At 35.1% G+C, this 57,671-nt stretch carries 46 protein-coding genes and 2 tRNA genes (2 of these 48 only partly in view); 17 read left to right on the top strand and 31 right to left on the bottom strand.

From position 1 onward, the window contains the following. From FNW52_RS04000 to FNW52_RS03990, 3 genes are all read left to right on the top strand, one after another. Positions 1–757 carry the 3' portion of an aminopeptidase P family protein gene (locus FNW52_RS04000; protein ID WP_143376169.1) on the top strand. Its footprint begins 536 nt before the window's first position, so 757 of the gene's 1,293 nt are visible here — the last part of the coding sequence; its start codon lies off the left edge, out of view; its stop codon occupies positions 755–757. Between the two features lie 309 nt (positions 758–1,066). Next, a complete protein-coding gene (locus FNW52_RS03995; protein WP_143376168.1) occupies positions 1,067–1,873 on the top strand; it encodes a TIGR00266 family protein in 807 nt (268 codons plus the stop codon). A gap of 141 nt (positions 1,874–2,014) precedes the next feature. Continuing rightward, positions 2,015–2,794, top strand: a complete 780-nt coding sequence (locus FNW52_RS03990) for an alpha/beta fold hydrolase (protein WP_143376167.1) — start codon at positions 2,015–2,017, stop codon at positions 2,792–2,794. An 87-nt stretch (positions 2,795–2,881) separates the two neighbouring features. Here FNW52_RS03990 and FNW52_RS03985 read toward each other — a convergent pair whose 3' ends face one another. The 6 genes from FNW52_RS03985 to FNW52_RS03960 all read right to left on the bottom strand — a co-directional run bounded on the left by FNW52_RS03985 (position 2,882) and on the right by FNW52_RS03960 (position 12,720). Beyond that, positions 2,882–3,553 carry an ATP-binding cassette domain-containing protein gene (locus FNW52_RS03985; protein WP_143376166.1) on the bottom strand — a complete coding sequence of 224 codons (672 nt, stop codon included), beginning with the start codon at positions 3,551–3,553 and terminating at the stop codon, positions 2,882–2,884. Next, entirely contained in the window at positions 3,550–3,846 is a 297-nt protein-coding gene (locus FNW52_RS03980) for a hypothetical protein (RefSeq protein WP_143376165.1), read from the bottom strand. Before FNW52_RS03980 ends, FNW52_RS03985 begins: the two co-directional genes overlap by 4 nt. A 4-nt stretch (positions 3,847–3,850) precedes the next feature. Continuing rightward, positions 3,851–6,616: a PD-(D/E)XK nuclease family protein gene (locus tag FNW52_RS03975; protein WP_143376164.1), complete on the bottom strand. Its 2,766-nt coding sequence runs from the start codon at positions 6,614–6,616 to the stop codon at positions 3,851–3,853. 63 nt (positions 6,617–6,679) lie between these two features. Then, positions 6,680–8,107 carry a thrombospondin type 3 repeat-containing protein gene (locus FNW52_RS03970; RefSeq protein ID WP_143376163.1) on the bottom strand — a complete coding sequence of 476 codons (1,428 nt, stop codon included), beginning with the start codon at positions 8,105–8,107 and terminating at the stop codon, positions 6,680–6,682. A gap of 113 nt (positions 8,108–8,220) precedes the next feature. Then, a complete protein-coding gene (kbl, locus tag FNW52_RS03965) occupies positions 8,221–9,414 on the bottom strand; it encodes a glycine C-acetyltransferase (RefSeq protein WP_143376162.1) in 1,194 nt (397 codons plus the stop codon). A gap of 75 nt (positions 9,415–9,489) precedes the next feature. Beyond that, complete coding sequence (locus tag FNW52_RS03960) at positions 9,490–12,720, bottom strand: exodeoxyribonuclease V subunit beta (RefSeq protein ID WP_143376161.1); 3,231 nt, start codon at positions 12,718–12,720, stop codon at positions 9,490–9,492. A gap of 322 nt (positions 12,721–13,042) precedes the next feature. On the opposite strand from FNW52_RS03960, the gene FNW52_RS03955 reads away from it, so the two are divergent. Next, positions 13,043–13,651, top strand: a complete 609-nt coding sequence (locus tag FNW52_RS03955) for a superoxide dismutase (protein WP_143376160.1) — start codon at positions 13,043–13,045, stop codon at positions 13,649–13,651. 795 nt (positions 13,652–14,446) lie between these two features. On the opposite strand, the gene FNW52_RS03950 is transcribed toward FNW52_RS03955, so the two are convergent. The 6 genes from FNW52_RS03950 to FNW52_RS03925 all read right to left on the bottom strand — a co-directional run bounded on the left by FNW52_RS03950 (position 14,447) and on the right by FNW52_RS03925 (position 19,210). Continuing rightward, positions 14,447–16,345: an amidophosphoribosyltransferase gene (locus FNW52_RS03950; RefSeq protein WP_143376159.1), complete on the bottom strand. Its 1,899-nt coding sequence runs from the start codon at positions 16,343–16,345 to the stop codon at positions 14,447–14,449. A gap of 139 nt (positions 16,346–16,484) precedes the next feature. After that, positions 16,485–17,408: a PfkB family carbohydrate kinase gene (locus FNW52_RS03945; protein WP_143376158.1), complete on the bottom strand. Its 924-nt coding sequence runs from the start codon at positions 17,406–17,408 to the stop codon at positions 16,485–16,487. A 156-nt stretch (positions 17,409–17,564) separates the two neighbouring features. Then, the gene (locus FNW52_RS03940) at positions 17,565–17,906 is read right to left on the bottom strand and encodes a type II toxin-antitoxin system RelE/ParE family toxin (protein ID WP_143376157.1); all 342 of its coding nucleotides are present in this window, start codon (positions 17,904–17,906) and stop codon (positions 17,565–17,567) included. After that, positions 17,864–18,112, bottom strand: a complete 249-nt coding sequence (locus FNW52_RS03935) for a hypothetical protein (RefSeq protein ID WP_143376156.1) — start codon at positions 18,110–18,112, stop codon at positions 17,864–17,866. Before FNW52_RS03935 ends, FNW52_RS03940 begins: the two co-directional genes overlap by 43 nt. Before the next feature lie 38 nt (positions 18,113–18,150). Then, complete coding sequence (rnhA, locus tag FNW52_RS03930; protein WP_143376155.1) at positions 18,151–18,630, bottom strand: ribonuclease HI; 480 nt, start codon at positions 18,628–18,630, stop codon at positions 18,151–18,153. A gap of 10 nt (positions 18,631–18,640) precedes the next feature. Then, positions 18,641–19,210 (bottom strand): phosphoribosylglycinamide formyltransferase, encoded by a 570-nt coding sequence (locus FNW52_RS03925; protein WP_143376154.1) that lies wholly within the window; start codon positions 19,208–19,210, stop codon positions 18,641–18,643. Between the two features lie 177 nt (positions 19,211–19,387). Between FNW52_RS03925 and FNW52_RS03920 the strand changes: the two genes are divergently transcribed. From FNW52_RS03920 to pyk, 5 genes are all read left to right on the top strand, one after another. Then, a complete protein-coding gene (locus tag FNW52_RS03920) occupies positions 19,388–19,624 on the top strand; it encodes an acyl carrier protein (protein ID WP_007137004.1) in 237 nt (78 codons plus the stop codon). 181 nt (positions 19,625–19,805) lie between these two features. Further along, complete coding sequence (gene fabF / locus FNW52_RS03915; protein ID WP_143376153.1) at positions 19,806–21,062, top strand: beta-ketoacyl-ACP synthase II; 1,257 nt, start codon at positions 19,806–19,808, stop codon at positions 21,060–21,062. A gap of 3 nt (positions 21,063–21,065) precedes the next feature. Continuing rightward, a complete protein-coding gene (locus tag FNW52_RS03910) occupies positions 21,066–21,812 on the top strand; it encodes a ribonuclease III family protein (RefSeq protein WP_143376152.1) in 747 nt (248 codons plus the stop codon). A 108-nt stretch (positions 21,813–21,920) separates the two neighbouring features. Beyond that, complete coding sequence (locus tag FNW52_RS03905) at positions 21,921–22,409, top strand: IPExxxVDY family protein (RefSeq protein WP_143376151.1); 489 nt, start codon at positions 21,921–21,923, stop codon at positions 22,407–22,409. Between the two features lie 5 nt (positions 22,410–22,414). Next, positions 22,415–23,845 carry a pyruvate kinase gene (gene pyk, locus FNW52_RS03900; RefSeq protein ID WP_143376150.1) on the top strand — a complete coding sequence of 477 codons (1,431 nt, stop codon included), beginning with the start codon at positions 22,415–22,417 and terminating at the stop codon, positions 23,843–23,845. A gap of 69 nt (positions 23,846–23,914) precedes the next feature. Here pyk and FNW52_RS03895 read toward each other — a convergent pair whose 3' ends face one another. The 5 genes from FNW52_RS03895 to FNW52_RS03875 all read right to left on the bottom strand — a co-directional run bounded on the left by FNW52_RS03895 (position 23,915) and on the right by FNW52_RS03875 (position 31,991). Further along, positions 23,915–25,264, bottom strand: a complete 1,350-nt coding sequence (locus tag FNW52_RS03895) for a DUF5689 domain-containing protein (protein WP_143376149.1) — start codon at positions 25,262–25,264, stop codon at positions 23,915–23,917. An 18-nt stretch (positions 25,265–25,282) separates the two neighbouring features. Beyond that, on the bottom strand, positions 25,283–28,120 hold the full coding sequence (locus tag FNW52_RS03890; RefSeq protein WP_143376148.1) for a carboxypeptidase-like regulatory domain-containing protein: 2,838 nt from the start codon (positions 28,118–28,120) through the stop codon (positions 25,283–25,285). 278 nt (positions 28,121–28,398) lie between these two features. Beyond that, on the bottom strand, positions 28,399–29,610 hold the full coding sequence (locus FNW52_RS03885) for an MFS transporter (RefSeq protein WP_143376147.1): 1,212 nt from the start codon (positions 29,608–29,610) through the stop codon (positions 28,399–28,401). Positions 29,611–29,799: 189 nt separating this feature from the next. Further along, positions 29,800–30,840, bottom strand: a complete 1,041-nt coding sequence (locus tag FNW52_RS03880) for a Gfo/Idh/MocA family oxidoreductase (RefSeq protein ID WP_143376146.1) — start codon at positions 30,838–30,840, stop codon at positions 29,800–29,802. 80 nt (positions 30,841–30,920) lie between these two features. Beyond that, on the bottom strand, positions 30,921–31,991 hold the full coding sequence (locus FNW52_RS03875) for an NADH:flavin oxidoreductase/NADH oxidase (RefSeq protein WP_143376145.1): 1,071 nt from the start codon (positions 31,989–31,991) through the stop codon (positions 30,921–30,923). A gap of 200 nt (positions 31,992–32,191) precedes the next feature. On the opposite strand from FNW52_RS03875, the gene rseP reads away from it, so the two are divergent. The 4 genes from rseP to FNW52_RS03855 all read left to right on the top strand — a co-directional run bounded on the left by rseP (position 32,192) and on the right by FNW52_RS03855 (position 34,380). Beyond that, positions 32,192–33,538, top strand: coding sequence for an RIP metalloprotease RseP (gene rseP / locus FNW52_RS03870; RefSeq protein ID WP_143376144.1), 1,347 nt, complete (start codon positions 32,192–32,194; stop codon positions 33,536–33,538). A 162-nt stretch (positions 33,539–33,700) separates the two neighbouring features. Further along, positions 33,701–33,774 (top strand) — tRNA-Asn (locus FNW52_RS03865). A gap of 50 nt (positions 33,775–33,824) precedes the next feature. After that, positions 33,825–34,112 carry a GIY-YIG nuclease family protein gene (locus FNW52_RS03860; RefSeq protein WP_143376143.1) on the top strand — a complete coding sequence of 96 codons (288 nt, stop codon included), beginning with the start codon at positions 33,825–33,827 and terminating at the stop codon, positions 34,110–34,112. Positions 34,113–34,306: 194 nt separating this feature from the next. After that, a tRNA-Asn gene (locus FNW52_RS03855) sits at positions 34,307–34,380 on the top strand. A gap of 209 nt (positions 34,381–34,589) precedes the next feature. On the opposite strand, the gene dinB is transcribed toward FNW52_RS03855, so the two are convergent. Continuing rightward, positions 34,590–35,672 carry a DNA polymerase IV gene (gene dinB, locus FNW52_RS03850; RefSeq protein WP_143376142.1) on the bottom strand — a complete coding sequence of 361 codons (1,083 nt, stop codon included), beginning with the start codon at positions 35,670–35,672 and terminating at the stop codon, positions 34,590–34,592. Between the two features lie 221 nt (positions 35,673–35,893). Here dinB and FNW52_RS03845 point away from each other — a divergent pair, with 221 nt between their 5' ends. Then, positions 35,894–36,367, top strand: a complete 474-nt coding sequence (locus tag FNW52_RS03845) for a CYTH domain-containing protein (protein WP_143376260.1) — start codon at positions 35,894–35,896, stop codon at positions 36,365–36,367. Between the two features lie 156 nt (positions 36,368–36,523). On the opposite strand, the gene FNW52_RS03840 is transcribed toward FNW52_RS03845, so the two are convergent. The 11 genes from FNW52_RS03840 to uvrC all read right to left on the bottom strand — a co-directional run bounded on the left by FNW52_RS03840 (position 36,524) and on the right by uvrC (position 53,097). After that, the gene (locus tag FNW52_RS03840; RefSeq protein WP_143376141.1) at positions 36,524–37,030 is read right to left on the bottom strand and encodes a septal ring lytic transglycosylase RlpA family protein; all 507 of its coding nucleotides are present in this window, start codon (positions 37,028–37,030) and stop codon (positions 36,524–36,526) included. A gap of 81 nt (positions 37,031–37,111) precedes the next feature. Continuing rightward, positions 37,112–37,534, bottom strand: coding sequence for a hypothetical protein (locus FNW52_RS03835; RefSeq protein ID WP_143376140.1), 423 nt, complete (start codon positions 37,532–37,534; stop codon positions 37,112–37,114). Between the two features lie 104 nt (positions 37,535–37,638). Continuing rightward, positions 37,639–40,476, bottom strand: coding sequence for a TonB-dependent receptor domain-containing protein (locus tag FNW52_RS03830; RefSeq protein WP_143376259.1), 2,838 nt, complete (start codon positions 40,474–40,476; stop codon positions 37,639–37,641). Positions 40,477–40,813: 337 nt separating this feature from the next. Next, positions 40,814–42,457 carry a glucose-6-phosphate isomerase gene (gene pgi, locus FNW52_RS03825; RefSeq protein WP_143376139.1) on the bottom strand — a complete coding sequence of 548 codons (1,644 nt, stop codon included), beginning with the start codon at positions 42,455–42,457 and terminating at the stop codon, positions 40,814–40,816. Positions 42,458–42,842: 385 nt separating this feature from the next. After that, a complete protein-coding gene (locus tag FNW52_RS03820; RefSeq protein ID WP_143376138.1) occupies positions 42,843–44,063 on the bottom strand; it encodes a peptidoglycan DD-metalloendopeptidase family protein in 1,221 nt (406 codons plus the stop codon). 25 nt (positions 44,064–44,088) lie between these two features. Then, positions 44,089–45,021, bottom strand: a complete 933-nt coding sequence (locus tag FNW52_RS03815; protein ID WP_143376137.1) for a tryptophan 2,3-dioxygenase family protein — start codon at positions 45,019–45,021, stop codon at positions 44,089–44,091. Continuing rightward, positions 45,018–45,791, bottom strand: coding sequence for a DUF3108 domain-containing protein (locus FNW52_RS03810; RefSeq protein WP_143376136.1), 774 nt, complete (start codon positions 45,789–45,791; stop codon positions 45,018–45,020). Before FNW52_RS03810 ends, FNW52_RS03815 begins: the two co-directional genes overlap by 4 nt. Before the next feature lie 283 nt (positions 45,792–46,074). Further along, entirely contained in the window at positions 46,075–47,235 is a 1,161-nt protein-coding gene (hppD, locus tag FNW52_RS03805) for a 4-hydroxyphenylpyruvate dioxygenase (protein WP_143376135.1), read from the bottom strand. A 259-nt stretch (positions 47,236–47,494) separates the two neighbouring features. Further along, a complete protein-coding gene (locus FNW52_RS03800) occupies positions 47,495–48,652 on the bottom strand; it encodes a homogentisate 1,2-dioxygenase (RefSeq protein ID WP_143376134.1) in 1,158 nt (385 codons plus the stop codon). Positions 48,653–48,935: 283 nt separating this feature from the next. After that, positions 48,936–51,131, bottom strand: coding sequence for a patatin-like phospholipase family protein (locus FNW52_RS03795; protein WP_143376133.1), 2,196 nt, complete (start codon positions 51,129–51,131; stop codon positions 48,936–48,938). 169 nt (positions 51,132–51,300) lie between these two features. Further along, on the bottom strand, positions 51,301–53,097 hold the full coding sequence (uvrC, locus tag FNW52_RS03790) for an excinuclease ABC subunit UvrC (protein ID WP_143376132.1): 1,797 nt from the start codon (positions 53,095–53,097) through the stop codon (positions 51,301–51,303). Positions 53,098–53,260: 163 nt separating this feature from the next. On the opposite strand from uvrC, the gene FNW52_RS03785 reads away from it, so the two are divergent. The 3 genes from FNW52_RS03785 to FNW52_RS03775 all read left to right on the top strand — a co-directional run bounded on the left by FNW52_RS03785 (position 53,261) and on the right by FNW52_RS03775 (position 56,118). Continuing rightward, positions 53,261–54,238 carry a succinylglutamate desuccinylase/aspartoacylase family protein gene (locus FNW52_RS03785; RefSeq protein ID WP_143376131.1) on the top strand — a complete coding sequence of 326 codons (978 nt, stop codon included), beginning with the start codon at positions 53,261–53,263 and terminating at the stop codon, positions 54,236–54,238. Between the two features lie 85 nt (positions 54,239–54,323). Beyond that, positions 54,324–55,586, top strand: coding sequence for a pyridoxal-dependent decarboxylase (locus tag FNW52_RS03780; RefSeq protein ID WP_143376130.1), 1,263 nt, complete (start codon positions 54,324–54,326; stop codon positions 55,584–55,586). Beyond that, a complete protein-coding gene (locus FNW52_RS03775; protein WP_143376129.1) occupies positions 55,555–56,118 on the top strand; it encodes a 5-formyltetrahydrofolate cyclo-ligase in 564 nt (187 codons plus the stop codon). The genes FNW52_RS03780 and FNW52_RS03775 overlap by 32 nt, the downstream gene beginning before the upstream one ends. Positions 56,119–56,141: 23 nt before the next feature. On the opposite strand, the gene FNW52_RS03770 is transcribed toward FNW52_RS03775, so the two are convergent. Beyond that, complete coding sequence (locus tag FNW52_RS03770) at positions 56,142–56,558, bottom strand: hypothetical protein (RefSeq protein ID WP_143376128.1); 417 nt, start codon at positions 56,556–56,558, stop codon at positions 56,142–56,144. Beyond that, a protein-coding gene (locus tag FNW52_RS03765) for a phosphatase PAP2 family protein (RefSeq protein ID WP_221933379.1) crosses the window boundary here: on the bottom strand, positions 56,558–57,671 show its 3' portion. 194 nt of this gene lie beyond the right edge of the window; 1,114 of the gene's 1,308 nt are visible here — the last part of the coding sequence; the start codon falls outside the window, past its right edge; the stop codon is at positions 56,558–56,560. The genes FNW52_RS03770 and FNW52_RS03765 overlap by 1 nt, the downstream gene beginning before the upstream one ends.

Genomic DNA, 57,671 nt, shown 5'->3' with positions numbered 1-57,671 from the left:
AGAAAGTGAAGAAATAGATTTAATTCAGAACGCCTGTAACATTACCGAAAAAGGATTCCGAAGATTACTCTCCTTTGTAAAACCAAACGTAACCGAATACGAAATCGAAGCCGAATTGATTCATGAATTCGTACGCAACAGATCCAAAGGTTTTGCTTACACGCCAATTATTGCTTCTGGAAATAATGCCAATGTGTTGCATTACATCGAAAACAACCAACAATGCAAAGCTGGTGATTTAATATTGCTTGATGTTGCCGCAGAATACGCCAACTATTCTAGCGACATGACTCGTGTGATTCCAGTTTCGGGAAAATTTACAGACAGACAAAAAGACGTTTACAATGCCGTTTTACGTGTGAAAAATGAAGCTACAAAAATGCTGACTCCAGGAACACTCTGGAAACAATACCATGTAGAAGTGGGTAAAATAATGACCTCTGAATTACTTGGTTTAGGATTAATCGACAAAGCAGATGTTCAAAATGAAAACCCGGAATGGCCAGCATACAAAAAATATTTCATGCACGGAACCTCACACCACATGGGATTGGACACACACGATTACGGATTATTGCACGAGCCAATGAAAGCCAATATGGTATTTACCGTTGAGCCCGGAATTTACATCCCAGCCGAAGGATTCGGAATTCGTTTAGAAGATAATTTAGTAGTTCAAGAAACTGGAGAACCTTTCAATTTAATGAAAAACATCCCGATTGAAGCAGAAGAAATCGAGAGTTTAATGAATTCGTAATTTCAAAAAGAGAATAGAATATAGAAAAAAGAGAATAGACGGTTTACGAAAGTAAGCCGTTTTTTTTTGTTATTAAAATTCGGATGCGTCCCAATGCTATTATTATGACAAGGTTCTTTTGTCATTTCGACGGAGGAGAAATCACATTTGTTACTCACGTTATGTGATTTCTCTCCCGAAAGCTTTCGGGGCGTCGAAATGACACAATAAGTATATACTTAACCTTAACATTCAACAAAATTTCGCATTTCGATTGTAACATTCTAAATCTTCATCCGACTTACTCTAAAAAGTAAAACACTAGAAATCATGCAAGCACACGAAATAGATTACCAGATATTTGGAGAAGAAATGCAGTATGTCGAAATCGAATTAGATCCACAAGAAATAGTAATTGCCGAAGCAGGCAGTTTTATGATGATGGAGAACAACATCCAGATGGAAACCATATTTGGAGATGGTTCCGCACAACAAGCAGGATCGGGTTTGTTTGGCAAACTTTTGAATGCAGGGAAAAGAGTCCTAACAGGCGAAAGCTTATTCATGACGGCATTTTTAAACCAAGGCAACACCAAAAGTAAGGTTTCGTTTGCCTCTCCCTATCCTGGAAAAATTCTTCCTATTGATTTGACACAATTTCAAGGTAAATTTATCTGCCAGAAAAGTTCTTTTCTATGCGCTGCCAAAGGCGTTTCTGTTGGAATTGAGTTCTCCCAAAAACTCGGTCGCGGCTTATTTGGAGGAGAAGGTTTCATCATGCAAAAAATCGAAGGAGACGGAATGGCATTTGTTCATTCTGGAGGAACTATGGCGAAAAAAGAATTAGCCCCTGGCGAAGTCCTAAAAGTAGACACCGGTTGCATTATCGGTTTTACGAAAGATGTCAATTATGATATTGAATTTATAGGCGGAATCAAGAACTCCATTTTCGGAGGAGAAGGTTTGTTTTACGCCACCTTGCGTGGCCCCGGAACCGTTTACATACAATCATTGCCTTTCAGCAGATTAGCGGACAGAATCATTGCATCGGCACCAAGATCAGGCGGAAACAGTCGTGAAGAAGGAAGTTTATTAGGTGGACTTGGAAATCTTTTGGATGGTGATAATCGCTTTTAAATTAAACTTATCAAAAAATAGTAACAGCTTACAACAATGTGAGCCGTTACTATTTTATAAAATGCTTTCCTCAAATGTAGCATTTAGGAATTTAAAAAATTAATTTTGCAATTGTAAACTATCAACATAATCCCCACCCTTTTGGAAACTCTTCTCTATAAAAACACACAAATTTCGTATTCAGACACAGGAAAAGGCACTGCTGTAGTCTTGCTGCACGGTTTTTTAGAAAACAAAACCATGTGGAACAACTACATAGCCGAATTTTCTAAAAAAAACAGAGTCATAACCATCGATTTATTGGGTCATGGAGAAACGGAATGCTTGGGTTACATCCACACTATGGAAGATATGGCCGACGCAGTTCATGCTGTTTTAAACGAATTAAAGATCCGAAAAGCTATTTTTGTAGGTCACTCCATGGGTGGTTATGCGGCTTTGGCTTTCGCCGAATTATATCCAGAAGTAATAAAAGGATTGGTACTTTTGAATTCGACCACTTTTTCAGATGATCACGAGCGTAAAATAAACAGAAATAGATCCATAAAAATAGCACACAAAGAGTACACAAACTTGGTTCAACTTTCTATTGCCAATTTATTTAGCATTGATAATCGTGAACGACTTAGTGCCGAAATAGAACATGTAAAATCGGAAGCGCTAAAAACACCTTTGCAAGGTTATATCGCAGCACAGGAAGGTATGAAAATAAGAAAAAACAAAGAACACTTGTTGCATCTTACCGATTACCCAAAATTGATCATTCTTGGCAAAAAAGACGGGGTTCTTAATTATGAGGACAACATCAAACAAGTAGAAGGAACCAACGTAGAACTCGTTTCGTTACCTGACGGTCATATGTCACATATAGAAAACCAAGAGGAGTTACTTACCGTTTTGACTACTTTTTTTAAGAAATGAGCATTACCGAAAACAGGTCGCAAATACCAATGAAGTTTGCGAATTCCATATTCCAATAAAAAACAAATATTAACTACATATGAAAATCTAAACCATTCTCGAACTTAAATACCCTCTTTCCATCAAATCCATTTTGTTTTTCACAGTGTGTACTTTACCCTCTTTCATCAATAACAGTTGAGTCGAAATACCAATTACATTTTCATAATCATGATCCGTAATTACGATTCCTTTTTTAGATGAATTGTCTTGTATCAATTGGTTTACTTTTTCAACCATAATGGGAGATAACCCATTGTAAGGCTCGTCTAACAAAACAAATTTAGATGAATTAAAAAGCACTAACTTAATTTCCAGATAACGTAATTCTCCGCTCGACAAATAATTTATTTTTTTATCCAAAATAGATTGAATCATTGTATCCTCCAGAAAATCAGCTATTTTTTCAATAGAAACAGACAAAGAAATAGCTTTTTTAACCGTGAAATGATTGGGAATAAACGACTCTTGATGCAAATAACTAATTTCCTTAAGCAGTTGAGACACTTTGTTTTTTACAACCCCATCTATACGAATGCACTTATTTTCGGCAGAAACAATCCCAAAAATAATTTTCAACAATGTTGACTTCCCAGAACCATTTCTACCCAACAAACCTATAATCTCGTTAGTCTCACATTTCAAATACACATCAGAAACCACTAATTTACTATCAAACTGTTTCCGAACACTATCCACTTCCAAAATATGCTTTTTCAAAATAATTCTTTCAATATTAAAATTAAAACAAATCCTAAAATAGACAAGCTCAAAGTGAACACATAACTATAGCCTAAAAGTTGAATCTTAGAAACTCCATTATTAGAATAAAACAAATAATCATTTTTCCTATAAAGTTCTTTGTAGAGTACACTTATCATAAAACCAAAACTGGGAAAAATAAAAAAGAAACTATCAACCCCTCCAAAAAGCATAGAGATTAAACAAACAGCCAAATTAATCAAAAGTGTGCTCTTGAAAAATTCAAAAACATTAGTCCATTTTTTGTCCATTCCTTTATAAAATTTTCTCCTCAAAAGGGATTGTTGCATCCAATATTTCATTCAGCAACAAAACAATCTGTTCCAAATAATTAGATTGTATCTCCTGATTAATAATAGAGATACTTTCCTTTTCTTCTTTAATATTAAAAGGCAAGAAACCTGATTTTAGATTTTTGAAAGAAATAATTCCCGCCTCTATAGGTTTTCCATTAGCATTTTTCTCATACATATAGGCGTATGCCAAAACCTGAATGATTTTGTCATTTTTAATATCATCCGTCAATCCTTTCCAGGACTTAAGGGTAACACTGGATTTCTCTACTTTCCCCGTTTTGTAATCAATGATTCTAATGGTGCCGTTGCGTTCTTCAATCCTGTCCACATTTCCCTTGATCAAAACAGGAAAAGGCAAACTTGGATGTTGCACCATTCTTTCAAACGTTTTTTCAAGCTCCAGAATCTTTATGGCATCGCCGTTTTTAATGCTCTCTAATTCTACTTTCAAGAAATTGAAAACATTTCGCTTCGCCACTTCAAAAGCCAATAAATTTCGTCCTTTTTTGATTTCCCCTTCTTTGTAAACCACTTTAAACTGAATCAAAACTTCGGAATCAATTTTCTTAATACAATTTTGAATATCAAATTCGGAGATAAATTTACCAACAAAAGGTTCATATAAAACCCGTAAAGTCTCATGAATAATAGTTCCCAAAGTATTCAAAGCAATATTTTCCTCAACTTCTTCTACTTCACTAATCCGTAAAATCTTCTGAAAATAAAACTGAATCGGATTTCGTATATAACTCGTCAATGCCGAAGGAGAAAACCCTTTTTCGGCAATTTCTTTCAACCGCATCATCACCTTCTCCGATTTCGGAATTACCATTGGCAGATAAGCAGTATCAGGCAAAACTGCGTTATAAATTTCGTGGGTTAAAATATGTTTGGGTTGCTTCTCTACTTCCAATTGAGTTATGAAACGACTTTTTTCCCCTGCATCCAATCCTTCACTTTCGGTATTATAAAGCAAATAAATGTTTTTGGCCCGTTGCAACAAATGATAAAAGTGGTAGGTATAAATTGCGTCTTTCTCTTTAAAAGTTGGCAATCCCAATTCGCGTTTAACATCATAAGGAATGAAAGAGTTTTGTGATTTTCCCGCTGGAAATTTTCCTTCATTCATAGAAGTAATGATAACCGTTTCAAAATCCAATACCCTACTTTCAAGAACACCCATTATTTGCAATCCGTTTAAAGGTTCTCCTTCAAAAGAAACTTCTGCCAGATCAATTACTTGTTTATAAATCGCATGCAGCGTATCAATCGTGTCAATTGCTTTATGTTTAGAATAGTAATTAATCAGTTTGTTAATCACTTTAAAAATAGCATAGACAAAAGTCTTAGTTATTTTTTCCTCTTCATTTTCATTATCTAAATTATTCTTCACCTTTAGCAATAAACTCGATATTATTTCTAAAACGTCAATAGAACCTTTCTCCCATTTTTGGAATACAAGCAAGAATAAATCACTAGAATTATCATTTAATTCCAATAATTTATGATGACTGATAAAAGTATAATTGTTTTTATTTATAATCCCAACCAAAGCACTGGTATTTGCATACGGCTCAATTAACGGATGAGTCAGTATGTCCAACACATCCTTATAATAAAAAACATAACTACTATTGCTTCTTGACAATGCATTGGTGTGCATTTTAAACAACTTAGCAATCAAAATTTGCGCAGGATTGTTTTTACTCGAATACCCCATGGTAATATTCAAGGCTCCGACCGAATTCGGCAGAGAATACAACAGTGGAATTAACAAATTCTCTTCTCCCAGAACAATAGCCACTTTATCCAGCGGCGCATTGGGGTTTTCAATACTGATGTTTTCTATAATGCTTCCTGCAATCTTAGCCTGACCAATCGTTTTTGGAGTACCGATAACTTGAATGTTTTTGGTTGCCGAAAAATCATCCACTATCCATTCAAAAGGATGTGATTTATAATGTTTCCAACTTTCTTTGAAACGACGCACAAATAAACCGGCATCATAGTAAGGATCATTTAGAAACGTTTGATCGGCATCCCAATATATTTTAGCCTGATCTGAAGCAATAAGATGTTGAATTATTTTTTCCTCCGAAGCATTCAAGGCGTTAAAACCTGCAAAAATAAATTGTTTCCCTGATATCGATTTTGAAAAGCTATTGGTGTTTTTTACCGCTTCCCGATAAATCAAACCTTGATAACCTATCCCTTTCTTTAGTAAATGATCGTAAAGAGATTGATAGTATTTGGGTAATAATTTCCAAAAATCAATGTAGTTTTCAAGTAACTGCGTTTTATTTTCGACTTCAATTCCCCATTTCTTGATGTCTTCGATATCTTTCAGATACGACAAAACATGATTTGGATCTAATAAATAACGATCGATTTCATTAAAATCTTGCAGTAGTGTTTTGGCCCAATTGGCAAAAAGTTCAAATGACTGCTGGTTGTTTTTTTCTGTAATAGACAAATAAACTTCATAAAACTCAAAGAGCAATTCTATGGGATCAATGGTTCTTATTCCTGCAATACTTTGAACAAAATCTTCGATACTAATAATTTCTGGCGAAAATATATTCTCCTCAGTTTGTTTTTTTAATGCTTCAACAAGAAATATTTTGGCTCGCTTGTTGGGTAAAACCACTATAGTATCAGCCAGTACATTATTATATTCCGTTACTATTACTGTTGCAATTTTATCTAAAAAAGAAGTATTTGTCATTTTATAAATATAAAAAAAGCCATTCAATTAAGAATGGCTTTTTAAAATTATTTGAAGAATAAATTACAATTTACCTTCGTGTACTGAACCTATGTGTCTAATTTCAGTTCTTCTGTTCAATGCTTTACCTTCTTTAGTTTTGTTAGAAGCTACTGGTTTAGATGAACCAAAACCAGCTGAAGTTAAGTTAGCAGGGTTAACACCTTTTTCAATTAACTTATCCATAACAACTTTAGCTCTGTCTTCAGAAAGTTTTTGGTTTATTTTAGCGCTACCAGTACTATCAGTGTGACCTTCGATAGCGAATTTAGCGTTAGGGTAGTTTCTTAGGATTTCTTTAATCGCTTCCAATCTACCGTCTGTAGCACCTTTATCAGCAGTTTCTAAGATTGCTTTACCAGTTACGAAGTATACCGCTCTAGCTTGTACTTTAAGTTCTTCTAATACTTGCTCAGTTACTTCTGGACATCCTTTGTTGCTAGCAGGACCAGCTACTGTAGGACAAGCATCTTCTTTGTCAATTACACCATCTTTATCAGAGTCTAATTCTGGACATCCACCATTGCTAGCTGGACCAGCAACTGTAGGACATTTGTCAGAAGCATCAGTAACACCGTCACCGTCAGCATCTGGACAACCTTTAAGTGATTTCAATCCAGCAACTTCTGGACAAGCATCATCTGGATCTGCTACACCGTCTCCGTCTGTATCAGGACATCCGTTAAATTCAGCTAAACCAGCAACTGTAGGACAAGTGTCTTTAGAATCTTCGATACCATCAGCATCAGAATCAGGACAACCGTTGAATTGTTTTAAACCTGCAACTTCTGGACAAGCATCATCTTTGTCATAAATTCCATCATTGTCAGTATCTTTAGCACCAAACTTGAAAGTAAGACCTGCAGAGTATTGAGTGTAAGAAGGAGCATCAGGAGTTTTACCATCAGCATATGTTCTATCTCCGAAAGATTTTTTGTATGTTCCTAATAAAGAAAGACCAACGTTTTCAGTAAACCAAAAGTTTAATCCAACACCCGGGTTTACAGTACCATAGCTTTCATCACCTAAGAAAGTATAACCACCACCAACGCTTAAAGTTGGCTCAATTACTTTAGACTTAAGTAACTCCATAAAACTGTAAGTAAGAGTTGCATCGATACCATAGTACATCAAATCACCAGGATTTACAACAACATTTGGCGCAGTTACAAATTTATCAACTTGATTGATAGATCCTGTAACTCCTACGATAAAACCACTTCCTACGTATCTAGAAACATTGATATAAGAAACAGAAGGAAGAATATTCCAGTTGTCACTTACCTTGAATGGTTGGTCAAAATGACTCATAAAGTCTTCACCAGCACTAGACCTATAGTCAATCGCGTTTACTCCAAAACCGATAGCCCATTTATTGTTACTGTCTTGTGCTTGAGAGCTTAATCCCATCACCATCGTTACAGCAACTAAAAGTTTGTTAAGATGTTTCATACTTTGTTTTTTTAATTACAATTTAGTTAATTTAAGAACAAAAATAGTACGATTTTATTTAACATCAAAATAAAATGTTAAATAAAACATCTGAATACCACAAAATTTAACAATTATATTACAGCAAGTCTCTTACCTACAGCCACAAAAGCATCAATTGCTTTATCTAAATGTTCTTTAGAATGTGCCGCCGATAATTGCACTCTTATCCTAGCTTTATCCTTAGGAACTACCGGAAAAAAGAAACCTATAACATACACTCCTTCTTTTAGCAACTCATTAGCCATAGTTTGAGCTAATTTGGCATCATATAGCATTACCGGCACAATAGCTGAGTCTCCTTCTACTATATCAAAACCTGCTTTTTTCATACCTGCTTTAAAGTAATTGGTATTCCATTCTAATTGATCTCTAAGCGTGGTGTCTTTTTCTAATAATTCGAATACCTTAATAGATGCACCAACGATAGCTGGAGCTAATGAATTCGAAAACAAATAAGGTCTAGAACGTTGACGCAATAACTCTATTATTTCTTTCTTCGCAGTTGTATAACCTCCCATGGCTCCACCCAATGCTTTTCCTAAGGTACCTGTGATAATATCTACACGTCCCATTACACCTTTAGCTTCTAGCGTACCTTTACCTGTTGCACCGATAAATCCTGCCGCATGACATTCGTCAACCATAACCAAGGCATCATATTTATCCGCCAAGTCACATATTTTATCTAATGGCGCTACAACTCCATCCATAGAGAAAACACCATCGGTAACTATGATCTTAAAACGAGCTCCAGCTTCATTAGCTTTAATCAATTGCTGCTCTAAATCTTCCATGTTACTATTTTCATAACGATAACGAGCTGATTTACACAAACGCACTCCATCAATTATAGACGCATGATTTAAACTATCTGATATAATAGCGTCATTTTCACCAAATAAAGGCTCAAAAACCCCTCCATTTGCATCAAAAGCCGCTGCATACAATATAGTGTCTTCGGTACCGTAAAAATCAGCTATCTTTTTTTCTAATGTTTTATGAATGTCCTGAGTACCACAAATAAAACGAACGGATGACATTCCAAAACCATGGGTATCCATAGCATCTTTAGCCGCTTGAACTACTTCGGGGTGCGAAGAAAGTCCTAAATAATTATTGGCACAAAAATTTAAAACTGTTTCTCCTGTTGAAATAGTGATTTCTGCTCCTTGTGGAGAGGTAATAATTCTTTCTTTTTTGAAAATTCCGTTTTCTTCAATAGTCTGAAGTTCAGACTGTAAGTGTTGTTGTATTTTTCCGTACATTTTATTTAAATTTAAAAGGGTATCGTTTTAAGTATAAAAAACAATAAACTTAGCTATTTGACAATTATTTTTTTTTTACAAATGTACTACATCGATTTTGACTCCTATATATACAAGCGATTTTTTTAGCACTTTGAAGCCCATTTTTTCAATAGCCCTTTGATAATTTTCTAATTGATATTTGTATTTCGGATTAGGAAGACCCGTTTTGTAATCCAATAAAAAAACTTCTTTGGCTTTATTGATTACTATTCGGTCGGGTTTTATGGTACCCCCTTCTTTTTGAATAATCGTTTTTTCATTCAAAACTTCATTCCCATCAGCAAAATGTTCTGTCAAATTTTGATGATTTACGATTTCTACAATTGCATTATAAACTAGCTCTTTTTGAAGATTCGTAATTAAACCGTTTTCAATAGCTTTATTTATGGCTAATTCCACATCGCTTTTTGTCGCTACAAATGAAAGGATTTCATGCACCACGTTACCAAATTCTATAGCTTCCAGCTGATGCGTTCCCCACATTAATGCTTCTTTTTGTGCAATTTTTATGTTTTTGGGATTCAAAACATCTGAAACCAACGGAATGGTTTTCGAAGTATCAATGTGTTTTTCTTTTGCAGACAACTTTACTGAACTACCAAATGGATATTCTAATTGGTTTTCATCATAAAGTCCTTGATGGATCAAATGTTTTATAAAAAAAGAAGCCATATTGCTTGGATATTCTCCGTCTTTCCTTGGCTTAATATTTTGAGAAATAAGATACAATTGTTCTTCGGCTCTGGTTAAAGCCACATACAACACATTAATATTATCCAACAACTCTTCTTGTTTTTTCAGATTATAAACTGCCGATGCTGCTGTACCAAACTCCTCAATAGCACTGCTGTTATCCACTAGTACTTTCGGCATGTCAAAATCTTGTTCTTCGGAGTTCAGCCATAATTTATCTTTTGGTTTTCTGTTGTAATCTTCTTCGGCAAAAGGCATAATGACAACTGGAAATTCTAATCCTTTTGATTTGTGAATCGTCATTATCCGAACCGCATTAGTACCTTCGGGAGAAGGAATGCTGAATTTCTCCGAGTTTTTATCCCAATAATTCAGAAAATCTGAAATCCCTGCTTGATTGCGGACATCACGTTCGAGAACAATATCTAGAAAATACTGAACATAAGCCCCCCCCGCCCCCGAAGGGGGAGCTAATGAACTAGACGGAGATACTTCTTCAATCTTAGTAGCTCCCCCTTCGGGGGCGGGGGAGGCTTGGGCTAGGAATTTTTTAACAATAATTTCTACGGCCTCGTACAATGATTTTTTTCTAATGTTCTGAAAAGAGAGCTCTATATTACAGTTTTCCAGCCATTTTTCGAAAGCCACTTCCTCTTTCAATTCCATCCCTTTGGCTATGAAATCATGAACAGGCAATTCATTTTGTTTGTTTTGTGCCAAATATTGTAAAAAATTAGCCTTTGACTCTAAATCGGAGCTGTTTTTTAAATATTTTAATATGTGAATAATCAATCGAACCTCGGTCGCGTTTTGAATCATCAATGTTTCGGAGGACAAAAGCGGAATGCTTTGCTCCGTTAAATAATTGGCAATCGCAATTCCCTGACTTCTTTTACGGGTAAGGATTACGATGTCTTTATATTCAAATCCTTCGTTGAGTACTTTTTGAATAGTAGTTAAAGTCGCCAACACATATTGTGCGGATTTATCTAGAACCTCTTCGTCATCGGTTTCTTGTTCTTCTATTTTTGGCAAAAAAGAGATATTCACATAGCCCCCAATTTTATTATTTATCTTCTGACGGCTGTGATTTTCGTACAAATCTTTATAATCGGCATTGCTGAACTCATTGGACAAGAATTGAAAAAAGTCATTGTTAAATTCGATTACTTGAGAATAGCTTCTATAGTTTTTATCTAAATGCTCCAGTTTTTTTTCGGGATTACTGAACGGGTTTTGGTCTTTACTCAACTCGATAAACTGTTCGGCTTTCCCTCCACGCCATCGGTAAATGGATTGTTTGGGATCGCCAACAATCATCAAAGTCCCTTTTTGTCCTGAATCATCTTGACCCGAAAGCGCATTGTCAATAAGCGGAATCAGGTTTTGCCATTGCATTTCGGAAGTATCCTGAAATTCGTCTATAAAAAAGTGACGGTAGCGCTCCCCTAATCTCTCGTATATAAAAGGAGCGGGTTGATTTTGTATTTCGCGGTGAATAATCGCGTTGAACTCGGTTATCGAAAGTACATTTTGTTCGCTTTGAATTTTTGCCAATTCATTGCTGACTGTATTTAATAATGATAAAGGCGTGATGTTTTTCAAGAAGGCTTTGTAGAAATTTCGCTTTTCGAAGTTTTTGTAAATTTCGACAAGAGTTTGCAACAAATCGGGAATAATGTTTTCTATCAAGGCTCGGTCTTTTGCCGTTTTATTGATGGCAATATCTTCGAACTCCCGAAACATCTTGTTTTTTGGATTGAATTTACCATCAGCGATACTTTGAAGATGATTCGGAAAAGTTCCTCTGGAAAACGATTTTAAATCAATTCCATTTTTATCAATTAATGATAATGATGTTTCGGCAAGAGCAGCATTTTCTTTTTCTAAAGCTGCACAGACCTTAACTAATTTTTCTTTTACGGCTATAAAATCGCTTATTGATTTATCGTGAAAATGAACGATTTCGTTTCGGTTATTTTCATTCAACACTAATTTTCCCGTTTCCAGAATTTCACGCGAGATGTCCCAAGATTTGTCATCATCAGTTTTTTCCATCGTGAAATCGATGAGTAATTTGGTCAGAATTTCATCTTCGCCCGCTTGTGCGATGATGGCATCTACGGCTTCAATCAGCAGATTTTCGGTATCCAAAGTTACCTCGAAAGTCATAGGCAACCCCAAATCGTGTGCAAAAGCACGAATAACTTTGTGTGTAAATTTATCAATGGTCGATATATCAAAAGCAGCATAATTGTGAATAATATGCTTGATGATTTGTTGGGATTTGGTTTTGATTTGAATGATTGAAAGTGCGGTATCCACAGCCAAATCCTGCATCAAATCCAGCGCTTTGGCATTGGGTTCGTCTTTGGCAAATTCAGACAAACTACCTACGATTCGGCTTTTCATTTCATGTACCGCTTTGTTGGTAAACGTAATGGCCAGTATATTACGGTAAGCATCGTTCTTGTGTGCCGTGAGAATGATTTTGAGGTATTCTTTGACAAGAGCATATGTTTTTCCGGAACCTGCGGAGGCGTCGTATATAGCGAAAGAAGGTCTTTCCATTTGGAATTTAGATTGATGATTAACGTCCCGATAACTATCGGGATTAATTTCTGATTTACATTAAAATTTCCTGAAATCCCAAATGCCCTAGCCCCGATGGAAGGGAAAATCCTTTTTATCCCGATTTTTCATCGGGATAAAAAGATTGGAACCCCGATAGCTATCGGGGGCGGGAAATAGCTCCTCACTTTGACATGCTCAGTGTGCGATTTGCTATACTATCAATTTACTTAATGAAATTATAACGAAATAGAATTTTCAATTCCAAAGTTAAATGTTTAATTTTGAATAAAATATTTATAAATCACTAAACAACTATATTATGGCTTTTGAATTACCACAATTACCTTATGCGTATGACGCACTAGAACCTCATATTGATGCTCGCACAATGGAAATTCACCATTCTAAACATCACAATGCGTATACAACAAATTTGAATGCTGCTATTGCAGGAACGGATTTGGAAGGAAAAACAATTGAAAACATCTTGATTAACTTAGACAAAGCTAATGCTGCGGTTCGTAACAATGGTGGTGGTTTTTACAATCACAACTTGTTTTGGACGGTTATGTCTGCAAATGGTGGTGGATTGCCAACTGGTGAATTGCTAGAGGCTATTGAAACTGCTTTTGGTACTTTTGAAGAATTCAAAGCAAAATTCGCTAAGGCTGGTGCTACACAATTTGGTTCTGGATGGGCTTGGTTATGTGTACAAAAAGGGGGTAAACTTGACGTTTGCGGAACTCCAAATCAAGACAATCCTTTGATGCCAGGTGTAGGTTGTGGCGGAACTCCAATTTTAGGAATGGACGTTTGGGAGCATGCATATTACTTGCACTATCAAAATAGAAGACCTGATTATATTGAAGCTTTCTTTAATGTAATTAACTGGACTGAAGTATCTAGACGTTTCGCTTTAGAGAAGTAAAAAGAGAATAGAAAAAAGAATATAGAGAATAGACGGATGAACTTAGAGTTTGTTCGTCTATTTTTTTTGGATTTACTTTTTTCTATTCTCTCGTTTCTCTTTTCTCTTTTCTAACTTCTATTCTCTTTTTTGAGACTTTACTCCAATAAAAAAGGTGAAATGTTACTTCCACCCTTTTTGCCCCAAATCTACCATAAACTTAACCTACTAAAATTATGGTAGTCAAATGTACGTCGATAATCACTTTACTAAAAATATTTTCGATGAACTTCCTAAATACTCGTTAATTAGCTATTTTACTGATTAACAGCATACTTATCTTGTTATTTTATTCTTAATTTACATTTAAAAAGAAACATATTAAGTTTAAAAGCCTGACTTTATTCCAATAAAAAAGGTGAAATGTTACTTTCACCCTTTTTGCCCCAAATCTACCATAAACTTAACCTACTAAAATCATGGTAGTCAAATGTACAACGTTATACGATCCATTTAAAACATATCCGATGAATGCCCAATAAACTCGTTGACTTACCAAAATAGCAATTCTCAATATTTTTAATAAATCACAACTACAAAAAGTCACAACGTAATTTTAAAAAATTCAACCTAAATTACTTGACTTTATTCCAATAAAAAAGGTGGAATGTTACTTCCACCCTTTTTGCCCCAAATTTACCATAAACTTAACCTACTAAAATTACGGTAGGCGAATATACTTAGGTATTATAAATTATAAAAATAAAATCGATAAAAGACCTACAAATCCGTTTATCGAATACTGTAATGAATTTATTAATAGGCTCTAGCATCTTTACCTTCGTAAAAATTCATAAAAGCACGATTCACAACACGATTTCCTCCTGGTGTTGGGTAATCTCCTGTAAAATACCAGTCTCCCAGATTCTTCGGACAAGCAATATGCAAATCTTCAACTGTTTGGAAAATAATTTTCACTTCGGCATTAATCTCTGGAGAACTTAATAACTCTGCTATTTTATCTGAAACTTCTTGTGGTGCAAAAGGAGCATAGATAGCAGTAACATAATTTACTACTTCGCTATCTTTAAAATTCTCTTGTGCTTTACATTTAGCATATACTTCGTCTACGATGTGATACAAGTTTCTTTCTTTTAACAATTCTAATGCTGCTTTAAAAGCAACTAATCCTTCCAGTTTTGCCATATCAATTCCATAACAATCTGGAAAACGTATTTGTGGTGCAGAGGAAACAATCACAATCCTTTTTGGATTCAAACGATCCATCATTTTTATGATACTCATTTTAAGAGTTGTTCCTCTTACAATACTATCGTCAATAATCACAAGATTATCCGTTGGTTTTATCACACCGTACGTTACATCATATACGTGGGCCACTAAGTCATCTCTACTGCTGTCTTCAGTAATAAAGGTTCTTAATTTTGCATCTTTTATGGCAACTTTTTCGGTTCTAATTTTTACAGAAAGCAATTTTTCTAGCGTATCTTCATTCAAAAGATCTTTGTTTTGAAGAATGAAATTTTTCTTTCTTTGATTCAAAAAGTCTTGAGCCGCTTCAACCAATCCATAAAAAGAAGTTTCGGCAGTGTTTGGAATATAAGAGAAAACCGTATTGTCAGTATCATTATCTATAGACTCTAATACTGCAGGCAAAATAAGTTTTCCTAGATTTTTTCTTTCTTGATATATTTCAGCATCACTTCCTCTAGAAAAATAAATACGTTCAAAAGAACAGGCTTTTTTTACTGTAGGCGGAAGGATTTCAGTCATAGATACCGTTCCGTTTTTCTTAATGATCAAAGCGCTTCCAGGATCAATCTCTTGTACTTTATCAAAAGGGACATTGAAAACAGTTTGTATTACAGGTCGCTCTGAAGCAACAACAACAATCTCATCATCTTGATAGAAATAAGCTGGACGAATTCCCGCTGGATCTCTAAAAACAAAAGCATCACCGTGACCTAAAAGACCTGCCATGGCATATCCTCCATCTAGATTTTTGGAAGAACGTGCCAATATTTTAGCAACATCTAATCGTTCTGCAATTACTGGTGAGGCTTCTCTTTTAGACAAACCCTCTTCCTTACAGTCTTGATACAATTGCATCACTTCTTTATCCAGGAAATGACCTATTTTTTCCATTACGGTAACTGTATCAGCCATTTCTTTTGGATGTTGTCCTAACTCCACCAAATTTTGAAAAAGCTCTTTTACATTAGTCATGTTAAAATTACCTGCCAAAATCAAGTTTCTGTGCATCCAGTTACTTTGACGTAAAAAAGGATGAACACTTTCGATGCTGTTTTTACCAAAAGTCCCATAACGAACGTGACCTAAAAATAATTCTCCTATATAAGGAATATTAGCTTTTAGTTGTGGTACATCATCCGCATATTCTGGATGAGCCACCATCTCTTCGTTTATTCTTTCATTTATTTGTTTAAAAACATCTTGAATAGGTTGTGCATGATTGGAACGTACACGACTTATGTATCTTTCGCCAGGTTCTACATCTAACTTAATGCTTGCGAAACCAGCACCATCTTGACCACGGTTGTGCTGTTTCTCCATAAGCAAATACATTTTTTGTATGCCATAGAAAGCGGTTCCGTATTTTTCTTTGTAGAATTCAAGGGGCTTAAGAAGTCTAACTAAAGCTATACCACATTCGTGTTTTAAAGCGTCGCTCATTGTGTTTTTGTTTGTAGTTATTGGTATTTTAAATGGTACTAATTTTATTTTCATTCTTAAAATTCGAAGCAAGCTCGTATTTTTCTCATGAAAATTATCTGTATTAATTAAAAAAAGCCCCGTGTGAGGCTTTAGATTATTATAATTCTATGTCAAACTGGGTCAATGATTTGAACTGTTGCAATCTTGAGACCACTTCTTTTTTATCTAAATCAATCATTCGTTCTGTTCCAAATTTCTCAACACTAAAGGAAGCTAAATTAGAACCCTGAATAACTGCGTTTTTCATATTCTCGAAAGACACATTTTCGCTTTGGGCAATAAATCCTGCAAATCCTCCGGCAAAAGTATCTCCTGCTCCAGTTGGATCAAACACTTCTTCTAAAGGTAATGCTGGTGCAAAAAAGATTTCTTCCCCATGAAACAATAATGCTCCATGTTCTCCTTTTTTAATTACCACATATTTAGGTCCCATGGTATGGATTTTTGCTGCAGCTTTTACTAAAGAATACTCTCCAGAAAGTTGACGCGCTTCTTCGTCATTAATGGTAATAACATCTACACGTTTAATGATAGCCATTAATTCTGGCAAAGCACAATCCATCCAAAAATTCATAGTATCTAGCACTACTAATTTAGGTTTTGTTTCCATTTGATCCAAAACGCTACTTTGCACTAAAGGATGTAGATTACCTAACATCACAATTTCGGCATTTTTATAGTCTTGAGGAACTTTTGGTTGAAAATCGGCCAAAACATTAAGTTCTGTTACCAAAGTATCTCTTGAATTCAAATCATTATGATATAAACCACTCCAGAAGAATGTTTTTCCTCCTTTAACGACTTCTATTCCAGAAATATCAATATTTCTTTCCACTAATAAATCTAGGTATTCTTGTGGAAAATCATCTCCAACTACAGAAACAATAGCCGATTGTACCTTAAAAAAAGAAGCTGAGATTCCAATATAAGTTGCTGCTCCACCAAGAATTTTGTCTGTTTTTCCAAAAGGAGTTTCAATTGCGTCGAAAGCTACCGTTCCAACAATCAATAATTTATTCATTATATGAGTTTCGAATTAAGGCGCAAAGATACTTTATAAGTTGCAATATTGCAAAAGATGTGGCTCTCAAAGTTTTCATAAAAAATTACTGGAAGAATATAATGATTTATTGAAATTGAAGTAGCTATAATGAAGCATTTAAAACCGCTAATGCAGTTATTTCCTCTTTCTAAAACTTGAAGATTTTCTTTTGCCGCTCAAAACACCCAAAATTGTAACTACATCTCCTTTGAATTTAAAGACTATTAACCAAGATCTGTAGCTTGCTTTTCTGTAAATTTTAGATTTTGTTGGAATGTTTTCGCACTCAGAGTAAATGGTTGGGTTCAAGATGATTTTATTCATTGTCTTTTGAATTCCATCACCCACTTTAATAGCATTGAGGGGTTGAAACTTAACAAATTCAATGTAATCTACAATTTGTTCTAAATCTTCGTAATATTTCTGTGAGATAGTTAACGCATACGACTCAGAATTTCCTTTTTTTTCTTTTCCCATTTTTCATTAAATGTTTCTAAAGACATTGTTGGCGATTTTTCGGCATCGTCAATCCATTTCAAAAAATCTGCTTGAGACATTTCTTGCTCGTCGTCGTCTTTTTCGAAATCAATAAAAACTTTTAAAGGTTTACCAACAAGATTTTCCGGAATCTCAAAAGTAAGATTCACAATAGTATCCTTTGGTATTAAAGTTTGCTCTATCATAATCAGGCATTTAAACAAATTTACAAATTATATCATTCCTAAAACAACTTCCCTACTTCTTTTTCATAAAATGCATCAATAGAAACTTGTTTTTGCATGGCAGCCATAACAGCCAGTTCATCGCATCTTTCGTTTTGGGGGTGGTTATTGTGCCCTTTTATCCATTTGAAATCCACCTGATGTTTTCGGTAAACAACCAGAAAGCGTTTCCATAAATCAGGGTTTTTCTTTCCTTCAAACCCTTTTTTCTCCCAGCCAAAAACCCATTTCTTTTGCACAGAGTCCACAACATACTTCGAATCTGAGATCACTAAAACAGACGTATTCTCATTTTTTAATTTTTCTAAGCCTACGATAACACCTAACAATTCCATTCTATTATTGGTCGTGTGTCTAAAACCCTCGTAAAATTCTTTTTTATACGGTTTTCCAACCCATTCCATAACTACTCCATAGCCTCCATTTCCAGGATTCCCTTTGGCAGCACCGTCTGTATATATATGTACGTCGTATTTCAATAGGTAAGTCTTAAAGGTTGGATAAAAGCAATTTTTCAATTTCTTCTGGAAAATGTTTTTGTTCTAATGTGTGAATTTTTGCCGCAACATCTTCTGGAGTATCCGTTTCTGTCAAAACAACACTTTGCTGAAAAACAATATTCCCTTCATCATAATTCTCGTTTACATAATGAATAGTAATTCCAGTTTCTTTTTCATTATTTTCGACAACCGCTTTATGAATATGCATTCCATACATTCCTTTTCCACCATATTTTGGCAATAGTGCTGGATGTATATTTACGATTTGATTGGGATAGACTTCAATTATAGTTGACGGGAATTTCAACAAAAAACCAGCAAGCACGATTAAATCTGGCTGAAACAAATTCAACTCTTGTAGTGTTTTTCCTGAATTTAAGTCATCTTTAGAAAAAATAACCGTGGGAACCTCCAGATTTTTTGCTCTATCAATCACTTTAGCATTTGCATTATTTGTAAAAACTCCAACAACATTTCCAATACTCCTTGTGGCAAAATACTGGATAACATTTTCAGCGTTAGTCCCCGATCCAGAAGCAAAAATCACAATTTTTTTCATAATTCAATCCATTAATTTATGCAAAAAAAGGAATAAAAATTGAAAATAAATAGGATTGAGAAATCTTTGTCAAAATAAATTTTATAAATTAGTGCTCACATTTATTCACTAAATAGTTGTTTTAAAATAAAGTTGTTTTATTTTTGCCAACAAATTAAATTCTAAAATTAAAAGATTATGTCAGACATTGCATCAAGAGTAAAAGCGATTATCGTAGACAAATTAGGTGTTGACGAAAACGAAGTTGTAACAGAAGCAAGCTTCACTAATGATTTAGGAGCTGACTCATTAGACACTGTTGAGCTTATTATGGAATTCGAAAAAGAATTTGACATTCAAATTCCAGACGATCAAGCAGAAAACATCGCTACTGTAGGTCAAGCTATCTCTTACATCGAGGAAGCTAAGAAATAATAATTAAACACCCGTTTACATTTTTTTGTATTCGGGTGTTATTATTTTTTAAATTAAATTTTCGATTGAAATTCAATCTAAATATATTTATATTATAATACCCATTGCTCTTTTACAATACTATTACAGTATAGAAAGCATGGGCTTTATTTGTTTAAAAAGATAACAAAACAAAAGAGTTATGGTTTTAAAAAGAGTTGTTGTAACAGGCCTTGGTGCTCTTACTCCCATTGGAAATAATATCCAAGAATATTGGAATGGACTTATTAATGGGATAAGCGGTGCAGCACCCATTACGTATTATGATACTGAAAAACATAAGACGAAATTTGCTTGTGAAGTTAAAAATTTCAACTTTGAAGTATACATGGATCGCAAAGAAGCCAGAAGATTGGATAAATTTGCACAATATGCTATTGCCTCTAGTGATGAAGCCATAAAAGATGCTGGAATTACTCCGGAAAATATAGATAAACAAAGAGTAGGTGTGATTTGGGGAGCTGGAATTGGTGGATTAGAAACCTTTCAAGACGAGGTATTATATTATGCTAAATGCGACGGTACTCCAAAATTTAATCCTTTCTTTATTCCTAAAATGATTGCCGATATAGCACCCGCTCATATCTCTATGAGAAATGGCTTTATGGGTCCCAATTACACAACAGTTTCAGCCTGTGCCTCCTCTTCAAATGCCATGATTGATGCTTTCAACTATATCCGATTGGGAATGTGTGATGTAATTATTACTGGAGGATCTGAAGCTGCCATAACCATTGCAGGAATGGGCGGATTTAGTTCTATGCATGCATTATCCACTAGAAATGACAGTCCAGAGACTGCTTCAAGACCATTTGACGCCACACGAGATGGATTTGTACTTGGTGAAGGATCTGGAGCTTTAGTATTTGAAGAATATGAACACGCAAAAGCAAGGGGTGCAAAAATATATTGTGAGGTTGGTGGTTGTGGTATGTCCTCTGATGCTTATCATTTGACGGCCCCGCATCCTGAAGGAATAGGTGTAATTGCCGTAATGGAGAACACTTTGAGAGATGCAGGAATGACTCCAGACCAAGTAGACCACATCAATACTCATGGAACTTCTACGCCTTTGGGAGATGTTGCCGAATTGAAAGCAATTAGTCATGTTTTTGGGAGTCATGCAAAAAATATAAATATAAATTCAACCAAATCAATGACTGGTCATTTACTTGGTGGTGCTGGAGCAATTGAAGCAATAGCTTCTATTCTAGCTATGAAATACGGAATAATTCCTCCAACAATTAATCATCAAGTTGCAGATCCAACAATTGACCCTAGCCTAAATCTAACTCTCAACGTAGCCCAAAAGAGAGAGGTAAATGTGGCTATGAGTAATACTTTCGGATTTGGAGGTCACAATGCTTGCGTTCTATTTAAAAAATTAGAAAACGAATAATAGATGCGTATCCTAAAAAAAATATTCTCAAAATCCCGTTCTCCAGAAGACGGGATTTTTTTTGATGCTATTCAACCTATTCTTGGATTTAGCCCACTAACTCTTGAGTTTTACAAAAAAGCTTTCACCCACCGCTCTTCCAATCGGTTGGATTTAAAAGGAAATCCCATTAATTACGAAAGACTGGAATTTCTTGGGGATGCCATGCTAAGTTCAGTTATAGCAGCCTACCTTTTTACTGAAGCTCCTTTGGGAGATGAGGGTTACCTTACCAAAATGCGTTCTAAAATTGTTAGTAGAGAACACTTAAATGAACTAGGAAAGGATTTAAATTTAATTCAATTTATTGAAAGCAAAGTTCCTTTACATCATTTTGGAGAAAACATACACGGTAATATTTTCGAATCATTAGTTGGAGCCATCTACTTAGACAGAGGCTATGAATATTGTGAAAAATTTATCCAAAAAAGAGTAATCGTACCTTATGTAGATATTGCTCGATTAGAAGGAAAAGTGATCAGCTATAAAAGCTTGGTTATAGAATGGTGTCAAAAAGAAAAAAAAGTATTTCATTATGACATTTTTGAAGATAATGCCATAGATGGTCAACGTTTATTTGGTGTAAAACTTAGTATTGACGATAAAGTTATCGCCAAAGCCAGAGCGACTTCAAAAAAGAAAGCAGAAGAGAAAGCATCCCAACGCGCTTATTTTGCTTTTCAAGAAAAAATTGACAGAAAACAACTATAACGTTAGTAATACTACATCGTTTTCGTTAATAAAATAGTATAATCCTAGCTATTTGCCTTCTATTTGCTTGAATAGAAATGGTATATTTACGCTTTATATGTAAATGAAATGGCAATTCATAAATTAGATCTTGGCGAATTTGACGAAATAGATTATAGTCTAATTGCTATTTATACCTCATTAGATGATTATCGATTGGCTTATTACATCAATCAAAAATTTAATGTAAGCCTTAGTAAATCTAAAAAAGAAATTCAAATTACTGGAAAAGATGGAGAAGTCCATTTTTCGAGATTTCATTATTATGAAAAGAAAAAAGAAATTTCTTGGGATTTGATACAAAATAAAAACGAAGTCATTCAAAAACAAAAAAAAGAGAGTCTGGACTTGTTTTCTAATATGAACATGGACGTTTCATCAAAAGTGTATATGCTTCCAGAATTCAAAAAAGCAGATTACTTTTTGAAAATAGAAAACGGCGTAGCCGATTTAAATATTTTAAAAATACAGAATACATTAAATACCATTGACAATATAACTACGATGTATATTGTTGACACTAATAAACTAAAATCAAAAAACAATTTAATTTTTTAATACCAATGCTTACAAACAAAAAAACCAAAATTGTAGCCACACTTGGGCCTGCATGTAGTACAAGAGAAATCATAAAAGACATGATTGATGCAGGAGTAAATGTATTTAGAGTGAATTTTTCGCATGCTGATTACGAGGATGTAAAACAAAAAATAAGTATTATACGAGGTCTGAATGAAGAGTTTGGATATACTACCGCAATTCTAGGAGATTTACAAGGACCTAAACTACGTGTTGGTGTTATGGAAGATGGTGTTGTAGTAAATGACGGTGATTTAATTACTTTCACAACCGCCGAAGATATACTGGGTACTGCCAAGAAAGTATTCATGAAATATGCCAATTTTCCAAATGATGTAAATCCGGGAGAAAGAATATTACTGGATGACGGAAAACTGATTTTTGAAATTGTTACAACTGATAAGAAATCAGAAGTTGTAGCTCGTGTAATTCAAGGGGGTGAATTAAAATCTAAGAAAGGGGTAAATTTACCTAACACTAAAATTTCTTTACCAGCGATGACTGAAAAAGATGTTGCAGATGCTATTTTTGCAATAGAACAAAATTTAGACTGGATTGCTCTTTCTTTTGTAAAAACGCCACAAGATTTACAAGACTTACAAGACTTAATTGCCAAACATTCTGAATACAAAATCCCGATTATCGCCAAGATAGAGATGCCTGAGGCATTAGAAAACATAGATCGAATTGTTGCTTATTGCGATGCTTTGATGGTAGCTCGTGGTGATTTAGGAGTTGAACTTCCTGCTCATGAAGTGCCATTGGTTCAAAAAGAATTAATTCGCAGAGCAAAAACAGCGAGAATTCCTGTAATTGTTGCTACTCAGATGATGGAAACAATGATCACAAGCTTGACACCAACCCGTGCTGAAGTAAATGATGTTGCCAACTCTGTAATGGATGGAGCCGATGCAGTAATGCTTTCTGGAGAAACTGCTACAGGAAATTATCCAGTACAAGTAATCCAAAAAATGACTCAAATTATTGAAGCAGTTGAAGATTCTCCGCTTATCCAAGTTCCACAAAACACACCACAAGTAAGAACAAACCGTTTTATCACTAAAACAATTTGTCATCACGCTGCCCTTATGGCCAATGTGATTAAAGCAAAAGCGATTTGTACCTTGACCAATAGTGGCTATACGGCTTTCCAAATTTCGGCTTGGAGACCATCTGCCCATATTTTGGTTTTTACTTCAAATAAAAGAATCCTTACCCAACTTAATTTATTATGGGGAGTAAAATCTTTCTATTATGACAAAAGAGTAAGTACCGATGATACCGTTACAGACGTAAATGCGATTGTAAAAGAAAAAGGTTTTGTAAAAAAAGGAGATTTCCTAATTAACTTAGCTGCAATGCCAATCATTGAAAAAGGAATGGTAAACACATTAAGAGTTTCTGAAATAGAATAGTTTCAAAAACCCTTATACAAACAACACTTAAAAACCGTCTTGTCTCTTAAATAGATTCAAGACGGTTTTTTATTTATCTCCAAAAATCTGAACATCGTCTACTTGAAAAGCGCCATCCAAAGCAAGATTCTTTCCTGAGCCGGTGTACTTGAAAGCAATATTTATTTTACCCGCATAGGATGACAAATCAATTCCTCCAGAACCCACAAACTGATACCAAGGTGTTGCTTGTTTGGGTAATATAACTTTTAGTGGAATCCACGTGGCTTTGTCAATATTCAAACCATCAAAGTTTTTAGAGACATATACTTCGAGCGAATTTAAAGGAGAATCAACATCCAAGTGATGCTGTGCCGATCTAAAAGTGAGCACTTCTTTGGTATGCAAATCCATATCAATTTTTGGAGAAATCAGCCAAGCTATATTCGATGCTACTTTGGTTCCTGTGGCATTAAACTCGGCATAACCATTTCCTGCGTACAAAGTTCCCAACCAAAATTTAGTTCCTTTTTGTACTAAATTAGCCCAACCCGGAAGATTGAGTTTAGTATTGGTCACTACACTTTGGAAATTTTCGGCAAAGAACGGAACTGTAGCAGTACCGGTAAACATCACATCTTTTTCGGATCGTGCCAACAATTGATAATCCGAGCCAAATTTGGTCAAAACCCCTCGTACTTTTCCACTTCCGTCTGGAACAATTTTATCAGCAAAATCAGAAAAACTACTGGTTCGAAACAAAACTTGATTCCCTAATCTATCTATCAAACTCCAATTGGTAGCGCCCCCAACATCATTGGACTCTTCATAATAATGACGACCAATAGCATCACTGGTAAATTGCACATCCGACAATTCTACCAGCGTATTGATGTTCGAATCGCGCAATAAATCGGGTATAGAAATAGGACGAACCAGTAGTTCCTCGCTTAGCATTGTACAAGAAGCATTCAAGACTTTTTTATAATCGTTTGGAGAAATTCTACCAACCCCTCCTTCATTATAGGTATTGACATAAATACTCCCAATACGCATTCCTCCAAAATAAATGTCGGTATATTGATCTTTCATTTTGAGATACACTTTATTCCCTAATCGAAAATCAATGTAGGTATTCGAAGCATCAACAGGGACGCTAAAACCCATTGCTGGTATTGTGGCTGTTGCCAAAGTTTGAAACGAAATAGTCTTAAAAAAATTTCCAGACTCATCACTGGAAACAACATACGCTTCAATAATGTCATCATATTTATATTGAGTCACTATGGAACTTGCAGTGGCTCGAACTTCTTCAACAGTACGATTGACTTTCAAATCGGGTTGGGTACAACTTAGTTTTGGCACATCAAATTCCTCCTTTGCGCAGCCACCAAAAGTCATTGCAATTCCTAAAAAAACAACGCAGTACTTTAACTTCATATTCTTTATTTTAAAAATTTATAAATTGATGTACAGGTTTACAAAATACGTTCTCCCGTAACCGTAAAAATATTTATTCCCAAAATTGGGAGTTCCGCTAGAAACATCTTGATTGAGTTGCCGAAAATTAGCATTTCGAGCCTGCTCATATCCTCCCGTTTTATAAGTCAAATCCAGAACATTATTTACCGTTGCAAAAAGCCCGATATTCTTGCCTTTTACTCTCCAAGACTTACCTCCCGAAATGTTTAACAAAGTGGTAGGCTCGAAAGCTTCTTGTGTTAATAATTCTCTGGCTCTTTCCTCCGAAACTTCTGGAAAATTAAAGCCACTTTCGGGATTTTTATAGAATGTAGCTGTTCTGGAAATAGGAGAAATATCTATAAAACTATCGGCCAAATAATTGATATTGACACCAATCCACCAATATTTGGGGTCTCGGTATTCAATTCCTAAAGCAAACGCTTGCTGAGGCATTCCCCCCTGATGGTAATTTTGTAATGTCGAAGTTCCAAAATCAAATACGGGATTGGGATTTTCAATAGTGGCTTGAGCGTCATTGGTTATGGTGACATTGGGATTGCTATCGTACGTATATTGACCATAAGCTGCCGAGAAATTAGTCATTAGAGTTGGACTTAATTGGTACTGAAAACTGAATTCGGCTCCTAAGTTTTTCTTGTCTAGATGTGTTAAAGTCTGACTCACAAAAGCATCGGTATTGGCATATCCTGCTCCATCATCAAATATTCCCTCGGCGTAAAAGAAAGAAGTTTGTGTGATGTTCTTTATCGTGGCATAAAAAAGAGTGAGACGGGTTTGCCATTTTGGAGTGCGATAAAAATAACTCACATCCAAACTACTTATGTTTTCATTTTCTAAATCCGCTACAACCGAATTGTTCAAACGGGAATTGGGAAACGTATTCCGGATGGTTGGGGCATTGGAAAGATACGCTCCATTAAAATTCAACTGCTGTTTCCCCGAAATTTTAAAAAGTATTCCACCTTTAAAACCAAAATTCTCAAACTTTACTTTCTCGCTTTTCCCAAAAGAATTGGTTGCGTAGATTCCGTTTTGGTACAGGCCTTCTCTTTGATAATTCGTACTTATGAAGTTTTGTGCCAAATAAAAATCGACTTTATCATACGTAAATTTAAAGTTGGTAAAAAGGTTTAACGTATTCGCATCATAATTAAAATTGTAGCCATACGCATCTCCCACCACAACCTGTCTATCGGGATGATTCAAATCCGATTGAGCTTGATTTCCATTATAAAAAACATCAATATCATCAAAATACAAACCTCCCAATAAATCCGTTAATTGTTGGTAATTATGGGATTTTAAATGACTGTAAAAACCTCCTGCCGTCAAGAAAAGAGTATCACTCAATTGCGTATTAAAGGTAGAATTGGCCGTTATCGTTTGGTCATCCGTACGATCTTCGTACAAAACATAATTGCTTTTTGCGGAAGCATAACCTGTTATTTTTCCGCTTGCATCCAAAACAGGAGATTGATTCGCATAATACAGCGCCTTCCAATCAATTTGATTATTGGCGAGAAACAGCGCTACACTTTTGTCTGCATTCTCATAATCGGGTATAAATGCTCCTGAAAATTCTCCGTTATCGGGTGCATATAACGAACTGTAATAGCTTGGCATTTTTCTATAATAGGTCGGGTCTGGACTATTCCCATTTTGATAATCGATGTTACTATTCGTTATTTTACCAAATTGATACGTCAAACTCGAATTCAGAATCGTATGATCGTTGAGGGTAAAAAAATGATTCAGCATCAAGATGGGCTCCTCAATCGTTTTTATTCTTGCATTCCGTTTTTTGCCGTCTTGCCAACCCCAATACGAATTGTATTTTTCGCTCGTTAATCCCGTAACTTCAGCGGTATTTGGCGAATTTTTGGCTCGGGAATTGGGCGTGTAAAATCCTGAGAAATTCAAAGAATGCTGGTCGTTTATTTTCTTTTCTACACTAATGAAACCCGCTAAAGCATTATAATTGGTTCCATCAAAATACCCCTCGTCTGCCCAACGAGTTCCTGCCGAAACCACATAAGCCCATCCTTTGTTATTCATTCCAGAGGCATAAGTAGCCATCATTCGCCAGGAATAATTAGTATTGGTTCCCGAAAAAGAAAGAATCATGTCCGGTTTGTAAATCGAAGCGCGAGTGTTGATTTCTTGGGTTCCCAAAATACCGCCAAAAGCATAATCCGAAGGAAAAGAACCCACCGTAAATTCTTGATTCCGAATCACATTATTCAATCCGCCCCAATCGCCCCATTGTGGTCTGCCGTCAAAAAGTTTGTTCATCGTAACTCCGTTGATCATCGTAGTGGCATACTGACTGTCTAACCCCCGAATCCGAAAACGGGCTTGCCCCCAATTGAAAGCCGCCGCTTGTTGAAAAGCATCTCTGGAGGATTGCAAAAGCCCCGAAGTACTTTCGGAGCCACTATTATCATCACTTAAATCGCTTTCAAGTAGTGTGATAATTCCTGTTTGTTGCTCTGAAGTTTGATTGTCCTCTAATGGAATAGCTCCCAAATCTAGCATTTGATCCTTAACAATTACAATAGGAAACAATGCATCTTTGAACCCCTGACTGTGCAAAAGCACCAATTGATTTCCTGAAGGAACAGCATAAAAACTAAAAATTCCATCGCTCGTTGTGAGTTGCATGAGGGGTGTATTTTGGATAGTTACCACTACATTTTCTAATGGTTTTTGGGTTTTAGAATCAATGATTTTCCCCTTAATTCCTGTTGGTTTTTGGGCAAATACAAAACTCATATTCAATAAAAAAAGCATTCCTAGCAAAAATTTATTCATACCATATTTTTAAACTTATTGGATATGCTGTATGCCAAATATTGCATACAGCATATCCAAAAATTAGATTCGTTTTAAAAAAGGATAAAAAAATTTTGGAAAAAAAGTGACACTAAGACACTAAATCAAATGTGGTATTTTGAATTTCAATCGAATAAAAATAATAGCCGATTGAAACCCAAGCTATAAACTTAAGAAAAAAACTATTAAGTATTTAATTAAAAGCATTTTTTTCTTCATTATAACAAAAAACAAAGGAGTAGTTTAGGATTCTATTCTTAATCTATAACTTTGATTCGAGTAACCATAAGGGCTATGAGAAACCCAAAGATTCCGATAAAAGCGAAAGAAAATCGCAAACTCGAAATTTCGGCAATGTATCCTATTAGTGGTGGTCCCATCAAAAAACCCAAAAAACTAACGCTAGAAACTATAGTTAAAGCTTCGCCCGCAGGAACCGTTTGATTTTTTCCAGCGACACTGTAAACCGTAGGGACAATGGTTGAAACCCCAAAACCAACCAACATAAAGGCAATAGTTGATGGAATTATGAAAGGAAAAATAACTGCGGTAAAAAGCCCAACCGAAATCATAACACCTCCAATTTTAAGAATCAGCTGCTTTCCAAATCGATGAATCAAGTGGTCACCAAAAAATCGTCCGCTTGCCATTGTAATCATAAACGAAGTATAGCCCAAAATAACCAATGGTCCGGGAACTTTAATCACATCCTTAAAATAAACACCACTCCAATCAAACATTACCCCTTCGCTCGCCATGCAACAAAAACCAATTACCCCAAGCCAAATTAAAGCACTGTCTGGTTTTGAAAACAGTTTTTTCTTTTCGACTTTTAAAGTCTCTTTGGCTTTGATCAGAAATTTAAAATTAAAAGCAATCAACAACAATACGATTGCTGCCACTATCAAAAAATGTTCATAGGGCGTTAGCTCAAAAGCCAGCATTCCTAAACCAACCAAAGCACCTATAAACCCAGCCAAGCTCCACATTCCGTGAAAAGAAGACATAATGGTTTTTTTATAAAGGACTTCGGTATAAACCCCTTGGGTGTTTACGGCAATATTAGATAAGTTTCCAAATATTCCAAACAGGAACAAACCCAGCGATAATTGCCACGTTTCTTTGGCCAATCCTAAATTGGTTAAACTAAAAACGTATAACAATAAGGAGAAAATCAAAACACGGCAACTGCCAAAACGAGTGACTAATTTACCAGAAAAAGGCATAATCACGAGTTGCCCTAGCGGTATAGCAAACAATACAGTCCCTAAACTTCCATCACTCAAATGCAAAGCCGTCTTAATATCTGGAATTCTGCTGGCCCAAGTCGCAAAACTCAAACCCATTCCGAAATAAAACATAGATACTGCCCAACGTATTCGAGACAAATAAGAAGCTTTTATGTCGGTATAGGTTTTCTTGTATTTTGCTTTTGTACGCGACCTTCCAATAAAATTTAAATCTATCAAAACGATTGTTTTAGGGATTGTTTTTTTCAAAAGTACAAAAAGAAAAAAAGGCTTACGAACAATCGTTTCATTTAGTGGGAATTACAACGTTATTGTTGAAAAATCGTCGACAATCACCTCCGAACAAGAATCATTTGGAGGTGTCACCCAAGCTGCAAAACGAGATATTTAGTGCTAAAAACATAATTCTTATAACTCTACAACTTTCCCTTGAGAACTACTTTTAATAGCCGCTTCAATAATTTGCATCACCTGCAATCCTTCTTGAGCCGTTACCGGTTCTCTTTTATCATTTATAATAGACTGATAAACGCCTTCAAAAAAACCATAATAGTTTCCGGAAAGGCTTGAAATCTTATCCCGAAAGAGTTCACCATTTATTTCTGTATGCAATAACCCTTCGTCTTCTACAGACTCTTCCCCCCAAGAAGTTAAATTCGGTTTTGCGCCTACTTTTAAGTTATCTTCTTGTACATCTCCGCGAGCTTTCAAAAAAGAACCTTTTTTTCCATGAACCACATAAGCAGGAAGTGCTTCCCTAACAAAAAATCCCGCTTTAAGTCTTACCCGGAATTCAGGGTAATACAGCAAAATATCCAAACAATCATCAACCAAAGAATGCTCGCGTGTCACTCGAATATCAGCAAAAACACTTTGGGGAAACCCAAACAAATACAATGCTTGGTCGATTAAATGCGGTCCTAGATCCCTTAGAATTCCAGCACCGGAATTCGCAGTTTCCTTATGTCCCTTCGGACTCAAAAGCGGATTGTAGCGATCAAAATGGAACTCCGCTTCTACCAATTCTCCCAACACTTTATCGTTCAAGACTTTTTGTACCGTTTTAAAATCACTGTCCCATCTTCGATTCTGAAAAACCGAAAGTTTTAAACCTTTTTCTTTGGCCAAATTGTCTAATTCCCGAGCTTGAGCTACCGTTGTGGTAAATGATTTTTCGACAATGGCGTGTTTTCCTGCCATCAACACTTTTTTGGCATATTCAAAATGAGTTTCCACCGGTGTATTTACTATAACCAAATCAATATCATCTTGAAGTAATTCTCCAAGAGTTGCATAACTTTTTACATTCGGATAATCCTGTTGAATGAGTTTCTTGCTTCTTTCCCAGGAACCAACCAATTCAAATCCATCGTGAAATACTATAAAAGGGGTGTGAAAAACTTTTCCAGACATTCCGTAGGATAGTAGAGCGGTTTTTATTTTTTGCATGTTATATTAGGTTCTTCCACAAATAATGTGGATTACAGTTTTTCAATTTATCGTTACCCTCGTTTAAAAGTAACAGAAACTTATCTCGTTTTAGCCCTATCATATTGTTTCGGCCATTGTACATCAACTCCCAATTCTTGGGCAAAATCCAAAGCTAAATTTGGGTTTCTAAGCGACTCTCTAGCAAACAAAACAAGGTCTGCTTTCCCACTTTCTACAATAGCTTCGGCCTGTTGAGAAGTGGTAATCAAACCAACCGCTCCCGTCAAAATTCCCGCTTCCTTTTTTATCTGTTCGGCAAAAGGGACTTGATAATTGGGACCTAAAGGAATTTGTTGATGAGACACCAATCCGCCTGAGGAAACATCGATTAAATCGACTCCGTTTTCTTTTAATATTTTCGAAAGTTGTAAAGATTCTTCACTATTCCATCCGCCATCTGCCCAGTCAATAGCCGAGATTCTTACCAATAAAGGAAATTCTTTCGGCCATTCAGACTCAACCGCTTGCAACACTTCTAAAAGCAATCGGATACGGTTTTCAAAAGAACCTCCATACTCATCCGTCCTTAAATTAGATAAAGGCGATAAGAATTGGTGCAACAAATAACCATGTGCAGCATGAATTTCAACCACTTGATATCCTGCCTGAACCGCTCTTCTAGTAGCCAATTTAAAGTCGGAAATTACTTTTTGTATCCCTACAAAATCCAATCGTGTAGGTACATGTTCATAATCATGAAAAGCAATTGCACTTGGAGCAACTGTTTCCCATCCGCCTTGATTTCGATCCAGTTTTTTATTGCCATACCAAGGAGACGAAACACTCGCTTTTCTGCCAGCATGAGCCAATTGTATTCCCGGAACCGAATCTTGGCTACTAATAAACTTGGTAATCGATTGTAATTTTTCGATGTGATCATCGCTCCACAAACCTAAATCACTGGGAGAAATTCTAGCTTCGGGAGAAACGGCTGTAGCCTCTTGGATAATTAGCCCCGAACCACCTGTAGCACGGCTGCCAAGATGAACCAAATGCCAATCATTAGCAAAACCATCTTCTGCCGAATATTGACACATGGGCGAAATTGCAATTCTGTTTTTGAGGGTAATACTTTTTATTTGTAAAGGAGAAAATAACGGAGACGACATAAATACAAGGGTATTAACATTTTAAGCCCAGAAGCATTAAAACAAGATTTTTATACCGTAAAGTTATTCTACTAAGTTTAAAATTAAACCGAAAAATGCATTAATTAACAAACATTTAAAACGATACCCAAAAATATAGCGCAAATAATAAAATAGAAAATAGTACTTTTGTCCGTCATTAAAGAACCGAAAATTAAAAAATGGAAATAGTTATCAAGCTTTCTCAATTTTTATTGAGCTTATCATTACTTATTATACTTCACGAATTAGGACATTTCATTCCTGCTAAATTATTCAAAACCAGAGTCGAGAAATTCTATTTGTTTTTTGATGTCAAATATTCCCTTCTAAAAAAGAAAATTGGCGAAACCGAATACGGCATTGGATGGTTGCCTCTTGGTGGTTATGTAAAAATATCTGGAATGATCGACGAAAGCATGGACAAGGAACAAATGGCATTGCCTGCACAACCTTGGGAATTTAGGTCTAAACCAGCTTGGCAACGTTTGATTATTATGTTGGGTGGTGTAACGGTAAACTTTATCCTTGCCTTCATTATATATATAGGTATGGCGTATGCTTATGGAGATTCCTATATTGCAAATGCTGATATGAAAGACGGTCTTTTGATAGAAAATCAAGCGATGATTAATGCAGGATTCAAATCGGGTGACAAAATCGTGGCTGTAGATGGCGAAAAGATTGTACGTTTTGACAAGGAAATCAGCTCTAAAGTTATTTTGGGCAAAGAAGTTGTCCGTGATAGAAATGGAGTAGAACAAACCATTAAAATGCCAAATGACTTTGTTGACCAATTGTCTAAAGTCGAGAAAGTACCTTTGGTATCGATACGAATTCCATTTGTTATTGGAAATGTACCCGACGATGAATCTTTAAATAAAAATCTTAAAGCAAAAGACATTCTTTTGTCTCTAAATGGTCAAACTACAAAATACCTTGATCAAGCCAAAGTAATTTTAGAAAACAACAAAAATAAAACAGTTTCGGCATTAGTTTTGAGAGATCAAAAACAAGTAAATCTAAATGTAAAAGTAAATACTGAAGGTAAACTTGGAGTTCAACTTGGTGGTTTAGGACTTGAAACGCTTGAAAAACTAGGATATTACAAAATCACGCATCAAAAATATAGTTTCTTAGAATCGATTCCTTTTGGTATTGAAAAAGGAAAAGACCAATTGGTAGGATACGGAAAACAATTAAAAATGATTTTCAATCCAGAAACCAAAGCTTACAAACAAGTAGGTGGTTTTAAAGCCATATTTGATATTTTCCCAAGTTCTTGGAGCTGGGAAGTTTTCTGGAGTATCACAGCCATTTTATCAATTATGCTTGGTGTTATGAACTTATTGCCTATTCCAGCGCTTGATGGTGGACACGTAATGTTTTTATTATTTGAAATCGTAAGCGGTAAAAAACCGAGCGACAAATTCTTAGAAAACGCCCAAATGGCTGGTTTCGTATTACTTATAAGCCTACTGCTTTTTGCTAATGGAAACGATATTTACAAGGCCATAATTGGCAAGTAAAAAAGAATGATTTTTTTGTAATTTTTGTTTGCAACAACCAAATAAAATCATATCTTTGCACCGCTTTAAAAGTGAACAACACTTTCCTTCTTAGCTCATCCCGATAGCTATCGGGAGGTTAGAGCAAAAGTTATTAAATTGATGAAATAAAAATATACAGTTTCCTTCTTAGCTCAGTTGGTTAGAGCATCTGACTGTTAATCAGAGGGTCCTTGGTTCGAGCCCAAGAGAGGGAGCTTTTTAAAAGCCTGACAGCAATGTCAGGCTTTTTTGTTTATATTTGTTTATGAATCATTTCGTTTATATTTTATACTCTCCCATAAAAGACACCTATTATATTGGAGAAACTTCCGATTTAGAAAATCGTCTTCATTGGCACAATAGTGATGAATTCAAAAGTGCATATTCCAAAATAACAAATGATTGGACAATATTTTTTTCCTTCGTATGCAAAGACATTATTCAAGCTAGAAAAATCGAAAAACATATTAAATCAATGAAGAGCAAAGCCTACTTACAAAATCTAAATAAGTATCCTGAGCTAAGTAAGAAACTAATCGAAAGATTCTCATAACCAAACTTAATTCATTTTTTTTCAAGCTTAAAAAAACTTGCAGAAGATATAATTTGTAAAAAAAATGATAGTCTTTTTTTTGTTCAAAACGCAGCAAAACCAACACGTAAAAAGGTTTTAAAAAATTTAAAAAAATATTTGCTACATCCAAATAAAATCATATCTTTGCACCGCTTCAAAAGTGAATCACACTTTCCTTCTTAGCTCAGTTGGTTAGAGCATCTGACTGTTAATCAGAGGGTCCTTGGTTCGAGCCCAAGAGAGGGAGCATTCATAAAAAGACTATCAGCAATGATAGTCTTTTTTTTTTGTTTAAATCTACTTTCTTAAAATATCAAATCTTAGATTGCCGCCTTAGCAAATGCGATTGCTTCGTTCCTCGCAATGACATGCGCAACGTCTTTGCGAGGAACGAAGCAATAACACTAGCAAAAGCAATAAGGGCTCAACCATTGTTCAACCTAATGCCTTTCCTAATCAAAAGTCAAATTTAAGCTGAACCACTATAGTTTTTTTGATTTCGGTATTTAAGTTACTCAAGGAAATCCCAAGAAGCCGAACTGAATCTTTCATTTTCTCCTGATACAACAACTCCTTAACCGTTTCTAGAATCAACGCTTTATCCGAAATGAAATAAGGCATGGTTTTACTACGCGTTTGTTGCGTAAAATCGCTGTATTTAATTTTCAAAGTAATGGTTTTACCCGCAATAGAATGCTTTTTTAAACGTCGCTCTAATTCATGGGCTATTTTTTCAAGCTTTTCGACCATGAATATCTCCGATGAAAGATTACTATCAAAAGTATGTTCCGCAGCTACTGATTTTGTTATTCGGTCCGACTTTACTTCACTATTATGAACACCCCGAACCACATTGTAATAGAAACCTCCCGACTTACCAAAATGCTTTTCCAGAAATTCAATCGATTTACTTTTAAGATCCAAACCCGTAAAAATTCCAAGTTGAAACATTTTTTCGGTAGTGACTTTCCCTACTCCGTAGAATTTTTGAATGGGTAGTTGTTCCAAAAAAGAAATCACTTCGTCTGGATTGACCGTTTTTTGACCGTTGGGCTTGTTGTAATCACTCGCAATTTTGGCCACAAATTTATTGACTGAAATCCCAGCCGAAGCCGTTAAGCCTACTTCATTAAAAATACGCAATCGTATCTCCTGAGCCAATAAACCGGCACTAGGATTGCCCTTTTTGTTTTGAGTAACATCAAGATAGGCTTCGTCTAGCGAAAGGGGCTCGACCAAGTCTGTATAATCACGAAATATTTTATGGATTTTTTTGGAAATTTCTTTGTAGCGGTCAAAACGTGGTTTTACAAAAATAAGTTCTGGACAAAACTTTTTGGCCAAAACACCGCTTATAGCAGAACGAACACCAAATTTTCTGGCTTCATAACTGGCTGCAGATACCACTCCGCGATTTTCGGCACCACCTACAGCAATGGGCTTTCCCTGCAATTCCGGATTATCCATTTGCTCTACCGAGGCATAGAAAGCATCCATGTCGATGTGTATGATTTTTCTATTTGGAACAGGTTCGAGCATGTTACAAATTTAGAAACGTTTTGAAAGAAATGATACCGGGAGACTGTTAAAAAATAAATGAATATCTTTGATGCAGCAGCGAAGATTGCTGATTTTCGATTAACGCTTTTTGACCCCAGCGATAGCGAACTGGCGAAGCATTTCAGATTTTGTTTTGAGAAATCAAAAATCGTTAATCATCTCCCGAAATCTTTCGGGACTAAAATTATTAATTCATGAAAATGATAGAAATAGAAAGAAAATTTTTAGTCACTTCGGATGCGTTCAAAAAAGAAGCTTTTACTCAAAACCGAATAAAACAAGGCTATCTGAGCTCCGTTCCCGAAAGAACCGTAAGAGTCCGTATAAAAGGAAATACCGGTTTTTTGACTATAAAAGGACCGTCGAATGATTCGGGCTTGTCTCGTTTTGAATGGGAAAAAGAAATCCCCGTCGTGGAAGCCGAAAAATTATTACTATTGTGCGAAGCTGGCGTTATTGACAAAACTCGATTTGAAGTCAAAACAGCCAAACATACAGTAGAAATAGATGAATTTTATGGCGACAATGAAGGCTTAATTATGGCTGAAATTGAACTTACATCAGAAACAGAATTCTTCGAAAAACCGATTTGGCTAGGTAAAGAAGTAACCAATGACAAACGCTATTACAATTCCTATTTAAGCAACAACCCGTTTAAGAATTGGGAAGAGTAAGTGATTGTGAAGAGTAATTAGTGATTAGCAAAACGCGCCTTAGAACTAAAAAATCTAATTTTATTAGAAATAAAGAATAACATAATTTTATAAAGAATTCAAAATTCATTCAACAGTCAAGAGCTAATCACTTTTCACTAATTACTAAAAAGGCTATCACTTTCGCAATTCCTCCATTTTTACAATTACAGCTCCACTTCCTTTATTAGAAGCAATATCCATAAAAGCTTTTTTACTTAAATCTATTTCTCTTCCTCTTGCAAAAGGCCCTCTGTCTATTACCTCTACAACAACTGATTTACCATTGGCTTCATTCGTGATTCTAAGTTTGGTTCCAAAAGGGAATTTCCTATGGGCTGCGGTTAGTTTTTTGTTGTCAAATCGCTTGCCGCTTGCCGTTCTTTTGCCATTAAACTTATCGTGATAATAAGATGCATGTGCATTTTTTTTGAAGAATACAAACTTCCCCGTTTCGACTATTACAGTATCTGGATCAGCTTCAACTTTATCAGTTTCTTTTACAACTTCTTTCTCACTTATTTTATTAGTTTTCTTTACCGTGTCTTTATTAATGGAAAATTTCTTGTTATTTATAATAGAACTCTGACTGCTCATTAAGCCAACATTGGCTATTAAAAATAACAGTGTGATAATTTTTTTCATTTATAGTTTATTAGGTGAAACTTTGAATTGCAAAAAAGTATTGGTAAAAAAAAGTCCTTTTCAGGACTTTTTAAAATTGTATTAAAACCACAATGACCAAGGAATTCTACTTAAAATAAGTACTAATCCTAAACCGTAAAATATAGAAAAGGTTTTAAATTTTGATTCGCTAGTTGTTAATTTTTTATGTTTAGACCAACCTATAGTAATCAGAGTAATAGCAATTAAATTAACCAAAGGGTGTTCTAATGAAGTTAAACGCAATGCTTTATCAGACATTTGTCCCAAAGAGGCCAATCCTAGCGGAGACACAAAATACAAAATCAACCCAACCAACAATTGAACGTGTGTACCTATCAATCCAAACAAAGCAATTTTTCTGTCTTTGGCAGTAAATTCTTTTTTAGAAGACATTCCTATTATGGCATTAACAACAGCAATAACTAGAACCAACAATGCAACATAAGCCCAACCTGAGTGAAATTTTTGTAAAATAGTGTACATAAATAAGTTTTTAATTTGAACAAATATAAGCAAAAAAGTCATAAAAAAACCCCGATTCACTAAAAAGCGATTGGGGTTTTCTATACAATATTTTTATTCTTTTTTTAGAAATCGTAACGCATACTAAAGTTCCAAGTTCTTCCAAATCCGAAGAAAACTTGGTTGGCAGTTGCAACTCCGTCGTAAATCAGTCCATTTGAAGTATAAGTCCCTTTTGCAGGGATTTTTGAATCTATATTATCATCAGCAAAGATGTTAGTTCTAGATTCAGCAATATACGTTTCGTCTAAAACGTTGTTCACATTTATTCTAAAATTCATTGACTTGTCTTTCTTTGCACCAACAAGCATTTTATAAGAGAAACCAGCATCCATCAATCCATAAGACGGCAATTCTAACGCTCCTTTATTGGTAGCCGATGAGAAATTAGCGGGAGTAATTCCAGCATATAAATTATTATTAAAATTATAATTTGCATCTAAAGTTACTCTTGTCAAAACCTCATAAGAAGCTCCCAAAGAAGCTGTCATTTGAGCCGCATCACCTACTTTAGCTTTGTCCATATATAGCGTAACATCAGTGAACCCGGGAACAGCTGTATTATCCGCCAACAAATAAGAATTACTAATAGCATTCCCTTTGTATTCCCATATTCCATAAGAAAACATAGCATTTACTCTCAATTTATCGGTTATAGGTGAGTTTATCTCAAGTTCAACTCCAGAGTGCACCTCATTAATACCTAAATATTCTGAATAAGTTGAATTAGCAATAATAGCTGGAGTAGTTGAAGTAGCTGCAGAAGCTGGAAGCGCATTCCCTCTTAAATATCTATCATCCCAATGAGTATTGTAAACGTTTAAGTTAGCATTAAATTTAGCTGAACGGAAACCATATCCACCTTCAAAGCCTAATATTTTCTCATTGGTAAGATTAGGATTTACTAGAGATCTGTTATTTGGATAAACTGAATTAAAGAATGGTTGCTTTGAATAGTATCCAGCATTTACATAAACATTGTGATTTTCGTTGATGTTATAGTTAGCTCCTCCTTTTACGTTACCTCCCAATATCTTCTCATAATCCGTAGAAGCTAAAGGATTTGTTGGCGCATATACAAAATCATCTTCTCTTTTAAATCCTTGTTGAGAAACTGCTCCTTGCACAAAAGCCGTTAAATTGTCTTTAGAATATTCTAATTGCGTAAAAGCACCATACCAAGTTACGTTTCCAGTACTATTAAAAGCAATTTTTTCATAATCTTTATTCTCAAAAACATTCCATTGAACATCCGTATCGTAAGTTGTAGTAAGATGTCTATTTGGATAATTAACATTGCTATTATCTAAATACTCATTCCCACCCAACAAATCATTCAAAACGGTATAATGATACCCTTTGTAAGATCTAGCATCAACACCAAAATCCAAAGTTAACGTTTCGCTTAATTTTTTATTCAAGTCAATCACTCCACCATACCAGTCATGTGAATTAATAGAAGAAGTTTGAGAGATACCAGAAGTACCCGAACTAGCAGCAGCAGGAGTATTAGCATTAGACCCGGAAGCAGTACTATTTTGATATACTCCCCCGATTTTAGTTCTAGTCTGAAGACCCGTAAAACCATTAATCATGACAGGTACGCCAGAATTGTAGGCTTGAATTTTATCATAATCTACCAATCCGTCAGCCGTTCTAAAGGCAGTTACGTCGTTATATGCTTTTCCTCTAATTCCACCTGCAGTTCTTGATCCAGCACCACGACCCCATGAAGCATAAAGTATCGTAGATAATTTAGTCGTTTCGTTAATTGCATAATCCCAGTTGATAGATGCAATCGGCTTGTGATAGTAATTTTTATTGATATTGTATTTTTCCCCATTCAAATACCCTGCATCGGCATTGTACCTTACATTTGGATCATCCATCGAACCGTATTGTTGGTAAGTGGCAATTGTAGAAGCAGTAGCTCTTTGGTTGTGCCATTGTGGAGCCCCCGTTATAGTCAATTGAAAATCATGTTTATTATTTTTAGTAGCATATCCTAAAGCCACATAATAGTTTACTCCTTGAAAGTCAGTACCGTTTACGTACCCATCTCCTTGAGTTTGAGCCAATAAAATAGAAGCCGAAAGTCCATTATCTAATTTCCCACTATTATAAGAAGCTTGAGTTTTTAAATAATTTGCATTTCCAAAACCAGTAGAAATTGATCCTCCTTCTTTTTTGTCAGAAGATTTAGTAAGAATATTTATTGTTCCCCCAACAGATGAAACAGCCAATTTTGAAGAACCTAAACCTCTTTGCACTTGCATCGCTGATGTAACATCAGACAATCCTGCCCAGTTACTCCAAAAAACGCGACCGTTTTCCATGTCGTTAATAGGCATTCCATTAACCATTACTGCTATATTTTCTTGAGCAAATCCACGAATATTAATTCTTGAATCTCCAAAACCACCACCACCTTTTGTAGCATATACTGAAGGTGTGTTTTTTAGAATTTCAGGAAATTCTTGAGTCCCTAATTTTTCTTGAATCTCCGCGGCTTTAATCGTAGATACAGCAACAGGAGTTTTTCTGCCTTTTGCAACGTCAACAACAGTTGATTTAACAACTATTTCACTCAATTCATTTGAATTAGACACCAAAACAATATTACCCAAATCTGTAGTACCGTTGTTTAAAGCTGTGAACTTAACTGTTTGGTTTTCATAACCAATGTAAGAAATAATTAATTGCCCAGCATTTGCAGAAGCAGTAATGGTAAATTTACCATCAAAACCTGTCGAAGTACTAGTTGAACCTTTAATCGCAATATTTGCTCCAGGCAAAGGACCTTGTCCATCTGTAATGGTTCCAGTAATTTTCCCTTGTGAAAACACGGTTGAAACCACTAAAAATAGCAATCCAGTAAGCACCCAATTTTTCATTGTAGTCATCATTGTTTGTTTAAATATTTTTGGCAAAATTATAACATTTGAATCAATAAATGTTAAGGAAACATTAAGTTATTACACTTTTTACTATACACGCATACTAAATAAGCATATTTTTATTAATTGATTAATATTTTGCGTTTTTATCTGAATTTAAACATAAATACTAAGAATATAATAATTCGAAAATCCAAAATAATAGTTTTATTTTGGATTTATGAAAAATTTATGCTTTTTTATTTATAAAAAAAGCCCTGATTATCATAAATCAGGGCTTCTCAATTATTATACCAAAACCATTGGACTATAATAATTAATGGTATTATTTACAAAAAGTTAACTATTTGTTTTCTAAGAAATGATTCAGTAAAAATTTAGTAGAACTATCGTGGGTTGCAACTTGTTTTGTGTTGATCTCTTCCAATATAGAATTAGCCAATTGTTTTCCGAGTTCTACTCCCCATTGATCAAAACTAAAGATGTTCCAGATGATCCCTTGCACAAAAATTTTATGTTCGTACATGGCTATCAAAGACCCCAAAGATTTAGGTGTTAATTTTTGAATCAATATTGTATTGGTTGGTTTGTTACCGCTAAACACTTTAAAAGGCAAAAGTACACTTGCTTTTTTGGCACTAAGACCTTGCTTGTCAAATTCTGCCTGTACTTGCTCTTGAGATTTACCATTCATCAAGGCTTCGGTTTGAGCAAAAAAGTTAGACATCAATTTATCATGATGATCTTCGTCCCCGTATAATGGTTTTACGAATCCAATGAAATCAGAAGGAATCAATTTGGTTCCTTGGTGGATTAACTGAAAAAAGGCGTGTTGGGCATTGGTACCTGGCTCTCCCCAAATAATAGTTCCCGTTTCATAATTTACTGGTTTCCCATCACGACCTACACTTTTACCGTTACTCTCCATAGTTCCTTGTTGCAAGTAAGGCGCTAGCTTTTGTAAATATTGTGTGTACGGAATCAAAGCTTCACTTTCGGCACCAAAAAAGTTATTGTACCAAACGCTCAATAAGGCTAAGGTTACAGGAATGTTTTTGTCAAAATCGGCAGTTCTAAAGTGCTCATCCATTTCATTGGCACCACTTAATAAGTCATCGAAATTATCAAAACCAACGGCAAGACTTATAGATAGCCCAACTGCACTCCACAACGAGAAACGACCTCCAACCCAGTCCCACATCGGAAATACATTGTCTGGATTGATCCCAAATTCTGTTACTTTTTGAATATTGGTTGAAACCGCCACAAAATGTTTGGCTACATCTTCTTGACTAGCCGTTTTTAAAAACCAAGCTTTGATGGTTTCCGAATTCGTTAAGGTTTCTTGAGTGGTAAAGGTTTTAGAAACGATTACAAATAAGGTAGTCTCTGGATTCAGCTTTTTGATAATCTCATTTACGTGATCTCCATCTACATTCGATGCGAAATGTACATTCAAATGATTTTTATAAAACTGTAAAGCTTCAACCGCCATTACAGGTCCTAAGTCAGAACCACCTATCCCTATATTTACAACATCTGTAAATGGTTTTCCGGTATATCCTGTTCTTTGCCCTGAAGTTACTTCGCTTGTAAACGATTTAACTTTGTTCTTTACGGCATATACTTCTGGCATTACATTGATGCCATCTACATTGATTACAGCCGATTCTTGAGCGCGTAAAGCCGTATGCAAAACCGCTCTATTCTCGGTTTGATTGATAATTGCTCCACCAAAATAATCGGAAATAGCATCTTTCAAACCCGTTTCGTTTGCTAATTCCAGTAACAAATCAATAGTTTCCTGATTGATTCTGTTTTTGGAATAATCAACCAAAAAATCATTCCATTTTAAATGAAATTTTTCGGTTCTTGAAGTATCGGCTTGAAACATTGCTGTCATCGAAGCCTTTTGCATTTCAGTATAGTGCGCCTGAAGTTTTTTCCAAGCAGATGTTTCCGTTGGGTTTATTGTGTTTAAAGCCATTTAATTTTAGTTTTTTAAATTGCCCAAATTTACTGAAATAAGTTTGAATGGACTAAAATCAGTTTATTATATAACAATTTAATGGCAAAACAGGAAAATAAAAACCCCTATTCTAAAATCAGCGACGTCAATTTTTAACCATATAAGACATATAAGTTAAAAACACTCCCGACTCCCCAAGCGTATGGTTTGCGACGAAAAAGCTTACCATATAAGGAATGTAAGAACAGATAAGTGATTGCTTTTTCATCTAGCTTAAATGACCTTATATTTCTTATATGGTTAAAATTAAATGCTGTTTATTTCATTATAAATCACCAACATTAGAATTTATCGATACCGAAAATCTGCAATCCAAAATCGTTAATCAACAATCTTAAATCTTTTAAAGATTAGAAACGCTATCTAATTCAAATTTCAAAGGCTCGATTTGTTTTGAAAATCGTTCTTTATTTTTCCCGTTCATTGGTTCTCCGTTGGGTAATTTTAATCGTAAAGCATCTACTTGGACTCCATTTTTCCAGAAACGATAGCATACATGCGGCCCAGTAGCTAATCCTGTACTTCCTACTAATCCAATGGTTTGCCCTTGATTGACATGTTGCCCGCGTCTTACTAGTATTCGGGACATGTGTAAATATTGAGTAGAATAAGTACTGTTATGCTTCACCTTAACAAAGTTTCCGTTTCCTGCTGTATAGCCTGTTTGTTCAACTGTTCCGGCAGCTGTTGTAGAAATAGGCGTTCCATAAGGTGCCGCATAATCGGTTCCTTTGTGCGCTTTCCATATTTGCTGCACGGGATGAAAACGGTTTGAAGTAAAATGAGAGGTAATACGACTAAATTTGATCGGGGTTTTAAGAAAGAAATTTTTTAACGTTTTTCCTTCTTCATCGTAGTACTCTATTTTACCAGAACCTTGATTTTGTTCAAATGGAAAAGCATAAATGATCTTGCCTTTATATTCAAAAAAAGCCGCTTCGAGACTATCAACTCCATCGTAAATAGAATCATTGATGTATCTTTCGGTAAAAGTCAATCCAAACCGATCTCCTTTTTTTAGTTTAAAGAAATCGACAGACCACGCAAATATTTTTGAAATTTTACTCGCCAATGCCCCTTCTACTTTTGCCGATTCTAGCGTTTCGGACAAAGATCCTTTTAACACACCGCCAATCGTTCTTCGTTTTAAAGTTAAAGGCTTCGTTTTCTTGTGAGCAACTGCTATAGAATCACGTAAATCAACGACATAATAATGCAACGCATCTGGTTGATAAATAAAAACGTCAAGTTTATGGGTTTTGCTTTTGCATCTAAGTAGTGTATAAGGCTTGTTTATTCTAATGGTGCGCACGTCAAAAGTATCTTTTACCTGCCCAACAATGTCATACACTTTTTTGTCACCAATGTTTTGTTTTTGGATAATACTCCCGAAAGTGTCCCCTGATTTTATGGTGTCATTAACCACGTTATAATCAGACAAAGTAAATCCAAAGTCACTGATTTTTGACTGTTTTTTTACTGCCACATCTCCTAGGGTATCTTCACTCCTATTACAGGACCATAAAGAAAACAATACTGCTAAAATTATAATGACTTGTTTCAAACTACCTCTTTATTATATATCTATTTTATTTTTCTATTCCCCAATTGACCAATTCCTCTTCGCTCCATAATTCTGGAAAGAAAATCCTTCTTTGGTATCTTGGGTGCATGTATTTTTTCCAATCGCTTCCTCCAGTCGCTTCGCCATCACCTTTTCCATTGTCAATGTATTTTCTGGCCGCATTGAGATGCCCCATAACCCATGTAATGTTTACGGTATGATCGTAATGACGCATCGCTTTTACCAACTCCGGTTTTTTTTGATCTGATTCCGGTAATTGCTTGAATTTTTGCCAAAGATTTATAGTGTTGTATTCCTTCATCTGTGTTATAAATGCCGCTTTGTATTTGCGTTCAAACTCTAACAACAAATAGGATTTTTCACCCGTTTGATGATCTTTCCCAGCTGCTTGCCAATACATATGGTCTAAAGCGTGCTCATAAGGTGTGTTTCTATCAATAGTCGCTCGAAAACGGTAATCGATCAGATTGATTAAATCCGTCGAGGCGATCTCTATCATTCTGTATTGTGCACTTTGAAAACCACTTGCTGGAGTCAGTGTGTTTCTAAATTTCATGTATTGCTCTACTTCCATTCCGTCACCCATGATATCAAATGATGTGGTAAGCATATCAAAGTAACGGCTAATTCTCATTAACCTTTCGGTAAAAAAATCGGCAGTCAGAGATTCAGCATACGAGATTTGATGCATCTCCCAAAGGATCATTTTAAAAAGCAATTCATTGACTTGGTGGTACATGATAAAAACCATTTCGTCAGGTAGCGTCGTTCTTTGAATTTGTAAATTCAACAAAGCATCCGTTTGAATGTAATCCCAATAGGTTATTGGTTTTGACCAAAGCAGCCCTTCAAGATGAGTCTCTGTTTTTTGGTTTATGGCTTGGTATTTTTGATCAATCTCATTTAAAATTGATGCTGTGGTATCGTTTATTGTCATTTTAATTTTAATTTAAACGGATGTTGCAATCCTCTGTAATCTTCCAAATCTGCCTTTAGCGATCCTACCAAAAGGTTTGCTTTTATTCGGACAGGTATCTTATTATAGTCATCTGAAATCCAAATTGTTAAACTTTCTTTTTCTTTGAATATTCGCCCAGATTGCACCAAAGGCCTAAAGATCATTGCAGAAACAACGCCAAATTTAGTTGTAATATCCTCTCTTCCTATGAATTTTAACTTAAATTTTGTAGTCTCATCATCAAAAAACATATCAATAGTAACGGATTCTCCAGGTTTGATTTTATTGATGTTGGGGTAATTCCTTAAATAATAGAAAGAGGACAAAATATCTTGGGTATTCTTAGAAAAACCAAACGTTTTTTCGGTCTTGTGTTTGTAATCTTTTATTGTTATTTTATTCGATCTTTGATCAAAGAATCCTTCTTGATTTTTAGTATAACCACCTTCATCTATCTTTCGAACAAATCTATAAGGATTTCTGCTGTCCTTGTCAATATAACTTTCATACAGATCTTCGACTTTAAAAAAGAATTTAGTCATTCCTGTAGAATAGCCTTTACCAATAACATGATAGACGGATTGGTCATTTAGGGTAGCTTCCTTTACTTCGATTGTAGCGTAACCCGCAATTATTATTCCGTAATGCACTTTGAATTTTAGAAACTCCCCAGCAGAATAAGCCTCTTCTTTTTGTGTGTCAAAGCCAAAGGTTACCAGCAATAACAAGAAAATTGCAATTTTTTTCATTGGTTAGAAATTCATTAAAATTAAAACATCCTCAAATGTATTAAAACAAAAAAACTCAGTCAAATTAATGACTGAGTTTTTATGCTATTAACTAACCAAAAAACTATAAATTATGAAAATTTATATGAAACTAAGAAGGAAACCACCCCCTCTCAATTTGCGACTACAAAGGTATTGTATAAACCAAGGTTTTCTTAGTGAAAATTCGAGTTTAACACAACATTTGCAGTTTTAAGTGTTAATTAACTATTATTTTTTTTGATAATGCAAAAATAATTAAATTTTACAACGTTCCTCGTAATTGCTGCTCGCGCTCTATTGACTCAAAAAGCGCTTTGAAGTTTCCTGCACCAAAACCTTTGGCTCCCATCCTTTGAATAATCTCAAAAAACAAAGTAGGTCTATCTTGTACTGGCTTCGTAAAAATTTGCAATAAATAACCATCTTCATCGGCATCTACCATAATGGCTAGTTTTTCTATTTCGGCCAAATCCTCTTTCATCATGTCCATGTGCACGCCTAATCGCTCTGGAATAGCTTCATAATAGGCATGTGGTGGTGCCGATAAAAATTCTACTCCTCTTGCTTTTAACTGAGATACTGTTTTTATAACATCATCGGTTGCAATGGCAATATGCTGAATTCCTGGTCCGCCGTAAAAATCTAAGTACTCTTCGATTTGTGATTTTTTCTTACCTTCGGCTGGTTCGTTGATAGGAAATTTGATTCTTCCGTTTCCGTTTGACATTACTTTACTCATCAAAGCAGAGTATTCAGTGTTGATTTGTTTATCATCAAAAGACAAGAAATTTACAAATCCCATTACGTCTTCATAAAACTTAACCCAAGTATTCATTTCGTTCCAACCCACATTTCCAACCATATGATCTATGTATTTAAGACCGGTTGGTTCCGGATTATAATCGGATTTCCACTCCTTATAACCTGGTAAGAAAACACCTTTGTAATTTTTTCGTTCCACAAAAATGTGAACTGTTTCTCCGTAAGTATAAATTCCAGAACGAACTACTTCTCCAAATTCATCTTGCTCCACTGTTGGTTCCATAAAAGAACGAGCACCACGTTTCATAGTTTCTTCATAAGCACTTCTTGCATCTTCAACCCAAAGTGCGGCTACTTTTACTCCATCTCCATGTTTTTTCAGATGATCGTGAAGAGGAGAATCTTGTGTTAAGGGAGTGGTTAAAACAATTCGGATTTTGTCTTGTTTTAACACATAAGAGGTTCTGTCTTTTACTCCTGTTTCTAATCCGGCATAGGCCAATGATTGATAACCAAAAGCGGTTTTATAATAATGCGCCGATTGTTTTGCGTTACCTACGTAGAATTCGACATAATCGGTTCCTAAAAGAGGAAGGAAATCTTGTGCTCCTTCAAATATTTTCTCTAATCCGTATTCTACTGATTTTACTTCTTTTGCCATTGTGTTTATTTTTTAATTCGGATTTTTTTGATTCCGAAAATGTTATTGATTGTACTAAAGCCCTGCTAACTCACTGTCATTAAGTTAAGGATAAAATGATTGCTGATTTTTGATTAACGCTTTTTGATTTTAGATGTTACCGATCCTATAAAATTGACAATCTTACATTGAGTAACTCCAAATCTGAAATCGTTAATCTTCAATCTAAAATTTCTTAACTTAATGATATTGCCAGATAACTATCGTTCCTCGCAATGACCTAGTCTACCCAAGATTTATAATATTGTCCATCGTCTATTCCCATCGCTTCTTCGGTAACCATAAGCGGACGGAAGGTATCAACCATTACTGCCAATTCCAACGTTTCTTTGTGTCCGATACTACGCTCCATAGCTCCTGGGGCGGGACCGTGCGGAATTCCTTTGGGGTGTAAGGTAATATGTCCTTGCTCAATATTATTGCGACTCATGAAATCACCATCTACATAATACAACACTTCATCACTATCTATATTGCTGTGATTGTACGGTGCGGGAATGGCTTTTGGATGGTAATCGTACAATCTTGGCACGAAAGAACAAATTACAAAAGTGCTTGTTTCGAATGTTTGATGAATAGGCGGTGGCAAATGCACACGTCCTGTAATGGGTTCGAAGTTGTGAATACTGAAACCGTACGGAAAATTGTAACCGTCCCAACCTACTACGTCAAAAGGATGGGTGGCATAAACCACTTCATGCATCATACCTTCCTTTTTCATTTTGATGACAAAATCACCTTTTTCGTCATGGGACTCTAGTTCGTTTGGCAAAATGAAATCACGTTCGCAAAATGGCGAGTGTTCTAAGTGTTGTCCTGACTCATTTTTATAGCGTTTTGGAGTATAAAAAGGCGCATAGGATTCTACATAAAACAAGCGATTTTCTTCGGTTTCAAACTCGATTTGATAAATGATTCCGCGTGGTATAATCAAATAATCCCCATACACGAAAGGAATATTCCCCAACATGGTGCGAAGTTTTCCTTTGCCTTTGTGAATGAAAATCATTTCATCGGCGTCGGCATTTTTATAGAAATAAGCCGTCAGTGATTTTCTGGGCGCTGCCAATCCTATGATGCAATCTTTATTGATTAACATGGCTTTACGACTGTCTAAGAAATCATCTTCGGGTTTTAATTCGAAACCTTTTAACAACAATGACTTTATATTCTTGCCAATTGCAATTTTAGGTTCTACCGAATAGGATTTTAGAATTTCTTTGACCTGTGTGGGTCTGTGAATGTGATAAGACAACGAAGAATGTCCGTAAAACCCCTCTGTTCCAAAGAGTTGTTCATAATAAAACCCTCCATTAGGCTTTTCGAATTGGGTGTGTCTTTTTTGAGGGAAATTCCCTAGTTTGTGATATATCGGCATGATTTTTAAAAAATTAGATTTTGAACAATTAGCAACAACCCTAACTAATTTCATCTTTATTATTGCAAAAGATAAAATAATAGAAAATCAATACTCAGCACTCTATATTAAGAAAAGTGCAACAATCCTAGTATCAGATTCAATGGTTAATGCTCTACTTGATTAATTGACACAATTAATCACTCCGGATTTCTCTTGATTAAGAATTGAAGATACTCTAATAAACCTATCCAATTTGTTTTCATCATTACAAATGTCGTAATTTTTATTTAATATACTACTATTAGAATAAAAAACCAACAGTAAACCAAAGATGGGAACCTTTTGTTTCTGGAGACCAAGAATATTTTACCTCAACGGGACCTATAATAGTTTCTAAACCATACCCAAGTGCATAGCCCGAATATTTAGGCAATGAAAACCAATCTAATGAATCATAAAGATCATCTTCCAAATTAGCATAGTTAGCCGAAAAATTGATATGATTCTTCTTGAAAATTTCATAATCCACTGTAATGGTTGACTCTAAATAACTATTTGCAGCAAGGCTCAAAAAATTATAACCATAAAAATACTTGAAATAATTAGTAGTATAGAATCCGTAACCCCCCAAAACAAAATCGAAATAAGGCACGCTCCTACTTCCTATTGATGCCCCAGCTTCGGCCTGAAGCTTAATTGTCGTTTTATCAAAAATGGTTTTGGCAATACCCGCCTCTGCACTTAGTATCGAAAAGGGCTCAAAATTTGAGGAATCATCCGATGAATACATGTAGAATTGAGGGTTTCCAGAAAAATACCATCCGCTTTTAGGGAAATATTTATTATCATACGAGTCGTATTTTATATACCCAAATAGACTGGAATACGTATTATTGGTAATATTGGAATCAACACCCAATGTTTCCGAAGCTATTTTAAGATATTCAAACTCTGCACCAACCCCTATGAGAAATTTTTGAGCAAATATGGATTGAATATAGACTTGATTAGACCAGTTAGAATAATCAATGTTTATGAAATTTGAATCATGGGTATTGCGTCTAAAAATACTACTTGGAATGTTTTCGTTAAACTGATTGAATTGCGACTTAAAACCATAACTGAGTCGAAAACCGTTATCGATATAATAGTCAAAATAATACCTTACATTATCTCCTAAAGCTAAATCTGCTGATAAAAAATCATTCTTTAAAAAAGTTTTTTTATTCGTTATGTTAACCAACACGGCACTTTTGTACAAACCGTCATAATGCAATCCAAACTTCAAATTAGTTTTAACGGGACTCTCAGTCAAATTAAGAATCAAATCATCCTGTTCACCATTTTTATCAAAATAATAACTCACAGCACTAAAATTCTGGGTCCCATTGAGGTTATTCACTCCTGATTCTAAATCTTTAAAACTTATTTTTGTCTCTGGTTTAATTCGTAATTTTCCAATGATATAATCTCTGGAATAATTTTCTAATTCATTAATTTTAATGGAAGCAATGCTCAAACTATCTGTTTCTAAACGCAACTCCGATTTATGGTAAGGTTCCGATTTGTCCGCTAAAAGGGCAATTTTTTCATAAACTGCAAATGTGGCATCTTCACCTTTTTTTACAATTTCTGAAGCTTTATCAAAAGACACCACTCCGTAATTTACAATGTTAGGCTTTATATAAATATTGGTTTTTTCAGCATTTATTTTCATTTTCTCAATCATTTGCAGATTGGTGATTTGAAAGAAAATTTTAGTGGCGCTTTTTAGTTGATCTTTGTTTAGCAAACCATTTTGAACATCTACTCCAATAATAATATCTGCCCCCAGTTTTTTAACTTCCTCTATTGGATAATTATTGATTACTCCTCCATCAATAATCAAATTTCCATCAATAACAACTGGCGAAAAAACAGAGGGCAACGAGGAACTCCCCGCCAAAGCCTGGGCTAGGATTCCTTTGTCAAAAACCACTTGTTCCCCCAAAGCAATATTAGTCCCTATACACAAAAAAGGAATTTGCAAAGCATTAAAATCTCGAATATGTCTAACGGGTAATGTCAACCTACTCAACAAATTGAAGTTATACATCCCTTTAGACAATGCTTCGGGTGAACCTATTCTAAATTTATTAAAAGGAAGTATAAGTGCATACAATTCATCATTCCTTTTTTCATAAAAGTTTTTAGAGGATCTGGGTATAAAATCATTAAGGATGTTACTAAAATTGGTTACCCGTATTATAGAATCTATTTGTTTGGCATTGTATCCCATGGCATAAAGCCCCCCAATAACAGCTCCCATACTAGTCCCACCAATATAATCTACCTTTATTCCTGCTTCCTCGAGTACTTTTAAAACACCTATGTGGGCAAACCCTTTTGCTCCACCTCCACTCAACACCAATCCTATTTTAGGTCTTCTTGGCGCATCTTGAGAAAATGCATTCAAACAAGTAAAAAACATAAGAAGTAACAGTACAGTCTTATTCATGAAAATCGATTTGTTTTATTTTATTACAACAGGCTTGCTTTACTAAAATTATTATATGACTATCCCCTTGGCTACGGAATTAAAAAAATTACCATATAAGAAATATAATGCTGTTTATTTTAGAACATAGCCTTTTTTGTTAGGCAAGATTACGGACAAGCATAAATCATTATTCTACCACTTTGTAAAAGTCGGTAATTTTTTTGGCTTTTGACACTCCTACAACATCAGAAATTTCTTTTTCCGTAGCTAATTTCAATCTTTTAACACTTTTGAAATGTTGTATTAACGCTAACATCGTTTTTTCTCCAATTCCAGGAATACTTTCTATAGAAGAATTTAGCGCCGCTTTACTCCTTTTGTCTCGGTGAAACGTAATCCCAAAACGGTGTGCTTCGTTCCGTAATTGCTGAATCACTTTTAAGGTTTCCGACTTTTTATCCAAGTACAACGGAATAGAATCCCCAGGATAAAACAATTCTTCGAGTCTTTTGGCAATTCCTATAATGGCAATCTTTCCCCGTAACCCCAAGGCATCTATACTTTTTAAGGCCGATGATAATTGTCCTTTTCCTCCGTCTATGATAATTAAATTGGGCAAAGGTTCATTTTCATCCAATAGCCTTTTATAACGGCGATAGACTATTTCTTCCATCGAAGCAAAATCGTCTGGACCCACCACCGTTTTGACATTAAAATGCCTGTAATCTTTCTTACTTGGTTTTCCATCTTTGAACACCACACAAGCGGCAACAGGGTTTGTACCTTGAATATTCGAATTATCAAAACACTCTATATGTCTTGGCTCTACCGGTAATCGCAAATCGCTTTTCATTTGGGCCATTATTCTATTGGTATGGCGATCTGGATCTACAATTTGTAATTGTTTGAGTTGTTCTATTCTATAAAACTTGGCATTTCGAATCGATAAGTCTAATATTTGTTTTTTGTCCCCCAATTGTGGCACCGTAATTTTTATCATTGGTCCCAAATCTACTTCAAACGGCACAATCACTTCCTTAGACAATAACTGAAAACGTTCCCGTAATTCTATTATTGCTAGTTCCAGTAATTCTTCATCGCTTTCTTCGAGTTTCTTTTTGATTTCCATCGTATGGGAACGAATAATAGATCCATGCGAAATTTGCAAAAAATTGATAAAAGCCGCACTTTCATCCGAAACAATAGAGAAGACATCAATATTGGTAATTTTTGGATTTACAATCGTAGAACGTGATTGATAATTTTCCAGAACTTCTATCTTTTCTTTGATTTTTTGCGCTTCTTCAAAATGCATGTCTTGTGCCAAACTGGTCATGAGTCGCTTAAAATCTTTCATGCTTTCTTTAAAATTTCCCTTTAGAATTTCCCGAATCGCATCGACTTGTTTTTGATAATGCTCTAATGTTTCAAATCCTTCACATGGGCCTTTGCAATTGCCAATATGGTATTCTAAACACACTTTGAATTTCCCGCTATCGATGTTGCTTTTACTCAAATCATAATTGCAAGTTCTCAAAGGATAAAGCTCTTTTATTAAATCCAGAATCGTATGAACGGTCTTAAAACTCGTATAGGGACCAAAATATTCCGACCCGTCTTTGACCATTCTACGGGTAGCAAAAATTCGAGAAAAAGGTTCTTTCTTGATACACAACCAAGGATAACTTTTGTCATCCCTCAACAACACATTATATCTGGGCTGCAACGTTTTTATGAGGTTGTTTTCTAATAATAATGCATCCGTTTCTGTAGGGACAACGATGTGTTTTATGGTTACAATTTTCTTAACCAGCACATTGGTTTTGGCCGTATCATGAATTTTATTGAAGTACGAAGAGACTCTTTTTTTTAGATTCTTGGCTTTACCCACATATAATATTTTCCCTTCCTTGTCGTAATATTGATATACACCAGGACTATCGGGTAGGGTTTGGATTTGCAGGGCTAAATTAGGGTTGGTCATTGGGATTTAAGAATGCAGATTAATGATTTCAGATTTAAACACAGAAAACACAAATCGTCACAGATTTTTTGTTTTTCAAATTTACGAATAACATTGACGCAAACCAAAATGAATTTTTTTATACCAAATAAATAATTTCTATATTTAGATTTTATTTCTAAACATGAAAAACACAAAACCAATGGTCATTTTTGGCGAAAGTATTTTGCCCGGCGAAAGCAAAACCATTCAATTAGAAATTGCCCGATTGCACACCACCACCAAACTGACTATTCCTATTATTGTAAAACGGTCTAAAATTGAGGGACCGGTGGTACTTTTTTCGGGAGGCATTCATGGCGATGAATTTAACGGTATAGAAATCGTTCGTCAACTCATTAGCAAAAAAATAAACAAACCCAAAAGAGGCACTATCATTTGTATTCCCATTATTAACATATACGGATTTATCAATCGGTCCAGGGATTTTCCGGATGGCAGGGATTTGAATCGCGTATTTCCCGGAAGCAAAAAAGGCTCGTTGGCCAGCCGTTTTGCCTACCACATCATGACCGATATTATTCCAATTGTAAATTACGCCATCGATTTTCATGCAGGAGGAGCAAGCCGGTTTAACGTTCCTCAAATTAGGCTTTCGCCAAATAACCCCGAAACACAACAACTGGCAGATGCTTTTAACGCTCCATTTACACTATTCTCAAAAAACATATCCGGTTCTTTTAGAAACTCTTGTGAAAAATTGAATGTAAAAATGCTGCTGTTTGAAGGGGGAAAATCATTAGATATCAATGAAAAAGTAGCTCAGGAAGGCATCAATGGAGTCAAACGATTTTTAGACTATTTAGACATGTTAGATCCCAAACAAATTATTGAAAAACAAAAAAAGCCAACAATCTATATTGAAAAATCAGGTTGGCTGAGGGCCAAATGTTCGGGTTTGTTAATCGATAATAATTTCGTGGGACAATTTGTAAAAAAAGGAACCGTATTGGGTATGATTACAGATCCTTTTGGGAAATTTGAACGAAAAATTAAAGCCCCAAACGATGGTTATGTCATCAATGCCAACCACTCTCCTATTGTCTATCAAGGAGATGCTATTTACCACCTCTCGAATACTACAGAAGAAGGCGAAGAATAGATCCTAATAATCAAAAAACCAAAACCTAACAATTATCATATTTTTTAAAAATCTTTACCTGTATTTTTGAGAAAAAATAGATAATATGTTGTATTGGAAAAAGTTATCCCAAAAAGAGAGACAAGAACGCATTCAAAAAGCGTTAACCGAAAATGTAAATTTTACTTTGGATACTTCTTTAGGATATCCTGCCTCAAAACTGGACGGAAAAGTGTATAATGGTGAAGCCTCATTCTTGGTAGACGCCCCTACTTTACAAACCTATGTGGCCAATCCCAATCATATTGGTTGCCACACGCTGGGTACCTCCGAGAAAGCTTTTAAAGGCACGCAGGAAATGGAACGTGAAGTGTTAAATGTGCTTGCCGTGGATGTTTTTAAAGCAGAACCCAATTCTTTTGATGGTTATATCGCTCCCGGCGGAACCGAAGCCAACATTCAAGCCATTTGGATGTATCGCAATTACTTTTGTTATAAGCTCAACGCAAAACCACATGAAATTGCCATATTAGCATCAGAAGATACACATTACTCCATCCCAAAAGCATCCAATTTATTAATGCTGGATTGGTTGAAAATTCCAGTAGATTTTAAAACACGAGAGATTGATATTTTCTCATTAGAAAACATAGTCCTTCAGGCTAAAGAAAACGGAAAAAAATATTTTATTGTCGTATGCAATATGGGAACCACCATGTTTGGAGCCATAGACAATCCGAATGATTATATTCAGGTCTTAGAAAAACACAAACTACTCTATAAAATACATATTGATGCTGCTTATGGTGGCTTTATATATCCTTTTAGCAACAAAGACAGTGATCTCAATTTCGAAAATTCAAAAATTAGTTCGATCACTATCGATGCCCACAAAATGCTGCAAGCTCCTTATGGCACCGGTGTTTTTCTATGCCGAAAAGGATTAATCGAAAACGTGTTGACCAAAGAAGCCGAATACGTAGAAGGAATGGATTTAACCCTTTGTGGTAGTCGTTCCGGATCTAATGCCGTTGCGGTTTGGATGATTTTGTTTACCTACGGTCCTTTTGGTTGGTGCGAAAAAGTACGTGTTTTACAAATGAGAACTCAGTGGTTGTGTGATCAATTGGATGCTTTGGAAGTCGCTTATTTTAGAGAACCGTTTATGAATATTGTAACCATTCAAGCGCAATTTATAGAAGAATCATTGGTCAAAAAATTTGATTTGGTTCCCCAAAAACACCATGGTGATAATTCATGGTATAAAATTGTGATCATGGATCATGTAGAAGTAGATCATTTGAGTACTTTTATAACCGATCTAAAAGAATCACTTTATGTTGAAAAAAATAGTACGAACGAAATATAAAGCATTGCGTTCCCAACTCACCGAGATAGAAATCGAAGAAAAGAGTTTGGCTATTGCCAATAAAATCCTAAAGCTACCTATTTGGGAGAAAACCTATTTCCATATCTTCTTGCCCATTACAGAACACAAAGAAGTCGATACCGAATTTATATTACACGTTTTATCTGGAAAAGATAAAGAAATTGTGGTTTCAAAAAGCGATTTCAAAACTAGGGATATGACCCATTTTCTTTTGACGGATAATACTCGAATACAAAAAAATGAATACAATATTCCTGAACCTGTTGATGGTCTGGAAGTACCTGCAACAAAAATTGATGTTGTTTTTGTACCGCTTTTGGCTTTCGACAAAAAAGGGCATCGGGTGGGTTATGGCAAAGGTTTTTATGACAAATTCTTATCCGAATGCAAACCCGAAACCATCAAAATTGGTCTTTCTTTCTTTGAACCCGAAGAATTAATTTCGGATGTTTTTGAGGGTGATGTGATGCTGGATTATTGTATTACGCCAAGTGGGGTTTATGAGTTTTAGTTCCCCTTAATTCATTATATATTCTAAAATAAAAACAATACAATCACTCCACTATAGCATAATAAATGCAAAACCAATAAAACAAGAAACCCTTTTACCAGTTTATAGCAGGATTTAATTCGGACTTGTATTGTTTTACCCTGTATGTTTTTACGGAATAAACGTATAACAATTTGATCGACATCAGAAAGCGACAGTTTTTTGTTCCCAAGACTTTTCAACAATCGACTGTCAAAATACAAATGCCAAGATCTAAACCCAAAAAGCAAACCAGTCAATAAAAAAAACATGAAAAATCCTTTTTCAAATGTACTCAAAGTGTGATTTTGAAGCATCATAAAAGTAGTGGGAATTGTAATGAATAATACAACCCCGAGAAGACTAACTCCTTTTAAAGCAACAGCCGCTACTTGACATTCTTTACAATCTTGTTCTGACATTAGTTCCTGTTTTTACAATAGATTTCCAGTAATTCTTTATGATTACCCGACAAATTAAATTGATAATTATTATCCTCAAAAAAAGCAAAACCCTCTTCTACTGACTTTACCTTATGGGTATATAACAACCAAGCAAAAACCAGTGTTGCGCTACGCGACATTCCTAATGCACAATGAATAAAAACAGTCTTATTATTTTGCATTAATTCATCCAATTTTTTTACTCCTAAATGCAGTTCATCAATTGTAGGTGTTGCCAAATCAATAAGTGGGTAACTTATGTAATTTTGAGTATTGTGACTCAATTTTTTATACTCTGAACATACATCAAAAACGGCATGATAATTATGTACTTTTGTCATCCAAAAAGCTCCTAAATACAATTTGTTAGTTATTTTTTGAGGAGATTGATAGGACTTGAAAAACACATTTCTAACCAATCGAGACATCCAACGGTATGGAAAAAACAAAATATTGGCTGCAAAAGTAAAAGAACCGTTTTCTTTTTTTTGAAAAATAACAGCTCCCAAACCAAAATATCCAAGTCCTATAACAAGAAGAGAAACACCAATCCAAATAAAAATAAGTGCAATAGCAATAGGAAACAGAAATGCCAAAATAAAAAACAAAACCCCAGCAGTTGAATATATCAAAGCCAATCGCTTTGATTTTATTTTTCCCCATTTCCAGCAATGAACTTTTGACAAAGGAAACAAATAACAAATTATTAAACCTGTCAAAAATCCTGCGGGTATGTCAATAAAATGATGCTGAAAGGTAGTCAAAACCGAAATGCCAATTAGAAAACACCAAACATTCCATAGTACTTTTCCAGTTTTATTAAAATGAGGCAAATAGATTCTCCATAAAATAACCAACAAAATAATATGTAATGAGGGCGATTGATTAAACGGCTTGTCAAATCCCATTAAAGCATCAAATAACGATTTCCAAATCCCAAAACATTCAGGTTTTGGAGTAGAAAAAGTTAACGGAAATGAGCAAAAAAACAATACTGCAACAGGAGTAGCCACCAACAGTCGCAAAGCATGCTGTCGTTGAGCAAACTTTGTCATTGGCAAAAACAAAGACAGTCCATACAGCAAATCGATG

Origin of the sequence: Flavobacterium sp. ZT3R18, from assembly GCF_007097385.1 — a bacterium.
Lineage (GTDB): Bacteria > Bacteroidota > Bacteroidia > Flavobacteriales > Flavobacteriaceae > Flavobacterium.
Note: the sequence above shows the minus strand (reverse complement) of the source record. Positions and strands in the feature narration are given on the sequence as shown.

Bases quoted from the DNA above. Each gene is read 5' to 3' on its own strand.
- FNW52_RS03995 (WP_143376168.1), top strand. From the start codon at position 1,067: ATGCAAGCACACGAAATAGATTACCAGATATTTGGAGAAGAAATGCAG.
- FNW52_RS03980 (WP_143376165.1), bottom strand. From the start codon at position 3,846: ATGGACAAAAAATGGACTAATGTTTTTGAATTTTTCAAGAGCACACTT.
- FNW52_RS03975 (WP_143376164.1), bottom strand. From the start codon at position 6,616: ATGACAAATACTTCTTTTTTAGATAAAATTGCAACAGTAATAGTAACG.
- FNW52_RS03970 (WP_143376163.1), bottom strand. From the start codon at position 8,107: ATGAAACATCTTAACAAACTTTTAGTTGCTGTAACGATGGTGATGGGA.
- kbl (WP_143376162.1), bottom strand. From the start codon at position 9,414: ATGTACGGAAAAATACAACAACACTTACAGTCTGAACTTCAGACTATT.
- FNW52_RS03960 (WP_143376161.1), bottom strand. From the start codon at position 12,720: ATGGAAAGACCTTCTTTCGCTATATACGACGCCTCCGCAGGTTCCGGA.
- FNW52_RS03955 (WP_143376160.1), top strand. From the start codon at position 13,043: ATGGCTTTTGAATTACCACAATTACCTTATGCGTATGACGCACTAGAA.
- FNW52_RS03950 (WP_143376159.1), bottom strand. From the start codon at position 16,345: ATGAGCGACGCTTTAAAACACGAATGTGGTATAGCTTTAGTTAGACTT.
- FNW52_RS03945 (WP_143376158.1), bottom strand. From the start codon at position 17,408: ATGAATAAATTATTGATTGTTGGAACGGTAGCTTTCGACGCAATTGAA.
- FNW52_RS03940 (WP_143376157.1), bottom strand. From the start codon at position 17,906: ATGGGAAAAGAAAAAAAAGGAAATTCTGAGTCGTATGCGTTAACTATC.
- FNW52_RS03935 (WP_143376156.1), bottom strand. From the start codon at position 18,112: ATGATAGAGCAAACTTTAATACCAAAGGATACTATTGTGAATCTTACT.
- FNW52_RS03925 (WP_143376154.1), bottom strand. From the start codon at position 19,210: ATGAAAAAAATTGTGATTTTTGCTTCTGGATCGGGGACTAACGCTGAA.
- FNW52_RS03920 (WP_007137004.1), top strand. From the start codon at position 19,388: ATGTCAGACATTGCATCAAGAGTAAAAGCGATTATCGTAGACAAATTA.
- fabF (WP_143376153.1), top strand. From the start codon at position 19,806: ATGGTTTTAAAAAGAGTTGTTGTAACAGGCCTTGGTGCTCTTACTCCC.
- FNW52_RS03910 (WP_143376152.1), top strand. From the start codon at position 21,066: ATGCGTATCCTAAAAAAAATATTCTCAAAATCCCGTTCTCCAGAAGAC.
- FNW52_RS03905 (WP_143376151.1), top strand. From the start codon at position 21,921: ATGGCAATTCATAAATTAGATCTTGGCGAATTTGACGAAATAGATTAT.
- pyk (WP_143376150.1), top strand. From the start codon at position 22,415: ATGCTTACAAACAAAAAAACCAAAATTGTAGCCACACTTGGGCCTGCA.
- FNW52_RS03895 (WP_143376149.1), bottom strand. From the start codon at position 25,264: ATGAAGTTAAAGTACTGCGTTGTTTTTTTAGGAATTGCAATGACTTTT.
- FNW52_RS03890 (WP_143376148.1), bottom strand. From the start codon at position 28,120: ATGAATAAATTTTTGCTAGGAATGCTTTTTTTATTGAATATGAGTTTT.
- FNW52_RS03880 (WP_143376146.1), bottom strand. From the start codon at position 30,840: ATGCAAAAAATAAAAACCGCTCTACTATCCTACGGAATGTCTGGAAAA.
- FNW52_RS03875 (WP_143376145.1), bottom strand. From the start codon at position 31,991: ATGTCGTCTCCGTTATTTTCTCCTTTACAAATAAAAAGTATTACCCTC.
- rseP (WP_143376144.1), top strand. From the start codon at position 32,192: ATGGAAATAGTTATCAAGCTTTCTCAATTTTTATTGAGCTTATCATTA.
- FNW52_RS03860 (WP_143376143.1), top strand. From the start codon at position 33,825: ATGAATCATTTCGTTTATATTTTATACTCTCCCATAAAAGACACCTAT.
- dinB (WP_143376142.1), bottom strand. From the start codon at position 35,672: ATGCTCGAACCTGTTCCAAATAGAAAAATCATACACATCGACATGGAT.
- FNW52_RS03845 (WP_143376260.1), top strand. From the start codon at position 35,894: ATGATAGAAATAGAAAGAAAATTTTTAGTCACTTCGGATGCGTTCAAA.
- FNW52_RS03840 (WP_143376141.1), bottom strand. From the start codon at position 37,030: ATGAAAAAAATTATCACACTGTTATTTTTAATAGCCAATGTTGGCTTA.
- FNW52_RS03835 (WP_143376140.1), bottom strand. From the start codon at position 37,534: ATGTACACTATTTTACAAAAATTTCACTCAGGTTGGGCTTATGTTGCA.
- FNW52_RS03830 (WP_143376259.1), bottom strand. From the start codon at position 40,476: ATGACTACAATGAAAAATTGGGTGCTTACTGGATTGCTATTTTTAGTG.
- pgi (WP_143376139.1), bottom strand. From the start codon at position 42,457: ATGGCTTTAAACACAATAAACCCAACGGAAACATCTGCTTGGAAAAAA.
- FNW52_RS03815 (WP_143376137.1), bottom strand. From the start codon at position 45,021: ATGACAATAAACGATACCACAGCATCAATTTTAAATGAGATTGATCAA.
- FNW52_RS03810 (WP_143376136.1), bottom strand. From the start codon at position 45,791: ATGAAAAAAATTGCAATTTTCTTGTTATTGCTGGTAACCTTTGGCTTT.
- hppD (WP_143376135.1), bottom strand. From the start codon at position 47,235: ATGGCAAAAGAAGTAAAATCAGTAGAATACGGATTAGAGAAAATATTT.
- FNW52_RS03800 (WP_143376134.1), bottom strand. From the start codon at position 48,652: ATGCCGATATATCACAAACTAGGGAATTTCCCTCAAAAAAGACACACC.
- FNW52_RS03795 (WP_143376133.1), bottom strand. From the start codon at position 51,131: ATGAATAAGACTGTACTGTTACTTCTTATGTTTTTTACTTGTTTGAAT.
- uvrC (WP_143376132.1), bottom strand. From the start codon at position 53,097: ATGACCAACCCTAATTTAGCCCTGCAAATCCAAACCCTACCCGATAGT.
- FNW52_RS03785 (WP_143376131.1), top strand. From the start codon at position 53,261: ATGAAAAACACAAAACCAATGGTCATTTTTGGCGAAAGTATTTTGCCC.
- FNW52_RS03780 (WP_143376130.1), top strand. From the start codon at position 54,324: ATGTTGTATTGGAAAAAGTTATCCCAAAAAGAGAGACAAGAACGCATT.
- FNW52_RS03775 (WP_143376129.1), top strand. From the start codon at position 55,555: ATGTTGAAAAAAATAGTACGAACGAAATATAAAGCATTGCGTTCCCAA.
- FNW52_RS03770 (WP_143376128.1), bottom strand. From the start codon at position 56,558: ATGTCAGAACAAGATTGTAAAGAATGTCAAGTAGCGGCTGTTGCTTTA.